The sequence below is a fragment of the Brachybacterium sp. J144 genome (genome assembly GCF_036321705.1).
Lineage (GTDB): Bacteria > Actinomycetota > Actinomycetes > Actinomycetales > Dermabacteraceae > Brachybacterium.
This window is the reverse complement of record NZ_JAZDCG010000027.1, coordinates 1-43,904: the sequence shown is the minus strand read 5'-3', so window position 1 is coordinate 43,904 and position 43,904 is coordinate 1. Positions and strand designations below refer to the sequence as shown.

Sequence of the window (43,904 nt, the reverse complement as noted above, 5' to 3'; positions counted from 1 at the left end):
GGGGGGGGGGGGGGGGGGGGGGGGGGGGGGGAGGGAGGGGTGGGGGGGGGCCATGTGTCCCCCCCCCCCCGCGGGTGGATCAGGCGCCGGCTGCGGCGATCGAGTCCTTGGCGGCAGCCACGACCGCCTCGGCGGTGAAGCCGTACTCGCGGAAGAGGGTCTTCGCGTCGGCGGAGGCGCCGTAGTGCTCGAGCGACACGGCGCGACCGTAGGTGCCGAGGAAGCGGTACCACGGCATGGCGATGCCGGCCTCGACGGTGACGCGGGCGGTCACCGTGGAGGGGAGCACGGACTCCTTGTACTCGTCGGACTGCTCGTCGAACCACTCGACGGACGGCATGGAGACGAGGCGGGTGGGGGTGCCCTCGGCCTCGAGCTGCTTCTGCGCCTCGGCGGCGTACTGCACCTCGGAGCCGGTGGCGATGAGGATGACCTCCGGCGTGCCGGTCGAGGCCTCCTTCATGACGTAGCCGCCCTTCGACAGGTTCTCGGCACCGGCGTACTCGGTGCGGTCGAAGGTGGGCAGCGCCTGGCGGGAGAGAATCAGGCCGACGGGGCCGTTGTCGCGCTCCAGCAGGGCCTTCCAGGCCTGCGCGGTCTCGTTCGCGTCCGCGGGGCGCACGATCGAGAGGTTCGGGATCGCGCGGTAGGCCGCGAGGTGCTCCACCGGCTGGTGGGTCGGGCCGTCCTCGCCCAGGCCGATGGAGTCATGGGTCCACACGTAGGTGGCCGGGGTCTTCATCAGCGAGGCGAGGCGGACGGCGCCGCGCATGTAGTCCGCGAACTGGAAGAAGGTGCCGCCGTAGGGGCGGGTCAGGCCGTGGAGCGAGATCCCGGAGAGAATCGCGCCCATGCCGTGCTCGCGGATGCCGAAGTGGAGGGTGCGGCCGTACTGATCGCCCGCGAACTCGGAGGAGCTGAGCTCGGCGGGGAGGAAGGAGGGCTCGCCCTTCATGGTGGTGTTGTTCGAGCCGGCGAGGTCGGCGGAGCCGCCCCACAGCTCGGGCATGACGGCGGCGAGCTCGCCGAGGACCTTGCCGGAGGCGGCGCGGGTGGCGATGCCCTTCTCGTCGGCCTCGAAGGTCGGGAACGCCTCGGCGAAGCCCTCGGGCAGCTCGCGGGCCTGCAGGCGGTCCAGGAGGGCCGCGGCGTCGGCGTTGGCGGAGCGCCAGGCCTGGTAGCCCTGCTCCCAGTCCGCCTTCACGGCGGCGGCGCGCTCGGCGAGGCCTCGGGTGTGGGCGAGGACGTCCTCGTCGACCTGGAAGGTCTGCTCCGGGTCGAAGCCGACGGCCTCCTTGAGGCCCTTGACGCCCTCGGCGCCGAGCTTCGCGCCGTGGACGCTGTGGGAGCCGGCGAGCTCGGGGATCGGCCAGCCGATCACGGTGCGGAGGCGGATGAAGGTCGGCTTGTCGGTGACCTTCTGGCCTTCGAGGATCGCGTCCTTCAGCGCCGCGACGTCCTCGACGTACTCGGTCCCGCCGTTGGTCCAGTCGACGGTGCGGACGTCCCAGCCGTAAGCCTCGTAGCGCGCCGCGGTGTCCTCGGTGAAGGCGATCGAGGTGTCGCCCTCGATCGAGATCTCGTTGTCGTCCCAGATCACGATGAGGTTGCCGAGCTGCTGGGTGCCGGCGAGGGAGCTGGCCTCGGAGGAGACGCCCTCCTGCAGGTCGCCGTCGGAGGCGATCACGTAGGTGAAGTGGTCGAAGGGGCTCTCGCCCGCGGCGGCCTCGGGATCGAGCAGGCCGCGCTCGCGGCGCTGGGCCATGGCGAAGCCGACCGCGGAGGAGATGCCCTGGCCGAGCGGGCCGGTGGTGATCTCCACGCCCTTCGTGTGGAAGTTCTCGGGGTGGCCCGGGGTCTTTGAGCCCCAGGTGCGCAGCTCCTCGATGTCCTTCTTCTCGAGGCCGAAGCCGCCGAGGAAGAGCTGGATGTACTGGGTCAGGCTCGAGTGGCCCGCGGAGAGCACGAACCGGTCGCGGCCGAGCCACGCCGGATCGGTCGGGTCGTGCCGCATGACGTCCTGGTAGAGGAGGTAGGCGGCGGGCGCGAGGCTCACGGCGGTGCCGGGGTGGCCGTTGCCGACCTTCTCGACGGCGTCGGCCGCGAGCACGCGCACGGTGTCGACGGCGCGCTTGTCGAGCTCGGTCCAGCCCTCGGGGGCCTTGAAGGTGTCGGTCATGTGTGCTTCCTTTCGCCGGGCAGCGGCGTTCGGCCGCTTCATTCGACAGCCCCGCCGGTCGCGCCACGCCGGGTCGGTGCGGCGGGTGCCGCGAGGTCCCCGGGGGCGAGGGCGGAGCGATGCGACCACCTTAATGCGCTCACGACAGCAACGGTGATCGCGTTCAGCCTGTTGTCGTCCGCTGTTCGCGGACAGGACGGCGATCAAGGTGCGGTGCTACGTCTCACGCGCGCCGTCAGGAAGAGGGCGCGCCGTCGTCACCTAGACTGGGCAGGTCCAGGCGGCCGTGCGCCGTGTGCAGAAGGAAGGGACGGTGGGCGGTGACCGCCACCCAGGGAGCATCCGCGCAGTCGACGGGGATGCATGGCGAGACGCCCCGGCGAACTCCTCTCTCGGTGCTCCGCGCCTATGTAGCGCTGACGAAGCCGCGGATCATCGAGCTGCTGCTCATCACCACGATCCCCACCATGTTCCTCGCCGCCGGCGGCTTCCCGTCGCCGTGGCTGATCGTCGCGACGCTCGTGGGCGGATATCTCGCCGCGGGCGGGGCGAACGCGCTGAACATGTACCTGGACCGCGACATCGACGCCAAGATGAAGCGCACCCGCAACCGGCCGCTGGTCACCGGCGAGATCTCCGCGCGCGCCGGGCTGATCTTCGGGCTCGTGATCTCGGCGGTCTCCGCGGTGTGGCTCGGCCTGCTCGTGAACTGGATGTCCGCGGCCCTCGCCGTCGCGGCGATCCTGCTGTACGTCGTCTTCTACACGATGATCCTCAAGCGCCGCACGAGCCAGAACATCGTCTGGGGCGGCGTCGCGGGCTGTATGCCGGTGCTGATCGGCTGGTCCGCGGTCACCGCGACCGTCTCCTGGACCGCGGTCCTGCTGTTCCTGGTGATCTTCTTCTGGACCCCGCCGCACTACTGGCCCCTCGCGGAGAAGTTCTCGAAGGACTATGCCGAGGCCGGCGTCCCGATGCTCCCCGTCGTCGCCTCCCGGACCTCCGTCGCGCGGCAGATGATCATGCACACCGCGCTGATGATCGCGGCGAGCCTCGCGATCATCCCCCTCGGCCACACCGGCTGGGTGTACGGCGTCGGGGCCGTCGCCTCGGGCGCCTGGTTCGGCTTCCTCGTGGTCCGCTACGCGGCGCGCGTCCACAAGGGCTGGACCGGGAAGCAGCTCGGCCCGATGACCGTCTTCCACGGCTCGATCACGTACCTCACGCTGCTGTTCGTGGCCCTGGCGATCGATCCCTTCGTCACGCTGTGAGCGAGGCGGGCGTCGGGCGGTCCCCGTCGGACGGCCCCGCCGCCGACGAGGACGACCTGCGCCCCGGGGACCGTCGGCTCCTCGAGCAGTACCTCGCGCATCTGCGCGTGGAGCGCGGCCTGTCCGCCAACACCCTGGCCGCCTATCGGCGCGATCTGCGCCGCTATCTCGCGGACCTCGCCCGCACCGACGACGACACGGCGGCGATCGAACCCGCACGGCTGACCGCCTGGGTGCAGACCCTCCGCACCGGGGCCGACGGGGGGAGCGCGCTCTCGGCCGCCTCCGCCGCCCGGGCCCTCGCCGCCGTGCGGGGGCTGCACTCCTTCCTGGAGGCGGAGCGGGTCTCCTCCACCGGGGACCCGACGCGCCTGGTGCCCTCGCCCGCGGTGCCCGCGCGCCTGCCCCATCCCCTCGCGATCGACCAGGTCGAGTCCCTGCTCGAGGCCGCGAGCCGTCCCGGCACCGGTCGGGACGCGACCGAGCGGGCCCTGCGGGATCGCGCCCTGGTCGAGGTGCTCTACGGCCTCGGCGCCCGCATCTCGGAGGCCACCGGCATGGACCTCGACGACGTCGATCGCGCCGAGCGCTCCGCCGTGCTGCGGGGCAAGGGGGACAAGCACCGCGTCGTGCCCGTCGGCCGCTATGCGCTCGAGGCGCTCGACGCCTATCTCACCCGGGGCCGCCCCGCCCTCGCGTCCCGCGGTCGTGGGACCCCCGCGATCTTCCTCGGCTCGCGCGGGACGCGGCTCACGCGGCAGGCTGCATGGCAGGTGGTGCAGCGCGCGGCGGAGACGGCGGAGATCCCCGAGGCGGTGAGCCCGCACACCCTGCGCCACTCCTTCGCGACGCATCTGGTGCACGGCGGGGCCGACGTCCGCGCCGTGCAGGAACTGCTCGGCCACGCCTCGGTCACCACGACGCAGCTGTACACGAAGGTCACGGTCGACTCGTTGCGGGAGGCTCACGCGATCGCCCACCCCCGTGCCCGACGGGGGGCTTAGACTTGACCGGCGCGAGCACCCCGGCCCCGGGGCCGTCTCGCCGACACGCCTCGGGCGACTGCGCGCAGACGCCCCTCCCGGGGTTCGAGGACCTGATGCCGTCCGCGAGGGCGGCCGTGGCCCGTCCCCGCACCCGACCACGACGCCGACGACAGGACTACGACGTGAGCCCCTCCTCCTCCCAGCAGCTGGACATCGATCTCGGCCCGACCGGCCGGCCGATGCCGGACCTGCCGGAGCCGGCGCCGCTCGAGGGTCACGGACCCGCCCGGATCATCTCGATGGTCAACCAGAAGGGCGGGGTCGGGAAGACAACCAGCGTGATCAACCTGGGGGCGGCGCTCGCGGAGCTGGGTCGCAAGGTGCTGCTCGTGGACCTCGACCCCCAGGGAGCGCTCAGCGCGGGGACCGGCGTGAACCCGTACGACCTCGACGTGACCGTCTACAACCTGCTGATGGAGCGGGGGCACGACGTGCGCGAGGTGATCCGCGAGACCTCCACCGAGGGCCTCGACGTGCTGCCCGCGAACATCGACCTCTCCGCCGCGGAGGTCACCCTGGTCAACGAGGTCGCGCGGGAGATGGCGCTGGCCCGCGTGCTGCGCCCCGTCGCCGACGACTACGACGTGATCATCATCGACTGCCAGCCGTCGCTGGGCCTGCTCACGGTCAACGCCCTCGCCGCGAGCCACGGCGTGATCATCCCGCTCGAGGCGGAGTACTTCGCGCTGCGCGGCGTCGCGCTGCTCGTGGAGACCATCGAGAAGGTGCAGGACCGCATCAACCCGCGCCTCGAGCTCGACGGCATCCTGATCACCATGTTCGACCCGCGCACCCTGCACGCCCGCGAGGTGTGCCAGCGCGTGGTCGAGGCCTTCCCGGACAAGGTCTTCCACACCACCATCAATCGCACGGTGAAGTTCCCCGACGCCTCCGTCGCGGCCGAGCCGATCATCTCCTTCGCCTCCTCCAACAAGGGCGCGGACGCGTACCGCCAGCTCGCCCGCGAGCTGATCGCGCGCGGCGCGGCCGCCTGATGGCAGGCTCCTCCTCCCGCGGCGGCGGCCGACGTCGGCGCAGCGCCTTCACCCCGCCCCGGACGGTCCGGCTGCGCGAGGCCGACGGCACCCCCGCGGCTCCGGCCCCGGACGACGGCTACGGGCCGGAGGTCCATCGCGAGGACGGCGAGCGCCTGCAGAAGGTCCTGGCCCGGGCCGGGTTCGGGTCCCGTCGTGCCTGCGAGGCGCTGATCTCCTCGGGTCGCGTGAGCGTCGACGGCGCGGTAGTGCTCGAGCAGGGGGTGCGCATCGACCCCGCCACCCAGACCGTGCACGTGGACGGGCGCCGCCTGCAGCTCGACGAGGCGAAGCTGACCGTCGTGCTGAACAAGCCGCGCAAGGTCGTCTCCGCCATGAGCGACCCCGAGGGACGACGCGACCTGACCGAGTTCACCGCGGGCTACGACCAGCGGCTCTACCATGTGGGCCGCCTCGACTACGAGACCGAGGGGCTGCTCCTGCTCACCAACGATGGGGAGCTCGCCCACCGGCTCACCCATCCCAGCTTCTCGGTCGAGAAGACGTACGTGTGCCGCTTCGACGCGCCCGGAGGTCCGCCGCGCGGCCTGGTGAAGACGCTCCGCGAAGGGGTCGAGCTCGAGGACGGCCCCGCCCGCGCGGACCGCGCCCGGGTGCTCGCGCAGGACGGTCGCGAGGCGGTCGTCGAGGTGACCCTCCACGAGGGTCGCAACCGGATCGTGCGCCGCATGTTCGCGTCCCAGGGCTTCGAGCTCACCTCGCTCATGCGCACCCGCATCGGACCGGTCCTGCTCGGCGATCTCGCCCCGGGACGATCCCGCGAGCTGACCGGCCGCGAGCTCGGCACCCTGATGGCCGAGGTGGGCCTGTGAGCGGACTCGTCCCGGGCCCGGTGCGGATCGTCGGCACAGGGCTGATCGGCGGCTCCCTGGGCATGGCGCTGCGCAGCGCGGACGTCCCCGTCCAGGTCGAGGACGTGTCCCCGGGCACCGCGGCCCTCGCCGTCGAGCTGGGCGTGGGGGAGCTGCCGGTCGACGGGGACCCCGATCCCGCGCTCGTGCTCGTCGCGGCCCCGCCGGACGTCGCCGCGGCGCTGGTGGTGCGGGCCCTCGAGCAGTGGCCGGAGGCGATCGTCGCCGACGTCGCGAGCGTGAAGAGCACGGTCCTCGACGGCGTGCGCGCGCTCGGACGCGAGAGCGACCTGCCGCGATACATCGGCGCCCATCCCATGGCCGGTCGCGAGGTGTCCGGGGTGATCGCGGCCCGCGGCGATCTCTTCCAGGGGCGTCCCTTCGTGGTCGTGCCGCATCCCGGCACCCGTCCCGAGGCGGTGACCGCACTGCGGGCCGTGGCGGCCGAGATCGGGTCCGTCCCCACGCTCCTCGACGCGGCCGCGCACGACATCGCCGTCGCCCACGTCTCCCACGTCCCCCAGGTGCTCTCGAGCCTGCTCGCGGGCAGCCTCCTGGAGCCCTCGGAGAGCGCCCTCGGCCTCGCCGGCCAGGGCCTCCGCGACACCACCCGCATCGCCGACTCCGATCCGCGGCTGTGGGTCGAGATCCTCGGAGCGAACGCCGCCTCGGTGCGCGAGGTCCTCAGTGGAGTCCGGGACCGTCTGGACGACGTGCTCTCCGCCCTCGACTCGCTGCGCGGCGACCCGGATCCGCGCACCGGCTCCCGCCGCGCCCTCGCCTCCCTCATCGCCGACGGCAACCGGGGGGTGCGGCGCATCCCCGGCAAGCACGGCGCCGGCACCGACTCCTTCGCCGTGCTCGCCGTGCTCGTCCCGGACCGGCCCGGGGAGCTCGCCCGGCTGCTCACGGAGATCGGTCAGATCGGCGTCAACCTCGAGGATCTCCGCCTCGAGCACGAGCTGGGCCGCGCGGTGGGCATCGCCCACGTCTCCGTGGACGCCACCCGTGAGGAGATGCTCACCCGGGAGCTCGGCGCGCGGGGCTGGACCGTCGCCGAGGGCTGAGCGCCCCGTATCCTTCAGGGATGCACACCAGCGCGCCGCACGACCCCTCCGCCCTCGCCGGTCCCGCCCGGGGGATCGCCATCGCGATCGACGGCCCGGCCGGATCCGGCAAGTCGACCGTCTCCCGCCTGGTGGCCGACGCCCTCGGCGGAGGCATGCTTGACACCGGCGCGATGTACCGCGCCGTGACCTGGACCTGCCTCGAGCGCGGCATCGACCTCGCCGACCACGAGGCGGTCGCGGCGGTCGCCGAGACGCTCGACCTCGATCTCGGCACCGATCCCGCGGGCGCCCGCGTGGCCGTCGGCGGTCACGAGATCACCGCCGAGATCCGCACCGAACGCATCTCCGAGCGGGTCAGTGCCGTGGCCACGAACACCCTGGTGCGCGCGATCCTGCAGCGCCGCCAGCGCGAGCTGCTCTACGCCGCGGCCGATGAGCGGGGCTTCTGCGTCGCCGAGGGCCGCGACGTCACGACGGTCGTCGCGCCGGACGCCCAGGTGCGCGTGCTCCTCACCGCGAGCGACGAGGAGCGGATGCGCCGGCGCGCCGCGGAGCTCGAACTCGAGGACACCGAGGAGACCCGGGCGCGGATGGCGGACCAGGTGCTGCGCCGCGACCGCGACGACTCGACCGTCTCGGAGTTCCTCACCCCCGCCGAGGGGGTGCACGCCCTCGACACCACCGGGCTCGACATCGAGGACGTCGTCGAGAGGGTGCTGATGCTCGTGGCCGAGGCCGAGGCCGCCCAGGAGGAGGCCGAGCACGGTGCCCCCGAGCCGGCCCCGCGCGCGGACGGCGAGGGCCCGAGCGACGACGAGGTCGAGTCCGCCCTGCGCGCGGGCCTGACCGAGTACGAGCTCGACGAAGAGGACCTCGCCCTGCTCGCGGGGGAGGAGACGGAGGAGTCCGTCCACCGGGTCCAGCGCAACCTGCCCGTGGTGGCCGTCGTGGGCCGCCCCAACGTCGGCAAGTCCACCCTGGTCAACCGCATCCTCGGCCGCCGTGAGGCGGTCGTCGAGGATCGCCCCGGCGTGACCCGCGACCGGGTCTTCTACGAGGCGGAGTGGACCGGCAGGGACTTCTGGCTGGTGGACACCGGCGGCTGGGAGGACCGGGTCCAGGGCATCGCCTATCGCGTCGCGGAGCAGGCCGAGGTGGCCGTCTCCCTCGCCGACGTGGTGATGTTCATCGTCGATGCGAACGTGGGCATCACCACCACCGACGAGCAGCTGCTCAAGGTGCTGCGCCGCGCGAACGTGCCGATCGTCCTCGTCGCGAACAAGGTCGACGACCAGCGCGGGGAGCTCGAGGCGGCGGCCCTGTGGAACCTCGGTCTGGGCGAGCCGCATCCCGTCTCCGCCCTGCACGGCCGAGGCTCCGGCGACCTGCTGGACGCCGTCGTCGCCGCGATGCCCGAGGAGGGTCGTGGCGCCCCCGTCGACCACGGGCCGCGCCGCGTCGCGCTCGTGGGCCGTCCCAACGTCGGCAAGTCCTCGCTGCTGAACCGCCTGGCGGGGGAGCAGCGCGTGGTGGTCGACGACGTCGCCGGCACCACCCGGGACCCCGTCGACGAGAAGATCACCCTCGGCGGCAAGGAATGGACCTTCGTCGACACCGCGGGCATCCGCCGCCGCGTGCTGCAGTCGCAGGGCGCGGACTACTACGCCTCGCTGCGCACCCACGCGGCGCTGGACCGCGCCGAGGTGGCGATCGTGCTCCTCGAGGCCTCGGAGCCGATCTCCACCCAGGACCTCAAGATCATCGACATGGTCCTCGAGTCCGGGCGCGCCCTCGTGCTCGCCTTTAACAAGTGGGACCTCCTCGACGAGGAGCGTCATCAGCAGCTGGAGCGGGAGATCGAGAAGGATCTCGCCCACGTCGCCTGGGCGCCCCGGGTCAACATCTCGGCGGAGACGGGTCGGCACGCGGAGCGGCTCGTGCCCGCGCTCGAGCGCGCCCTCGAGTCCTGGGACCGACGCATCCCGACGGGTCGGCTCAACGCTTTCCTCGGCACGCTGGTCGCGGCGCATCCGCATCCGCTGCGCGGTGGCAAGCAGGCCCGCGTGCTCTTCGCGACGCAGGCCCGCACGCGCCCGCCCCGCTTCGTGATCTTCGCGAGCGGCTTCCTCGAGCACGGTTACCGACGCTTCATCGAGCGCCGTCTGCGCGAGGACTTCGAGTTCACCGGTTCGCCGATCGTGTTGGGCGTGCGCATCCGGGAGAAGCGCCGGCGCTGAGCGGCAGCCGGACGGCGCACCCGGCCCGCCGCGGTGTGCGGCGGGTGGTGGAGCCGTTATCGTGGTGCCCATGAGCAACCCCGGTGACAACGGCTCCTGGAACACCCAGGGCAACGGACACGACGCCTCCTCCGGCCAGGACCCCTGGGCGCAGCCCCCGGCGGATCCCTACGGTCAGCAGGGCGCCACCGAGCAGCCCCCGGCCGCGGATCCGTTCGCGCAGCAGCCCGGCTCGGCCCCGTCGGCCGCAGATCCCTACGGCCAGGAGTCGGCCGCGGATCCGTACGGCCAGCAGCCCCCGGCCGCCGATCCGTTTGCGCAGCAGCCCGGCTCGACCTCGTCGGCCGCGGACCCCTACGGCCAGCAGCCCGGCTCGGCCCCGTCGGCCGCAGATCCCTACGGCCAGAGCGAGCAGTCCTGGTCCCCGGCGGCCCCGGGCGCATCCGCTTCAGAGGCCTACGGCCAGCCGGCCCCCGGCGCCGCTCCGGTGGGCCAGGGCGCGTACGCCCAGCAGCCCGGCGCGGCCGGAGCGCCTGCTGGCGAGGCCCCCAGCCGTCTCCTCGTGGGCCTGCTGGGCATCTTCCTCGGTGGTTTCGGCGTGCACCGCTTCCTCATGGGCTACACCACCATCGGCATCATCCAGATCGTCGTCACCGTGGTGACCTGCGGCATCGGCGCCTGGTGGGGCCTGATCGAGGGCATCATGGTCCTCGCTAAGAGCGAGTCCTTCCTCCGCGACGCCCACGGGCGTCCTCTCACCGACTGACCCCGGGACGGCACCGACGATGCATGACCGCAAGGCGATCCAGAACAACGCGATCCTGCTGATCGTCCTCGGGCTGCTGTGCGGCGGCACCATCCCGGCGATCTTCGGCATCATCGCGCTCGTGCAGCTGGACACGAATCCGTCCAGCGCGCAGACGATGAACAAGGTCGGCTGGATCATCTTCTGGGTCACCCTGGGCCTGATCGCGCTCTTCTTCGTGTTCTACATCGTGGTGTTCGTGCTGATCATGGGGGTCGCGACCATTCCCGCGATCACCGGCGGCTGAGCCGCCCCGCGCTGACCGACCCGAGGAGGCCCATGGCCACCCCCGACTACGTGCTGTCCCTGCGCGAGCGCATCGGCCACGACCTGCTGTGGATGACCGGAGTGACGGCGATCGTGCTGTCCCTGGACTGGACCGAGATGCTCGCGGTGCGCCGCCGCGACAACGGCCAGTGGACTCCGGTCACCGGGATCATCGACCCGGGGGAGGAGCCGGCCGTCGCCGCCGAGCGGGAGGTGCTCGAGGAAGCCGGGGTCACCTGCCGAGCGATGCGCCTGATCGATGTGCGCAGCCTGCCGCCGATGGTCTATGCCAACGGCGACCGCGCCCAGTACCTCGACCTCTGCTTCCTGTGCGTGCACGAGGGCGGTGAGCCCCATCCGGCGGATGGGGAGAACACCGAGGCACGCTGGTTCCCGGTCGCGGAGCCGCCGCCGATGAACGACCGTTTCACGGACATGCTCGCGATCGCCCTCGAGGACCGCCCCGAGGCTCGGTTCCGCCGATGAGCCCGGCGGTCCACCGCCCGGTAGCGAGCCCGCCCCTCCCCGGCACACGGGTCTCGATCCCGCTCACCGACCGTCCGGGAGACGTGGCCGAGGTGAGGGTCCTCGCCGCACCCCGCCGCGACATGCGGCACGGCGGGGAGCTCAGCGCACCACTACGCCCCTTCGGCGAGGCGTTGCTGGTCGACGTCGCCGTCGGCGGACGCCTCGTCCTGCCCGGGGCCTGGGTCCAGGGCGAGGTGCTGACGCGCGGAGAACCGCTGCCGCCCGCCCCGGTACGCGCCGCCGACCTGCGACCACCCGCGGTGATCGTCGGAACCCCCGAGGCGGCCGAGCTGCACTGGGGCGAGACCGTCTGGCGACTCGACCTCGGTGGTGCCGTCGCGATCCCCGACGCGGCCCGCGCCGATCCGCATCCGCTGTCGCGGCTGCGCCGGCTCGCGCTGGTCGCGAGCGGACGCCGCGACGAGATCGGCCTGACGCTGTGGCGCGACCCGGCCTTCGAAGTGCCCTGGCAGGACGTGCGCCTGTTGCCGCGGGCGGCGAGCTGGTTCGAGCTCGCACAGGTCCCGCCCGGGATGCGCTATGCCGACGCGGAGGCCGCGCAGGGGGTCGGTCGAGCCCGTCCGCGCCGCTGACGATCGCTCCGGGGCGACGGTGCGGCAGTCGGTCGGGCGCTCCTGCGGCACGCCGAGCCGGACACTCGGTTCGTCGGACACGTGACCGATCCGTTACCGTCGAGGGCCGAGAGACTCGACGAGGAGGACTTCGTGCCCCCAGCACCGACCATCCGGCCCGGCGCGGATCGCCGCGCCTTCCTGCGCTTCACCGCGGGAGCGGCCGCCCTGCTCCCGCTCAGCGCGCTCGCGGGCTGCAGCGGCGGTAGCCGCGACCCCGGCACCATCCGCATCGCGTTCCAGCAGTTCGGCTCGAACACGATCAAGCAGGAGTGGATCACCCGGGCCGCCGAGCAGTTCTCCGCGCAGAACCCGGAGCTGGTCGTCGACCTGGTGCCGATCGTCGCCGCGGAGAACGACTACTTCACCAAGAACGAGCTGCTCATGAGCTCTCCGCGGACCAGCCCCGACCTCGTCTACGAGGACTCCTTCATCCTGCTCAGCGACGTCGGGGCGGGCTATCTCCAGCCCATCACCGATCTCGTCGAGGGTTGGGAGCACTGGGGCGACATCGCCGACGCCTCCAAGGAGGCCGTCACGGGCGAGGACGGCGAGGTGTACGGCGTGCCGATCACCACCGACACCCGGGCGATCTGGTTCCATCGCGGCGTGCTCGAGCAGGCCGGACTGCCCGCGGACTGGCAGCCCACCAGTTGGGACGAGATCCTCGACGCCGCCCGGGCCATCAAGGAGTCCGATTCCGACGCGACCCCGTTCTTCCTCTTCGCCGGCACCCCGCAGGGAGAGAAGGCGTCGATGCAGGGCTTCGAGATGCTGCTCTACGGCACCGGGGACGGCACCGGCCTGTATGACGCGGACTCCGCGAAGTGGGTGCTGGGCTCCGCGGGCTTCCGCGACGCCCTCGGCTTCCTGCGCACGCTGATCGACGAGGAGCTGACCCTCCCGCTCGGCCAGCTGCTGGACCCCAATATTTCCGAGCAGATCTACACCTCGCTGCTGCCCGACGGGAAGCTCGGGATGCTGATGGACGGCTCCTGGATCTCGCAGAACTGGACGGAGACGGCAGGACGCCCCTGGCCTACCTGGCCCGACGAGGTGGGCCTGGCCGACATGCCCACCCAGGACGGCGGCGGCACCGGCACGGTCACCCTCGCGGGCGGCTGGGGGCTGTCGATCCCCGAGCACGTCACCGATCGGGAGCTCGCGTTCTCCTTCCTGACCACCTTGGTCTCGACCGAGACCCTGGTCGACTACGCGATCGCGGACAACCACATCACCGTGCGCGAGGACGTCGCCGCGGTCGAGGAGTACCTCTCCTACTCGCCCGCGGTCGAGTACTTCACCGCGCTGCTCGAGACGTCCTACTACCGTCCCGCCCTCCCGGCCTACCCGGAGGTGTCCTCCGCGATCCAGGAGGCGATGGAGGCGGTTCTCACCGGCGCGACCCCGGAGGCGGCGCAGGCCGCCTACGACGCCACCGTGCGGGACATCGTCGGCGCCGAGAACGTGCAGGAGGAGAGCTGATGAGCACCACCGCCACCACCACCGGGAGCCGTCCGGACGCCCGGGCCGCGGAACGGCCCACCCGTCGGACGCGTCTCGGTGATCGACTGACCGCCGCGCGTGCCGTGCCGATGCTCCCCGCCGCACTGCTGATGATCCTGTTCCTGCTGGGGCCGATCCTCTACTCCCTCTACCTCGCCTTCACCGACAGCGCCATCCGCGGCGAGGGCGCCTCGGACACGAGCTTGGTCGGCGTCGCCAACTTCGCCGACGCCCTCACCGACGGCGACTTCTGGAACTCCGTCGTGCTGACCCTGCTGTTCACGATCATCTCCGCGGTGATCGGGCAGAACGTGCTGGGCATGATCCTCGCGCTGCTCATCGAGCGGGCGAACCGCGTGATCACCTTCGCGGTCACCTCGATCGTGATCGCCGCGTGGATCCTTCCCGAGGTGGTCGCCGGGTACCTGCTGTACACCTTCTTCGCCGACGCGGGGAGCCTTAACGCCCTGCTCGCCACGATCGGTCTGCCCGCTCAGGACCTCCTGTTCAGCGCGCCGATCATCGCGGTCTCCTTCGCCAACATCTGGCGCGGCGCCGCGTTCTCGATGCTGGTGTACTCGGCGGCGCTGAGCTCGGTCCCGGGGGACGTCTACGAGTCCGCAGCGCTCGACGGCGCCGGCCCCGTGCGGCGCTTCGTCTCTGTCACGCTGCCGCTGCTGCGGCCCGCGATCGCGACCAACCTGATGCTGACCACGCTGCAGACCCTCTCGGTCTTCGGCCTGATCTTCATCATGACCGGCGGCGGCCCCGCCCGGCAGAGCCAGACCCTGCCGCTGTACATGTACGAGCAGGCGTTCTCCTACGGGCAGCTCGGCTACGGCACGGCCGTGGCCCTGCTGCTCCTGCTGATCGGGGCGGCGGCCTCGCTCATCTATCTGCGCCTGCTGCCGGAGGAGGACAAGCGATGACCACCACCCAGGTTCGACCGCCGGCCGAGTCCGGCACGTCCCCGTCGTCGGCCCCGCGCACCCGTCCCGGTCGCTCCAGCCGCGCCGCCGGCACCTCCCTGGCCAGCAGCCTCGCGATGGTGCTGATCGGCGTCGCCTTCCTGATCCCGTTGCTGTGGGTGGTGCTGGCCTCCTTCGACACCGAGGCCTCGCTGTCGGTGTCCTGGCCGGAGCGCTTCAGCCTCGAGAACTACGCCGCGATCTGGAATACCGAGACCACCTTCCGACCCCTGTGGAACTCCCTGGTGCTGTGCGGCGGGGCGACGATCGTGACGATGCTCAGCGCCGTGCTCTGCGCCTACCCGCTCAGCCGCTACCGGTTCCGCGCCAAGCGGCCGCTGCTGCTGACGATCATCTTCTCCACCGGTCTGCCGATCACGGCCATCATGATCCCGGTCTACTCGATGTTCGTGCAGGTCAATCTCATCGACTCGATGGGCGGCGCGATCCTGTTCCTCGGCGCGAGCTCGCTGCCGTACGCCATCTTCCTCACCAAGGGGTTCATGGACGGCGTGCCGCTGGAGATCGAGGAGTCCGCCTGGACCGAGGGCGCCGGCGTGTACCGCACCCTGTTCTCGATCGTGCTGCCGCTGATGCGCTCGGGTCTCGCCGTCGCCACGATCTTCACCTTCGTGAGCATGTGGGGGAACTTCTTCGTGCCCTTCATGCTGCTGCTGAGCCCCGAGAACCTGCCGGCCGCGGTGACGCTCTACACCTTCTCCTCCCAGTACGGGCAGGTGGCGTACGGCCAGCTCGCGGCCTTCTCGATCTTCTACTCGGTGCCCGTGGTCGCGCTGTACCTGTTCCTCGGACGGAACCTGGGCCAGGGCTTCGCCGCCGCCGGCGGCGTCAAGGGCTGAGGACCGCCGCGGGGTGCGGCTGGCGTCGTCGGTCGCCCCCGGCCGGTGCCGTCAGAGGTCGATGCGGCTCGCCGGTCTCGTCAGCGGAAGACGATCGTCCGGCTGCCGTCCAGGAGCACCCGCGACTGGGCGTACAGACCCACGGCCTGACGCAGGGTGCGCACCTCGGTGTCCTGACCGAGCGCCATCAGCTCGCGCGGGGAGCGGGTGTGGTCCACGCGGATGACCTCTTGCTCGATGATCGGGCCCTCGTCGAGGTCGGTGGTCACGAAGTGCGCCGTCGCCCCGATCTGCTTCACCCCGCGGGCGTACGCCTGGCGGTACGGGTTCGCTCCCTTGAATCCCGGCAGGAACGAGTGGTGGATGTTGATGCACCGCCCCGCGAGGTCCGCGCACAGCTCGGGGGAGAGGATCTGCATGTAGCGGGCGAGGACCACCAGCTCCACGTCGTGCTCGACGATCGCCTCCCGCACCCGGTCCTCGAAGGCAGCCTTCTCCTCGGCCGAGGTGACGGGGCGGTGCTCGAAGGGCACCCCGTGGAACTCGGCGAAGCGGGCGGGGGTCTCGTGATTGCCGAGCACGAGCGGCACCTCGATCGCCAGGTTCCCGGTGGAGGCTTGGTAGAGCAGGTCGTTGACGCAGTGCGTGGCCGTGGAGGTGAGGATCAGGGTCCGCAGCGGTCGGCCGACGCGGTCGATCGTCGCCTCCAGTCCGAAGCGGTCGATCACCTCGGCGAGCGCGGTGCGCACCTCGTCGAGGGAAGCGGCGGTGACGATCTCGACGCGCATGTAGAAGCGGTGGGAGTCGCCGCTCTCGAACTGTCGGCTCTCGGCGATGTTCCCGTCCACGGCGACGATCGCACCGGTGATCGCATGGACGATGCCGGGACGGTCCTCGCACACGAAGGTCATCACGTAGCGGTGCGCGGCGGTGGTCGAGGTGTCGGAGAGGGCGATGCTCATGGCGGGAGTCTAGGAGCGCGGGGCAGAGCGGCGGGGGAGCGCCCGTGACCGGATCGCCGGGATGCCGCGCAGGTCACGTCTCGCCATCGTCACCCGGCTCCCTCCGCCCGCCTGCTCTTCCCTTCGCCCGCCCCCGTCCACCTCGCCCCACCTCGCCCGCCCTCACCGTCGGTGCTGTCCATGAACGGGACGTCAGCCGCACCAGGCCTGCATATGGCAGGTCTGTGGCCGCTGACGTCCCTTTGAGGGACAGGGCGCGGACCGGCTCAGCGGTGGGCGCGGCGGTACTGCGCGGGGATGTACGGGTCCTCGACGCGCAGGGCGCGTGCGGCGTGCAGCGGCAGGTTCGCATCCCGCAGCAGCGCTCGGCCCACGAGGACCACATCGGCGAGGCCGGTGGCGAGGATCTGCTCGGCCTGGAAGGGCTCGTCGATCATGCCCACGGCGCCGACGGGCAGCCCGGAGGCGGCGCGCACCGAGGTCGCGGCGGGCGTCTGGTAGCCGGGGCCGACCGGGATCGGGGCGGGGGTGATGTTCCCCCCGGTGGAGATGTCCAGCAGGTCGACGCCGTGCTCGCCCAACCAGCGGCCCACCTGTCCGGTCTCCTCGAGGTCGAAGCCGCCGTCGACCCACTCGGTGGCCGAGAGCCGGACCAGCAGCGGCATCCCCGCGGGGATCACGGCGCGGACCGCGTCGACCACCCGCAGCAGCAGCCGCGCCCGGTTCTCGAGGGAGCCGCCGTACTCATCGGTGCGCTGGTTGCTCAGCGGCGAGAGGAACTCGTGCAGCAGGTAGCCGTGGGCGGCGTGGATCTCGACGAGGTCCATGCCGGCCTCGACGGCGCGGCGCGCCGCGGCGGCGAAGGCCTCCACGACCTGGTCGATCCCGTCGGCGTCGAGCGCGACGGGCGCGTCGAGGCCGGGGAAGGGAATCGCGGAGGGTCCGACGGTCTGCCAGCCGCCCTCGTCGGCGCGGAGGCTGCTGCTGCCGTCGGTGCCCCACTCGGGGTGGGTGGAGGCCTTGCGGCCGGCGTGGGCGAGCTGGATGCCGATCACGGCGCCCTGCGCGTGCGCGAGCTCGACGATCGGCGCCAGGGCATCGCGCTGCGCGTCGTCCCAGAGCCCCAGGTCGGTGGGGGAGATGCGGCCCTCGGGGACCACGCCGGTGGCCTCGACGATGATCGCCCCGGCGCCGCCCCGGGCGAGGGCGCCGTAATGCATCAGGTGCCAGGAGGTGGCTCGCCCGTCGAGGCCGAGTGCGGAGTACTGGCACATCGGCGGCACCCACAGCCGGTTGCGGATCTCGAGGTCTCGCAGGCGGATCGGGGTGAACAGGGTGCGGGTCATGGGGGTCCTTCCGGAACGGTCGCGCGCGGGGACCCCCGTCGGAGCCCTCACGCCGGTGTGTCGAGCCCACGCTAGGCCCGCGCGGCATCGACTGACCAATAGCGGAGCCGATGGCGGGTATCGGCCATGCGATGGGTCGCCGTCGCGCCCGGGGGTAGCATCGTCGGCATGTCCGCCGCACCGAGCACCCGTCGACCTCCCCGCCCCACCGCCGGGGGATCCGATCCCGGTGCGCGAAAACTGCCCGCCGGGGACCTCAACCTGCTGCGCACCTTCCTCGCGGTCTATCGCAGCGGCTCGTTCACCGCGGCCGCGCCGCAGCTGGGGCTCTCCCAGCCGACGGTGACCGCACAGATCCGCACCCTCGAGACGCAGATGGGCCACGAACTGTTCGAGCGTCGGCCGCGGGGAGTGGAACCGACCCGTGCCGCCCATGGCCTCGCGGCGCGCGTGGCCGAGCCGCTGGACGCCCTCTCGGGCCTCGACCAGCAGTCGTGCGGAGCAGGCGGTCGCCCCGCGCCGGTGCACCTCGCCGCACCCTCGGAGCTCCTGTGCACCCGGCTGCTGCCGGGGATCGCACCGCTCGTGGGGGAGGGCGTGCAGGTGCGGATCGCCCAGGGCGGCACCGAGCAGCTCCTCGCCGAGCTGCGCGAGGGGACGCACGACCTGGCGATCACGACCCGTCGGCCGCGGGGCGTGGGCCTGGTCTCCTACCCGCTGACCGACGAGGAGTACCTGCTGGTCGCCGCCCCCTCCTGGGCGGAGAGGTTGCAGGGGACCGAGTCCCTCGCGAGCGCGCTGCGGTCTGTGCCGCTCGTGGCCGATGCGGAGGAGATGCCGATGGTGCGCCGCTACTGGCGCACGGTGTTCGGCGCGCAGCCGCCGATCGGCCCGGCGCTCACGGTGCCGAGCCTGCATGCCGTGGTCGGTGCCATCGCCCGCGGTGCGGGGTACGCGGTGGTGCCGCGCTCGCTGTGCCTCGAGCATCTCGCGACCGGGCGACTGGTGCAGCTTGAGTGCCCCTGCGACGGCCCGCTGAACACGCTCTTCCTCGTCGAGCGCGCCGGAGCGGAGGCGAATCCGGACATCGCCCGGGTGCGGGACGCACTGCGGGCCGACGCCATCGACTGGGCCGAGCCGCAGCCGCCGATCCTGCAGTGACAGCGCTCCCGTGGCGGCGCCGATCCTGCCGTGACCCCGAGCGGGCCGCCCGATCCCCGGGTGGCCCGCTCGACGGACGCTCCGATCAGACGGCGAACGGGTCGACCATGACCTTCAGGGCGGTCCGTTCGTCCATCGCGGTGTAGCCGGCCGGGACCTCGTCCAGCCTCACGGTGCGGTCGAAGACCTTCCCCGGCGCGATGTCGCCGCGGAGCACCTGGGCGATCGCGTCCTCGAGGTAGGCGCGCACCGGGGCGGGACCGCCGGCGAGGCGCAGGTTCCGGCGGAAGAGGGAGCCGAAGCCGACGCCGGCGTCCTCGTACTGCGGCACGCCGACCCGGGAGATGACCCCGCCGGTGCGTGCGACCCGGTAGGACTGCTCGTACGCGGGCAGATGGCCGACCGCCTCGAGCACCGCGTGGGAGCCGAGGCCGCCGGTGAGCTCGAGGACCTGCGCCACGCCTTCGTCACCGCGCTCGGCGACGACGTCCGTGGCCCCGAACTCGCGGCCGAGGTCGGTGCGGGTGACGTGGCGGCCCATGAGGATGATCTGCTCGGCGCCGAGCTGCCGCGCGGCGAGCACCGCCGAGAGACCCACGGCGCCGTCGCCCACCACGGTCACGCTCTGCCCGGGGCGGACCTGCGCCATATGCGCGGCGTGGTAGCCGGTGGGGTAGACATCGGACAGGGTGAGCAGGGAGGCGAGGAGGGACTCGTCGGCGGTGGCCGGGTCGACGTCCGGGACGGCGACCAGCGTGCCGTCGGCCTGCGGGATCCGGGCGAACTCGGCCTGCAGCCCGTTGGTCTCCGGAGTCGCGTAGAAGCCGCCGTGCGGGCACGCGGTGTGGAAACCGTCGCGGCATGCGGGGCAGGCGTTGTCCGAGAAGGCGAAGGGGACGACGACCAGCTGACCGGGCGTCACCGAGGTGACGGAGGCGCCGACCTCCTCTACCACGGCGAGGGACTCGTGACCCATCGACTGCCCGTGCTCCTGCGCCGCCATGCCGCGGTAGGGGTGCAGGTCCGAGCCGCAGATGCAGGTGCGGACCGTGCGCACGATCGCGTCGGTGGGGCGGAGGATCGAGGGATCGGGGACGGTCTCGACGCGCACGTCGCCGGCCCCGTACATGACGGCTGCCTTCAAGGGGGACTCCTGGAGATCGGTGGGGATGCCGCCCGGGGCGGGGCGCCGCACGTAGCACCGACGGCGCGCGTCCTCGGGCCTGATCCAGGATGCGGCGGCGGGAGAGGGCGAGGGAGTCCCCGATCGGGGATGTACCGGCAGGGCACCCCTCGGGCTGGCGGACCCTGTCCCTTCCCGCCGGCGGAGCTCTCGCCCGGGAACGACGAAGCCGCCCTCCCGCAGTGCGGGAGGACGGCTCCGATCCTCGGTCGGGCTGACAGGATTTGAACCTGCGACCCCTTGACCCCCAGTCAAGTGCGCTACCAAGCTGCGCCACAGCCCGAGTGCCCTCCGTCGCCGGAGGACCGAGGAATACAGTACCCCGAGCCGGGCCGCGGAGGCGAATCGGGACGCGCGTGACCTGCGGCACTCGACCGAACCTCGGTGCACAGCCGGCGCACAGCCGAGCCTGGGCCGGAGCATGAGGACGCTCCGTAGCGTCCTCGCCATCCCCCCACGGAAGGCAGAACCATGACCCAGGCCCCCAGCCCCCAGGATCCGCGCTCGCAGGACCCCCGCATCACCGAGGACCCCGACGGCACCCTCCGCTACGAGGGCCGGCCCCTCGCCCACGCCGACGAGCCGCTCGCCGATCAGGGCCTCGCCTTCGACCTGGGCACCCTCGCGACCCGTCGCGCGGCCCTCGCCGCCTTCGCGGCCGGCGGCGCCGCGCTGGGCCTCGCCGCCTGCAGCGCCTCCGGGTCCGACGGCGCGAGTGACGGCGGGGGAGAGGCCGCCGCGACCACCGCCGACGGCGAGATCCCCGAGGAGACCAACGGCCCCTACCCGGCCGACGGCACCAACGGCGTCACCGTCCTCACCGAGTCGGACGTCGTCCGCAGCGAGATCACCACCAGCTTCGGGACCGGTTCCGCGACCGCGAGCGGCGTCCCGATGACGCTGAGCCTCACGATCACCGACCTCTCCACCGACAACGCGCCCTACGAGGGCGTCGCCGTCTACGTCTGGCACTGCACGGCCGATGGCCTCTACTCCCTCTACTCCGAGGGTCTCGAGGAGGAGAACTTCCTGCGCGGCGTGCAGGTCGCGGACGGGACCGGCACCGTCACCTTCACCAGCATCATGCCGGGCTGCTATGCGGGCCGCTGGCCGCACATCCACTTCGAGGTCTACCCCGACCTCGAGTCCATCACCAGCACCGACAACCTGCTCGCCACCTCGCAGGTCGCGATCCCGCAGGACGTCTGCGAGACGGTGTACGCGACCGCGGGCTATGACGGCTCGACGGAGAACCTCGCCCAGATCACCCTCGACTCGGACAACGTCTTCGGTGACGACGGGGGAGAGCTGCAGCTCGCCACGGTCGAGGGGGACGTCAGCGGCGGCTTCACCGTCGCCCTCCCCGTCGCGATCGACCCCACGACCGAGCCGGGAACCAGCGGCATGGGCGGCGGGGGGGCGATGGGCGGCGGCGCGCCGGAGGGCGGCGGTGGTCCTGGTGGCGGGGAGCCGCCCGCGGGCGCTCCGTCCGACGGCGGGGGCGAGCCCCCGGCCGCCGACGCCCAGGGCGCTCTCGTCGGCAGCGCGCTGGTCGCCTCCCGCTGATCCGCGCGCGGCGGGGAGCGAGGGTGGTGACGGAACCGTCACCTCTCTCGCTCCCGACCCCGCACAGGACTAGCGTTCGGAGCATGTGGCAGATGATGGATCTCCTGTACGCCCACAAGAAGGAGATGGTCTCCCCGGAGGACGCCCTCCCGGGTCGTGAGACCTCCCCGTACCCGCTCCTGCGCGAGCACCTCGTGCTCGGCACCGACATGCTCGGCCCCGACGCGCCCGAGGACCCCGAGCCCTGGCCCGAGGACGCCGAGGAGCTGATCCTCGCGGGCGGCTGCTTCTGGGGAATCGAGCGGATCGCCTGGCAGATCCCGGGCGTGCACACCACCTCCGCGGGCTATGCGGGCGGCTACACCCCGCATCCCACGTACGAGGAGGTGTTCTCCGCCCGCACCGGGCACGCCGAGGCGGTGCGCGTGATCTACCGCGGCGGGGACGCGACCCTGCGCGCCCTGCTCGCCGAGTTCTGGCAGCAGCACGACCCGACCACCGCGAACCGTCAGGGCAATGACGTCGGCACCGAGTACCGCAGCGCCGTGTACTGGACCTCGCCCGCCCAGGGCGAGGTGGTGCGCGACTCCGCACGCCGCTACCAGCAGGCGCTCCATGACGCCGGCCGCGGCGCGATCACGACCGAGCTGGTCCCGCTCGCCGAGGCCGGGAACGGTGCGTACTACACCGCGGAGCCCGAGCATCAGCAGTACCTCGCCCGCAACCCCGGCGGCTACTGCAACCACGGCTTCAACGGGGTCGCCTGCTCGCTCGGCTGACGCCTCCGGGACCCCGCGCACCGTATGGTGGCGGCATGCGCGAGCGGGACCACAGCACCCCCCACGGCGAGACCCCCTACTCTCCGACCTCGCTCCTGCGCGCCCTCACCGCGAACCCCTACGACGTCGAGGCGCTGCGCCGCCAGGACCCGATCGCCGAGACCCCGCCGCCCGACTCGCGGCTGACGAAGCTGCTCACGCTGCTGCTCGCCGTCGTGCTCGGCGCCGCGGTCGCGATCGCCGCCGCGGACCTCCGCGACCGGGCGAGCGCGGAGGACAGCCCCCGCGCCCTCCTCGAGCAGGAGGTCCGGGACTCGTGGGCGGAGGCCGACGAGCTCGAGGCCCGCCAGGTCGAGCTGGGCGACGAGGTCGCCGGTGCCCAGCAGGAGGTCCTCGACGACACCGCCCCCGGGGCCGCGGAGGCCGTGGGCCGCGTCGAGGTCGCGAGTGGCGGCACCGCCCTCACCGGGTCGGGCGTGGTGCTGCAGCTCGACGACTCCGATCCGCTCCCGCCGAGCCCCGGCGTCGCCGAGGGCACCGTCAACCGCGTGACCGACGGCGACCTGCAGATCGCGGTCAACGGTCTCTGGGCCTCCGGTGCGGAGGCGATCTCGATCAACGGTCAGCGCCTCACCGCCACGTCCGCGATCCGCACCGCCGGCTCGGCGGTCCTCGTCGACTTCCGCGCCCTGTCCCCGCCCTACCGGATCACCGCCCTCGGCGACCCCGACGCCCTCCGCGAGGGCGTTGAGAGCGGCGAGGCCGGCACCTATCTCACCGACGTCACGCAGCGCTACGCCCTCCTGATGACCTGGGAGACCGGTGAGGAGCTCACCGTTCCCGCCCGGCCCGCCGGCACCCTGCGCGAGGCGACCGTCTACGACCCCGACTCGGAGGATCCCGCATGATCGCCGTCCTCGGACTCGCCCTGGGCATCGCCCTCGGGCTGGTCCTGCAGCCCGACGTCCCCGTCGCCCTGCAGCCCTATCTGCCGATCGCCGTGGTCGCTGCCCTCGACACCCTCGCCGGCGGCCTCCGAGCGAGTCTGGACGGCGCCTTCGACGCGCACGTCTTCATCACCTCCTTCCTGTTCAATGTGCTCATCGCGGCCCTGCTGGTGTTCCTCGGCGATCAGCTCGGGGTCGGCCCGCAGCTGTCGACCGCGGTGACGGTCGTGCTGGGCATCCGGATCTTCTCCAACGCGGCGGCGATCCGACGCCGCCTCTTCCGTTCATGAGCGACGGCACCCGCATCCCCGAGACCCGCGCGGACCAGGACCGGGCCTGGTCGAACCTCCGCCGGACCCTCCGCCCGCGCGCCACCCGGTCCCAGGTGATCGTTGGCCTGCTCTGCCTGCTCCTCGGTGTGTCCATCGCGATCCAGGTCCGCCAGGGCGACGACTCCCTCGAGGGCGCCTCGCAGCAGGAGCTGGTGCGGCTGCTCGACGAGTCGGATCGTCACGTCTCGGATCTGGAGCTCGAGAACGCGGAACTCGATCGCACCCTCGAGGACCTCCGCAGCGGGCAGGAGGACGACGCCGTCGCCCGCGCCGCCGCGGAGGACCGCCTCGAGCAACTCGAGATCATCGCCGGCACCGCCCCCGCCCAGGGTCGTGGCATCGTCGTGTCGATCTCCGATCCCGGCCGGACAGTGCGTCCCTCCACCCTGCTCGGCGTGATCCAGGAGCTGCGCAACGCCGGTGCCGAGGTGATCCAGATCGGGGACGTGCGCGTGGTCGCCTCCACCTCGGTGACCAGCGACGAGGACGGTGCGCTGCTCGTGGACGGCACGGTCGTCCGCCCGCCCTATACGATGCGGGCGATCGGCGACCCCGACGTGATGGACCCCGCCCTGCGGATCCCCGGAGGCTCCGCCGACTCCGTCGCGGCCGACGGTGGCACCCTCGCGATCGCGACCGAGGAGGACGTCCGCATCGAGGCGGTCGTCGAGCTGACCGACCCCGAGCACTCCGAGGTGGTCAAGTGATCGTCAAATCCTCGCCGCAGGCTGGCCCGATCGTCCCCTGAGCGGGGGCGGACGTGCGAGGATGGGACGGGCGGTTTCCTGTTCACCAGCAGGAGCGCCGCGCGCGACCCCGACCCGGGGGCGCGGCCCGCGACCGAGTCAGAGGTCGGGGACAGCAGTCCAGGAAGGGGTGCGGGGTGTCCGGGAACACCGAGTGGAACGACGAGAATCTCGACCACACGTCGAAGCTGAGCGCGATCTCGCCCAGCGACCCCCTCGAGGAGGTCGAGCCGGGCCTGTCCTCGCAGGACCGCCGCGCCATCGAGAACCTGCCGCCGCGCAGCGCCCTGCTCATCGTGCGCAAGGGCCCGAACCTCGGAGCGCGCTTCCTGCTCGACTCGGACACGACCATCGCCGGTCGCCACCCGAACTGCGAGATCTTCCTCGACGACGTGACGGTCTCCCGCAAGCACGCGGCCTTCGTGCGCGACGGCGACGCCTTCCTCGTGCGCGATCTCGGGTCGCTCAACGGCACCTACGTGGGCAAGGACCGCGTCGACGAGCTGCGCCTGAGCCCCGGGCAGGACGTGCAGATCGGCAAGTACCGCCTGACCTACCACCCCTTCACCGGGACGGCCTGAGCGGATGCCGGCCTCCGCGAAGCGCAGGCCGGGCTCGTCCGGGCCAGCGCGGCTCAGCATCGGCCAGGTGCTGGACGCCGTCCGGGACGAGTTCCCGGACCTCTCGCACTCCAAGCTCCACTACCTCGAGTCCGAGGGCCTGATCTTCCCGGAGCGCACCTCCACGGGCTACCGCAAGTACCGCCCGGAGGACGTCGACCGCCTGTTGTTCGTCCTGCGCGCCCAGCGGGACCGCTTCTGGCCGCTCAAGGTCATCAAGGAGCACCTCCTCTCGCATGGCGTGGATTCCGAGGTCACCTCGATCGCCTCCCGTCCGGGGCCGACGGCCGCGGTGCAGGCCGTGCGCCTGGATCGCCGCGGTCTCGCGGCGCGCGCCGGGGTCGACGACGACTTCCTGATCGAGCTCGAGCAGTACGGATTCCTCCCCGAGGGTGCGCTATTCTACGGCTCCACGGAGCTCGAGATCGTCACCTCCGCCCGCGATCTGGCCGAGGGGGGACTGCACCCCCGTCACCTGGTCATGCTGCGCACCTCCGCCGAGCGCGAGGCGCACATGATCGGCTCCGTCGCGCGGCCCCGGTCGCGCACCGGCGACCCCGCGGCCCGTGGTGGCGCCGAGGACTTCGCCCGCGACCTCGGCGAGTCGATGATCTCCCTCCACAGCGCGATGCTGCGGCGCAAGGTCCGGGAGGGCTGAGGCCGGAGCGCCGGACCGCGGATCGTCACCGTTCCGTGATCTGAGATGCCCCACCCCACGGCGTGCCGGTGTCCCAGGGCGCAGGGGAGGGGATACTCTGTCAGCGTGCTCTCACCCTTCCCCCTCTGAGAGCCTGATCCGGAGGTAGCTGTGAACGCCATGAACGGCGATGACCGCACTGAGCAGTCGACCGTGCCCGCCGAGCCCGCACAGGGCGTGCTCTTCGACGACGTCGTCGAGACGCCCGGGGAGCTCGGCTACCGCGGCCCCGCCGCGTGCAAGGCCGCCGGCATCACCTACCGCCAGCTGGACTACTGGGCGCGCACCGGCCTCGTCGAGCCCAGCGTGCGCGGGGCGAGCGGCTCCGGCAGCCAGCGCCTCTACGGCTTCCGCGACATCCTGGTGCTCAAGGTCGTCAAGCGCCTCCTCGATACCGGCGTCTCCCTGCAGCAGATCCGCGTCGCGGTCTCGGCCCTGCGCGAGCGCGGCATCGACGACCTCGCGGGCATCACCCTCATGAGTGACGGCGCCTCCGTCTACGAGTGCACCTCCGCCGAGGACGTCTTCGACCTGGTCCAGGGCGGCCAGGGCGTGTTCGGCATCGCCGTCGGCCGCGTGTGGCGCGAGGTCGAGAACGACCTCGCCGTGCTCCCCGGGGTCAACCCGGCGGACGACGCCGCCCTCGCGCTGCAGGACGAGCTGGCGGCCCGCCGCCGCTCCCGCCGCGCCGGCTGATCTCGCGGCCTGCGCGCCGCCCCGAACCGAGAACGGCGGGTCCCTGGGGAAGGGGACCCGCCGTTCTCTCGTGCTCGGGCTCGCGCCCGGCTCGCTCAGGAGTGCTGGCGCGAGTCCAGGACCGTCTTCAGCAGGGCGTCGAAGTCCTCGGTGAGCCGCTTGCCGGAGGCCCCCTCGTACGTGTGCAGCGGCACGGCGCCGCCCTGGGCCTGCTGCAGGCCGACGCGCTCCTCGATCACCGGCTCCAGCACGGCATCGCCGAACAGGTCCCGCAGCTCGGCGAGACGGTACTGGTGCTCGACTGAGCGCGGACGATACCGGTTCACGACCAGACCCAGCGGATGCAGTCGCGGCGCGATGCCCTCCTCGCGCATCTCGGCGGCGAGCTTGAGCGCGCGATCCGCGGCGGTGACCGCGAAGAAGCCCGGCTCGGCGACCACGAGGGCGCGGTCCGACGCGGCGAGGGCCATCTGGGTGAGGCCGTTCAGGGACGGCGGGCAATCGATCAGCACCAGGTCGTACTGGTGGGTGCGCTTGTCGAGGGCGTCGCGCAGGCGCCGCACTTCCCGGGGGGCGGGGGCGGGGGCGTCGAGCACCGCCGAGCGGCTCGAGCCGGGGATGATGTCGAGGTGCGAGGCGGCGTCCTTCGACCAGGGCGCATCGATGATCGACCGGTCGATCGTCTCGGTGCGCGGCGAGGTGAGGACCTCCGCAATGTCGAGCGTGCTCGCCGGCTCGCCCAGCAGGCCGAGCGTCGAGTCGCCCTGCGGGTCGAGATCGATGACGAGGGTGTTCACCTCCTGATGGAGGGCGGCCGAGGCCAGGCCCAGGGTCACCGACGTCTTGCCGACGCCGCCCTTCAGGGAACACACACTCACGATGAACACCCCGCGAGTCTACCGACACGCACCTGCACAGTCGCGCATTCACAGCCGGTAGCCTGCACAGATCACGCCGCCGCCCACCGAAGGAGGGTCCCTCCGTGCCGACCGCCGTCCATCAGCTCGTGCTCGAGGTCCTGCAGGGCTGCGCCGACGCCGCCCTGGTCGAGGCCTCCCGTCTCGGACCCGCCCGGATCGTGACCCCCACCGAGCTCGCCCTCGAGACGGATGATCTCGACGCGGTGCGGTCCCTGCGGCGCGCGGTCTCCGCCTCCACCGCCCTCACCGTGCCTGCGCGGAGACCGCGCGAGCTGCTCGAGACCTCGGTGCAGCAGCGGCTCGGCACCCTCCTCGAGGACCTGGCCCGGCAGCGGCCGCGCCAGCGCTTCACGGGGCTCCGCCTCGAGGCCGCGGGCTCCGACACCCCCGAGATGCTCCGGGTCGCCGAGGCGATCGCGGAACTTGCCGGCGTCGCGCCGGCGGCCGACGGCGACCTCGTCGTGCGGGTGCGTCGCGGACGGGAGGCGGGCACCTGGCAGGTGCTGCTGCGCACCACGCCGCGACCGCTCTCCACGCGGGCCTGGCGGGTGATCAACTATCCCGGCGCCGTCAACGCGACGATCGCCGCGACCGTCCTCGACCTGCTGGAGATCGGCGAGGAGGACTCGCTGCTGGACATGACCTGCGGATCCGGCACTTTCTTGGTCGAACAGCTGCACGAGCTCGCTCCCGCGCGCTCGCACGGCATCGACCTGGACCCGGCGGCGATCGAGGCCGCCGAACGGCATCAGCGGGCGGCGCGCCGCCGCGGTCGGATCGACTGGCAGGTCGGTGACGTGCTCACGGCGAAGATCGAGCCGGGCTTCACCCGGATCGTGACGAACCCGCCGTGGGGCACCCTCCACGGGGAGCACGAGAGCAACCAGCAGCTGCTCGCGGACCTGCTGCGCCGCGCCGCGGAGCTCGCCGCGCCGGAGGCCCGTCTCGGCATCCTCACCCACGAGATCATCCGCATGCACGCGGTGCTCGACGGGGACCGCTTCGGCTGGCGGCCGATCCGCGAGCACCGCTTCTTCCAGAAGGGCCACCACCCGCGGCTGTTCCTGTTCGAGCGCGGCTGAGCAGAGCGCGCCGGGGGTCTCGCGGCAGACGCCGCAGCCCCGAGGTCGCGCGTCAGACGCCGCGGCCCCCGAGGTCTCCCGTCAGAGGCCGCGGCCTCCTGCGGCGAGCGCCCGTCGGCCCGCGTCGTCGCCGTGCACCCGCACCCGCGCGACCCGCTCCCGCCCCGTCGCCCAGAGCAGCAGGTCCACCGGCTCGCCGTGGACCCGCACGCTCGCGTCGGCCGTGCGGGAGCCGACCCGGGCCCCGCCGAGCGGCGAGACCAGCAGCACCCGCACCGGGACCCGCAGGGTCAGGGGCGCCATCAGCCGCACCGCCCGCCAGGCGTCCTCCTGGGAGACCGCGTCGGGACCGCGCGGCTCCCAGCCGTCCTGCGCCCGACGCAGGTCCTCGTGATGGATCAGCTGCTCGGCGAGGCCGCTGAGACGGTCGACCGCGCCGAGCGGCGAGAGGCGGCCGGGTCCCTCCCGCAGGCGCTCGACGAGCGTCTCCCAGTCCGCGGCCCGCAGTTCGCCCTCGACGGCGCGGGCCCGCGCCCCGTAGGGCCCCGGCATCCGCAGGCCCGGCACCAGGGCGCTGTGCCGCTCCCGGAGCAGCAGGTGCACCATCAGCTCACGTGCGTCCCAGCCGGGCAGGATCGTCGGGGCCGCGGGACCGAGCGCGAAGAAGGAGGCGGCGAGGGCCTCCCGCTCGTCGAGATGCGTCGGGGACATGCGCTCAGCCCTCGCTGCTGAACGCGGCGTCGAAGGACAGCTCGGAGGCCGGGTAGTCCAGGGACCGCAGGAACGCGAGCGCCTCCTCGGCGCCGTGCAACCGGTCCATGCCGGCGTCCTCCCACTCCACCGAGATCGGGCCCTCGTAGCCGATCGAGCGCAGCGCCCGGAAGGCGGCGTCCCACGGCACGTCCCCGCGGCCGAAGGAGACGAAGTCCCAGCCGCGCCGCGGATCGCCCCAGGGCAGGTGGGAGCCGAGGCGGGTGTTGCGGCCGGTCATGCGCACCCGGATGTCCTTGCAGTCCACGTGGTAGATGCGGTCCGCGAAGTCGGTGATGAAGGAGACCGGGTCGATCTCCTGCCACATGAAGTGGGAGGGGTCCCAGTTCAGGCCGAAGGACTCGCGGTGGCCGATCGCCTCGAGGGTCCGCTGGGTGGTCCAGTAGTCGTACGCGATCTCGGAGGGGTGGACCTCGTGGGCGAAGCGCACCCCGCACTCCTCGAAGACGTCGAGGATCGGGTTCCAGCGGTCGGCGAAGTCCTGGTAGCCCTCGTCGATCACGTCCTGGCCGACGGGCGGGAACATCGCCACGTACTTCCAGATCTTCGAGCCGGTGAAGCCGATGACGGTGTCGACACCGAGCTTCTGCGCGAGGCGGGCGGTGTTCTTCATGTCCTCGGCGGCCCGCTGCCGCACGCCCTCCGGGTCGCCGTCGCCCCACACCGCCGGACCGACGATCGCCTGGTGGCGGAAGTCGATGGGGTCGTCGCAGATCGCCTGGCCCTTGAGATGGTTGGAGATGGCCCAGACCTTCAGCCCGTGCTTCTCGAGGATCCCGAGCCGCTCGGCGATGTAGTCCGCGTCGTCCCAGCGGCTCGCGTCGAGGTGCTCGCCGGCGACGGCGATCTCGAGGCCGTCGTAACCCCAGCCGGCCGCGAGCTCCGCGACCTCGTCGAGGGTGAGATCGGCCCACTGGCCGGTGAACAGGGTGTGGGGATGAGCCATGGTCGGTGCTCCTTCGCAACGGGCGTCGAGGTCGGATGCAGGTAAGTGGGGTGTCGGCGGCTGGGTTGGCGTGGGCGGCTCGGAGGGGGCTCAGCGCAGGCTCGGTAGGAGCGCAGCGGGAGCTCGAAGGGAGTTCAGAGGGTGATCGTCGCTCCGTCGGCCGCGTCGGAGGCGATGATCGCGTCGAGCACCCGCTGCAGGGCGAGGCCGTCGGCGAAGTCGGGTGAGAAGGGCTCGCCGCCGGTGATCGCGACGAGGAGGTCCCGGGCCTGGTTGGTGAAGGAGTTCTCCCAGCCCAGGATGTGCCCCGAGGGCCACCAGGCGCCGAGATACGGGTGGGACCCCTCGGTGACGAGCACGCGGGTGAAGCCCTGCTCCTCCGCGGGGAGGGTGCGGTCCAGGAACCACAGCTCGTTGAGGTTCTCGAGGTCGAAGCGCAGCGCCCCCTCGGTGCCGTACACCTCGACGGTCAGCTGGTTCTTCGCGCCGGTCGCCATGCGGCTCGCCTCGATCGAGGCGATCGCGCCGCCGGAGAGCTCGAGGGTCGCCCAGGCGGCGTCGTCGACGGTGACGGGCTCGGGGCCGTCGGGACCGGGCCGCTCGGGGACGAGCGTCGCGAGGCGGCCCCGCACCGCGGTGACGCGCTGACCGGTGAGGTACTGGACCTGATCGATGGCGTGCGAGCCGATGTCGCCGAGAGCGCCGGAGCCGGCGGTCTCCCTCCGCAGGCGCCAGCTCATCGGGGAGGCGGGGTCCACTAGCCAGTCCTGCAGATAGGCGGCGCGGACCTGGAGGATGGTGCCGAGCCGTCCCCGTTCCACGTACTCCCGCGCGAGGCGCAGTGCGGCGACGCGCCGGTAGGTGTGACCGAGCGCGGCGACCTGGCCGCGCGCCTGCGCCGCCTCGGCCGCGGCGACCATCGCCTCCGCCTCGGCGGTGTCGTTGGCGAGGGGCTTCTCGCTGAGCACGTGCTTGCCGGCCTCGAGGGCGGCGATCGCGATCTCTGCGTGGAGGAAGCCGGGGGTGCAGACGTCCACGATGTCGACGTCCTCGCGGCCGATGACCTCGCGCCAGTCGGTCGCGTGCTCCTCCCAGCCGAGCCGGTCGGCAGCCTCGGCGACGGCCTGCTCGTCCCGTCCCACGATCACGCGGCGGGCGATCGGCGGGACCTCGAAGGCGGCCTCGACGGTGCGCCAGGCCTGGGAGTGGGCACGGCCCATGAAGGCGTAGCCGATCAGAGCGACGCCGAGCGGGCGGTCCGCTCCGGGGGCAGCGGGGGCGTGTGGGGTGGTCATGGCGTCCTCCTGCGGGGCGGCGAGCGGCGTGCAGGGGCGGGCCCGAGGCGCAGCGCCCCGGGCCCGCACCGGATCAGAGGGTCTTCGCGGCGGGATCGAAGTCCTGCTCGAGCGGGGCGGGTGCCTCGACGCTCGAGGCGATCTCCACCGCGCCGCTGGTCTGCGTCGCCTCGTCGAGCGCGATCATCACGTCCAGGACGTGGGCGGCGAGCTCGCCGGTGAGGCGGTGGGGGCGGCCGGCGCGGATCGCGCGGGCCATCTCCAGGGTGCCGAGGCCACGGCCGGCGATCGGACCGACGGGCGGCTGCGCGGTCCAGTCCTCGGCTCCGCGCAGGGCGTGCAGGGTGTCGCCGTCGAAGACGTTCGGGTCCGGCAGCGCGAGGGTGCCGGTCGAGCCGGTCAGCTCCAGGGTGTGCGGGCGGCCGACCGCGTCGTCGAAGGACAGCTCGACCGCGGCGGAGGTGCCGGAGGCGAAGCGCAGCAGGCCCTGCACGCGGGTGGGGACCTCGACCTCGAAGGTCTCGCCGGCGCGGGGACCGGAGCCGATGGTGCGGCGGTCCACCGAGCGGGAGCCGACCGCGCTCACCGAGGCGACGGGGCCGTAGGCCAGCACGAGGCTGGTGAGGTAGTACGGGCCGATGTCGTAGAGCGGGCCGGCGCCGATCTGGAACAGGAAGTCGGGCGCCGGGTGCCAGGACTCGGGACCGGGGGAGCGGAAGAGGGCCAGGGCCGAGCGGGGCTCGCCGATCGCGCCGTCGCGGAGGGCGCGCAGGGCGCTCTGGACGCCCGCGCCGAGCACGGTGTCCGGAGCGCCCCCGATGCGGAGGCCCTTCTCGCGCGCGATCTCGAGCAGCGCGGAGGCGTCCTCGCGGGTGGTGGTCAGGGGCTTCTCGCTCCACACGTGCTTGCCCGCCTCGAGGATCGCGCGGGAGACGTCGAAGTGCGCGGCCGGGATCGTCAGGTTGACGACGATCTCGATCTGCGGGTCCTCGAGCACGGTCTCGACCCCGCCGTGGACGGGCACGCCGAACTCCTCGGCGCGGGCCTTCGCGGCCTCCGGGCGCAGATCGCCGATGGCGCGCACCTCGATGTCGGGGAAGGAGGTGAGCTGGGTGAGGTACTGCGCGGCGATCACGCCCGCGCCGATGAGGCCGACGCCGACGGGTCCGGTGGTGCTGGTCATGCGGTGTACTCCTGGAGGTGGGTGGTGAGCAGGTCGAAGGACCGCCCGATGGCGGTGAACAGGTCGCCGGAGTGGTTGTCGAACTCGATCACGCCGAGCTCGAGCTGGTCGCCGGCCGCCAGCACGGCGGGGACGTCCATCTCGCCCTCGCCGAGCGGCACCTGATCGTGGACGTCCCCGGTGAGGGGGCCGTCCTTGAGATGCGCGAGCAGGATGCGGCTGCCGAGCGAGGTCAGCAGGTGCGCGGGATCCGAGCCGCCGACGGCGGCCCAGAAGGTGTCCAGCTCGAGTACCACGCGGGGGTCGAGGTGCTCGGCGAGGGTCTCCAGGCCGCAGCGGCCGTCCTCGTGCGGGCGGGCCTCGGCGTCATGGTTGTGGTAGCCGATCCGCACCCCGTGCTCGGACGCGAGCGGGGCGAGGGTGTTCAGCCGGTCCGCGATCGCGCGGATGTCCTCCTCGCGGTCCCACTGCTCGCGGTCCGTGTACGGGTCGATGACGGTGCGCACCCCGAGGGCCGCGGCCGTCGCGAGGACGCGCGAGGGATCCTCGGCACCGAGCAGCGAGGCATGGGCCGACGGGGCGGTGAGTCCGTGCGCCGGCAACAGGGTCCGCAGCGTCTCGGCATGCTCGAGCAGGCCGAAGGGCTCGACCTGGCGGAACCCCATCTCGGCGAGACGGCGGAGGGCCGCATCGGGATCCTCGGCGAACAGGTCCCGGACGCTGTAGAGCTGGACGGAGATCTGCACGGGTGCACCTCGGAGCGACGACGACGACGGAACGCCCACACTATGTCGCTGATCACCGTCGGAGCAAAGGGGGTCCGGGTCGCGCGATGCGGCGGATGCGCGACACTGGGCTCGTGGAGAGACATGTTCGCGCGTGGATGCGCGCCGAGGTCGCCGAGGGCACCGATATCGCGCTGCTCGTCGCCGTCTCGGCGGCGCCCGTCGCCCAGGAGTCCCTGACGGTCGTCGCAGGCGGGGCGGAGCATCCTGTCGGCGAGACCGCCGACCGCTACGGGAACCGGCTGCACCTGCTGAACGGCCTGCCGGCGGGGACGGTGGAGATCGTCTACGCCGCCCGCGGGATCGCTCCCGCCGACGAGGACCCGGTGGAGGACGGCGACGCCGTGCTGCATCTGCGGCCCTCCCGCTACTGCGAGGTCGACGAGTTCACCCGGATCGCGGAGGAGATCGTCGGCGACCGGTCGGGGCTCGAGGCCCTGCAGGCCGTCGTGGACTGGGTGCACGGCCATCTCGACTACGTGCCGGGCTCGAGCAGCATCACCGACTCGGCCCGCAGCACCTATGTGGCCCGGCAGGGGGTGTGCCGCGACTTCGCGCACCTCACCTCGACCCTGCTGCGCGCGAGCGGCATCCCCGCCCGCTGCTCCTCGGTCTACGCGCCGGGCCTCAGCCCCATGGACTTCCATCTGGTGGTCGAGGCGCTCGTCGAGGACCGCTGGCTGCTCGCCGACGCCACCCACCTCGCGCCCCGGGAGTCGATGGTGCGGATCGCGACGGGTCAGGACGCGGCGGACACCGCGTTCATGACCACCCTCGCGGGCGATGTGCGGCTGACCGGAATCCAGGTCACGGCGGTCGTCGACCCCGAGCTGCCGCAGGAGGATCGGTGCCGGGCCGTCCCGTTGCGCTGAGCGATCCGTCCCGACACGGCCCGAGGGCCGCGGGCGTGCAGGGCCCGGCTCAGGCGACGGGCTCGGAGCCCGGATCGTCCTCGGAGCGGGGATCGTCGGTGCGCTCCGGCGTCCCGTCGGCGGAAGGATCCGCGGCATCGTCGGTCGTCGCCTCTTCGGGCTCGTCCTCCGCCACCGCGGCGAGGAACTCCTCGATCTCCGCGGCGAGGTCCTCGCCGCGCGGCACCTCGACGCCGACGCCCGAGGTCAGCATCCGGTCGAAGCGCTGCTCGAGCCCGGAGACCATCTCCTGCAGCTGAGCGGACTCGGCGACCTGACCGGCGACCGCCTCGCGGACGGGGACGGCCTGCGCCTCGAGGGAGGCGACGGGCAGCACCGGGCCGTGCTCCTGGCCCACCGCGCGCAGCAGCGTGATCGCGGCGTCGGGGTAGGCGGTCTCGTGGAGGTACTGCGGGACGTGCGCGACGAGGCCCACGACGTCGTGGCCGGCGTCGGCCAGGCGCACGGTCAGCAGCGCCGTGAACGGGGAGCGCAGCCGGAAAGTGCCCGGCATGGTGCGACGGATCTGGATCGCGTCGGGATCTCCCGCGAATCGCGTCACCGGCAGCTCGCGGGTGTGGGGGACGGGGGCCGGGAAGCCCTGGACCACGAGGGTTCGCTCGATGCCGAGCTGGTCGACCACGATCCGCAGCGCGCTCGCCACCCGCTCCCACTGGAAGGACGGCTCCGGCCCGGTGAGCAGGAAGAACGTCTCGTCCTCGGGGGAGGTGATCTCGTGCAGCAGGATCTCGGGCCGCTCGTAGTCGGTGAAGTGGTCCAGCTCGAGCGTGATCTCGGGGCGGCGGCCCGCGTAGTCGTACACCTGGTCCATGTCGAGGCGTCCGACGACGCGGCTGGGCAGCGTGTTGAGCAGGTGGTCGTCCACGAGCGCCTGGGCGTGGCCGGCGTCGCTGAAGGCGCCGAGGGTCACCAGCAGGGTGCGGCCGCGCAGCGAGCGCGAGTCGACGTGGCGCTCATAGGTGAACAGCGTGGTCGGGTCCATGGTGGCCTCCTGGCGATCGGGCCGGCTCGGCGGCGGGTGACCCTCTGGTCAACGTGCTCGGACCGGGAGGTATTCCGGTCCGAGCGCGGCCAGGGCGCGGTGCTCAGGTGAGGAGCACCACGGTGTCCGCGGCGAGGCGGAGCGCGAGGGCTCCGGTGACCACCAGGAACACGATCCGCACGAACCGGGATCCGAGGCGGAGGGCGAGCCGGGCGCCGAGGTATCCGCCGGCGATGTTCGCCGCGGCCATCAGCCCGCCCAGCAGCCACCACACCTCGCCCTGCAGACCGAAGACGAGCAGCGCCCCGAGGTTGGTGGTGAGGTTGGCGAGCTTCGCGTGGACGCTCGCCTCGAGGAACCCGTAGCCGAGCACGGCGACCATCAGGATGATGAAGAAGCTGCCGGTGCCGGGCCCGAGCACACCGTCGTACAGGCCGACGCCGCCGCCGATCGCCGCAGTGCGCAGCTGATGGCCGCGGCCGCTCCGCCGCGGCTCGTGCACCAGGCCCAGCTGGGGTGTGAGCAGGGTGTACGTGCCGACGGCGAGGAGGGCCACCAGCACCACGGGGGAGAGCCACGGGCGGGGGATGAGGGAGGCGAGTCCCGCTCCGGCTGCACTCCCCAGCAGCGCGCAGAGCACCAGCGGGATCACCGTCTCGGCGACGGGGAGCATCCGCCGCACGTAGGTCAGCGAGGAGACGGCGGTGCCGGCGGCGGAGGCGATCTTGTTGGTGCCCAGCACGGTCGACGCCGAGGTCTCCGCGGGAAGCCCCGTGAGCAGGGCCGGCAGCTGGATCAGGCCGCCGCCGCCCACGACGGCGTCCACCCACCCCGCGAGGAAGGCCGCCGCGAGGAGCAGCACGAGGGTGAGCGCGCCGAGAGCGGCGAGCTGGTCGAGGAGGGGCACCCGAGCACTGTAGGCGAGGGGCGGACTGCCAGTGCCTCCCTCGGCGCCCGGCAACAGGGCAGGATCGGGCCGTCACGGTGCGGTCATCCCTTACCGTGAGCCCCAGACACCGCGGAGAGGAGGGATCGGCATGTCCACTCCCACCCTGCTGGACGTGGCCCGACGCGCCGGAGTCTCCAAGGGCACGGCCTCCAAGGCGCTCAACGACGTGCCCGGCGTCTCCGCGGCCACCCGCGCCCGGGTCGTCGCAGCGGCGGAGGAGCTGGGCTGGACCCCGTCCTATGCCGCGCGCGCCCTGTCCCGCTCGAGCACCGGCGTGGTCGGCCTCGCCCTCGCCCGCACCCCCGAGGTGGTCGGCGCGGACAGCTTCTTCATGGCCATGGTCGCGGGGATCGAGGCGGAGCTCGCGGCGACCGACCACGGCCTGCTGATGCAGCTCGTCCCCGACGCCGGCGCCGAGGCCGAGCTGCTCGGGCGCTGGGCGGCCGAGCGGCGGGTCGACGGCGTCGTGCTGCTCGACCCGCGCCGCGACGACCCGCGCCTGGCCGTCCTCGAGGCGACCGGGATGCCCGGGGTGACGATGAGCTGCGAGGTCCTCTCGCCGCAGCTGTCCACCTTGCTGGCCGACGAGGAGGGGCGGATGCAGGTGATGCTCGACCACCTCCTCGCCGCGGCCGTGCCGCACCGCCATCTCGTCTATCTCGGCGGACCCGCGGAGTTCCTCCACGTCGAGCACCGAGCGCGGCGCTTCCGGGCCGCGTGCGCGGAGCAGGGGATCGGCGGCACCGTGCTGCACTCCGACTACCTCCAGGCTGATGTGGCGCGCTGGGCACACCGGCTGCTGGCGCTGCGGGCGAGCACGGGGGCCCGCGCGGTCCTGGTGGACAACGAGCTGCTCGCCGCCCAGCTGCTGGTCGAACTGGCCCGCACCGAGGTGCGGGTGCCGGAGGACCTCGCGATCCTCGCCTTCGAGAACTCGATCCTGTGCACGGTCACGAGCCCCCCGCTCACCGCCCTGCACCGCAACATCCCGTGGGCCGGACGGGAGCTCGCGCAGATGCTGCTGCGCCGGATCGATGGCCCGGCCGAGGTGGTCCCGTCGGAGATCGGGATGCTGCGCCGGCGGGGGAGCGGCTGAACGGTCGCGACCGTCCGCGGGGAGCCGCCCAGAGGGCGTGCGCAAGCGGGAACGTTCACGCTCTCGACGCCGACGAAAACCGGTTTCGATCGTTACGTGTTCGTGACCTGCACCACGCCCTGTAAATGGTGACGAGGGACTAATTTCTGCTGTCAACGGATCAGAGCTGATCCGCGGCTCCAACGGTGGAGCCCTTCTTGAGAGGCAGTGGTCCCATGTCCCACCGCGGTACTCCCGGCGAGTCCCCTCGCATCACGCTCCCCTCCCTTCCCTCGACCCGGCGCGGCTTCCTCGCCGCCACCGGAGCCGTCGGCGGCGTCGCGGCTCTCGCGGCCTGCGGCGGTGCCACCGGCGGAGGTGGGAACTCCGGCGGCTCGGACGCCGGGGGAGACCTGCCCGGCGTCGGCAACAACGGTGCGGCCGGCAGCGGCCGCAAGGGCGACGGTGCGGATCAGCTGTTCATCGCTGGCTTCCAGTGGAGCCCGCCCACCAACTTCAACACCTTCGCCGGTTCGCCCGCCTGGCCCGCCTCCTCGAACGTCGCGCAGTACATCTACGAGACGCTGCTCCGCTTCAACATCGTCACCGGCGAGCTCAAGCCCGGCCTCGCCGCCTCGCACGAGATCGACGGCACCAGCACCATCACCCTGACCCTCCAGGAGGGCATCACCTGGCACGACGGCAGCGAGTTCACCGCCGACGACGTGCTCTACACCTTCGAGCTCGGCAAGATCGACCCGGGCCTCGGCGTCGCCTCCTTCTGGGTCGAGGTCGACGAGATGACCGCCGACGGCAACACCATCTCCGTCGCGATCAACCAGGACCGCAAGAACGTCGGCACCGTCCTGAACTCCCTCGCCACCCAGTTCATCGTCCCCAAGGCCGTCTTCGAGAAGGCCGCCGCCGAGACCGGCAACAAGATCGCCTCCTGGGAGACCACCGAGGCGATCGGCACCGGGCCTTTCACCCTCGAGCTCGCCGACCAGACCCAGATCATCCTCGCCCGCAACGACTCCTACTGGGGCCAGGAGTTCTACGGCGGCCTGCCCGCGATGACCAAGATCATCCACCCGATCTTCAAGTCCAACGAGGACGGCAACCTCAAGTTCCAGAACGGCGAGCTGGACGTCATGCAGCAGTTCGTCCCGCAGATCTGGAAGATGTGGGAGAGCGGCAAGCCGGTCGGCACCTACCTCCGCGAGGCGCCCTACTACACGCCCGGCTCGATGCCGATGCTGCTCATGAACACCGCCCGCCCCGGCCTCGACGACCCCGCCGTGCGCAAGGCGCTCGCGCACGCCGTCGACTACGCCTCGATCTCCGAGACCGCCATGTCCGGGTACTCCTCCCAGGTGCTCGCCTCGCTGATCATCCCCGACGGCGCCGAGGACCAGTGGCTCGACCGCGACAAGGCCTCCGCCGACGGCTGGACCTACGACGCGGCCAAGGCCGAGCAGCTCCTGCAGGAGGCCGGCTACGCCAAGGGCGGCGACGGCTTCTACGCCAAGGACGGCGTGAAGCTCGGCCCCTGGAAGTTGATCACCCCCCAGGGCTGGACCGACTGGAACGCGGCGCTCGAGATCGTCGCCAAGAACCTCCAGGCCATCGGGGTGGACGCGGCGACCAACTTCCCGCAGCAGGCACAGACCCAGTCCGCCATCCAGAACGGTGACTTCGACATGGCCTGCTGGTACGTCGCCGGCACCGGCCCGTCGACCCCGTGGCTGCGCTTCAGCGACGTCATGAGCAACGTGGAGATGGCCCCCGCGGGCCAGACGGCCTACCGCAACTACGGCCGCTGGGAGAACGCCGAGGTCAACGATCTGCTGCAGGCCGCCGCGGCCGCCGCGGACGACGCCACCAAGCTCGAGGCCCTCACTGCCCTCGACGACCTGTACCGCGCGGAGGTCCCGGCCTTCCCGCTCATGTACCGTCCCGACGAGTTCTTCGAGTTCAACGCGACGAACTGGGCGAACTGGCCCGCCGAGGACAACGATTACGCGCCGCCGATGTTCCGCGGCGCGGGCAACGAGTGGATTTTCAAGCTGCAGAAGATCGGCGGCTGACTCACCCGTGGTCCTCGGCCGTTACATCCTGCAGAAGACAGGGTGGTACCTGGTCGCGCTGGTGGCAGCAGTGAGTCTCAACTTCCTGCTGCCCCGGCTCGTCCCGGGCAACCCCGTCGACGTCATCGTCTCCAACCTCGCCCGCGGAGGATCCGTCACCGGCGAGCAGCAGAAGGCGATCTACGAGAGCTTCGTCGCCGAGTTCGGGCTCGACGCTCCTCTCTGGCAGCAGTTCCTCACGTACCTCGGGAAGGTGTTCACCGGGGACCTGGGGACCTCCTTCGCCAACTACCCCGCCTCGGTGAACGACCTCGTCGGCCAGGCGCTGCCCTGGTCCGTGGCGGTCCAGCTGCCGGCGATCCTGATCGGCTGGATCGTGGGCAACCTGGTGGGCGCGGTCGCCGCCTTCCGCGGCGGCAACTGGGACCGCAGCGTGTTCACCTCGTCGCTGTTCCTGTCCTCGATGCCCTACTACTGCCTCTCGATCCTGCTGCTCTACGGGCTCGCGGTCGTGGCTGGGGTGTTCCCGGTGGGCGGCGCCTACTCGCTCGGGCTCACCCCCGAGCTGAGCGTCGAGTTCCTCTGGGACGCGATCAGCTACTACTGGCTGCCGTTCCTGTCGCTGGTGATCGTGTTCATCGGCGGCCAGGCGGTGGGCATGCGCTCGATGGCCATCTACGAGCTGGGCGGCGACTACGTCAACTACGCGCGGGCGATGGGCATCAAGGACAACACCATCACCACGTACATCTTCCGCAACGCGATGCTCCCGCAGATCACCGGTCTGGCGCTGTCCATCGGCACCCTCGTCGGCGGCGCGCTGATCACCGAGCTGGTGTTCAACTACCCCGGCGTCGGCACCCTGCTGTTCAACGCGATCGCGCAGAACGACTACCCGGTGATCCAGGCGATCACGCTGATCATCACCGTGGCGGTGCTCGCGGCGAACTTCGCCGTCGAGATCGTGTACGGCATCGTCGACCCGCGCATCCGCGCGGCCAAGAGCGGGGAGAAGTGAGATGTCGACTCCGAACGCCCCGGTGACCGACGAGGTCACCGCCCCCCGCTCCAACCCCTTCCGCACGATGAACTTCTCCACCCGTTTCTGGATCTCCCTGGTGCTCGTCGCCGGTGTGGTGCTGCTCGGGCTGGCGGGCCTGGTCTACCCGACCGGGTCCGGGGAGAAGGTCGGCTCGCTCTACGACGCGCCCGGCAACGGGCTGATCCTGGGCACCGACAACTTCGGGCACGACGTGCTCGCCGTGCTCATGGCGGGGACCCGTACGTCTCTCATCATCGGCCTGGTCGCCGGGCTCATCGCGACCCTCATCGGCGTCACCGTGGGTCTCGTCGCCGGGTTCGTCGGCGGGTGGATCGAGGAGCTGCTCATGGGCGTCACCAACGTGGTGCTCGCGATCCCGTCGATCATCGTGCTGATCCTGATCTCGATCTCGCTGCCGCAGAGCAGCATCTGGTCGCTCGCGGTGGTCATCGGCATCACGTCCTGGCCGTGGACGGCCCGCGCGGTGCGGGCCCAGGCGTCCTCCGTGGCGACGCGCGAGCACATCGACGTCGCCCGGCTCTCCGGGGCGCGGCTGCCCAGCATCCTGCTGGTCGACGTGCTCCCGTACATCCTGTCCTACGCCGTGATGGCCTTCGTGCTGCAGGTCTCCGGCGCGATCCTCGCCGAGTCGGCCCTGTCCATGCTGGGCCTCGGCCCCTCGGGCACCGACTCGCTGGGCACCCAGCTCCACTGGGCGCTCGCCTTCCAGGCGGTCGCTTCCGGTGCCTGGTGGGCGTTCCTGCCGCCGACGATCGTGCTCACCCTCGTCTCCTTCGGCTTCCTGCTCCTGCAGGCCAGCCTCGACGAGGTCTTCAACCCGCGCCTGCGACGCGGCAAGAAGAAGCAGATGAAGGCCGCCGCGGCGCGCCGGGCGAAGGAGGCGGCGGCCCTCGCCGCCGCGACCCCGTCGGCCGCCTCCGGCTCCGCCGTCCCCACCGGCCCGGGAGGTGCCGCATGATCCCGCAGGACCCGACCGAGCATCCGCGCTCGGCGCCCCTGCTCGCCCGCGCCACCGACGTGCGCTCCGTCTACGGCGGCGGCGAGAAGGACTTCACCGCCGTGGACGGCGTGAGCCTCGAGCTGGGGGAGGGGGAGATCCTGGGCCTGGCCGGGGAGTCCGGCTGCGGCAAGACGACGCTCGGCAACACGCTCGCCATGATCGCCACCCCGCCCCTGTACGTCCTCTCCGGCACCCTCGAGATCGACGACGAGGTCATCGACCTCTCGACCCTCTCGCCGGCGGACGTCAAGCGTCATCGGCCCTATCGCGGCAAGACCGTCTCGATGCTCCCGCAGGGAGCGATGAACGCGATCAGCCCCACGGTGCGGATCCGCAGCCTGGTCCACGACGTGATGCGGGCGCACGACCCCCGGGCCACGAAGGACGAGTCCCTCGACCTCGCCCGGGACCGGCTGAGAATGCTCGAGCTGCCCGTGCGGGTGCTGGACTCGTACGCGCACCAGCTCTCCGGCGGCATGAAGCAGCGCGTCATCACGGTCATCTCGACCCTGCTGAACCCGCGCCTGCTGATCGCCGACGAGCCCACCAGCGCCCTGGACGTGTCCAGCCAGCGCATGCTCGTCGAGATGCTGCTGGCGATGGTCGAGCAGCGGATCATGTCCGGTGTGGTCTTCGTGACCCACGACCTGCCCGTCCTCTCGCAGGTCTCGGACAAGCTCGCGATCATGTACGGCGGCTCGATCATGGAGACCGGGCCCACGCGGCAGCTGGTCGAGGACCCGCAGCACGACTACACCAAGAAGCTGCTCTCCTCCGTGCTCGACCCGACGAAGGACACCCGGGACCGCGGCAGGGACCGGGGGAGCGGCAAGGTCGTGCGGCCCGCCGCCGCAGCACCGACCGCCACCACGGCAGGGGAGACCTCATGAGCGAGAGCACGACCGCACCCGACGAGGGCGGGATGATCACCCGCAGCGTCTCCACCGAGCCGCCGCTGCTGTCCTGCCGTAACGTCACCAAGCAGTTCTCGGTGGCGGGCGGGCACATCACCGCGGTCGACGACGTCAGCCTCGACTTCCCCGAGGCGAGCGTTCTCGCCGTGGTGGGGGAGTCCGGCTCGGGCAAGTCCACCCTGGCGAGGATGCTGCTCCGGCTCATGCCGGTCACCTCCGGCACGATCACCTTCCGCGACCAGGACGTCACGAATCTGCGCGGGGCCGAGCTGCGCCGCTACTGGTCCGAGGTGCAGGCCGTCTTCCAGGACCCGTTCTCGTCCTTCAACCAGTTCTTCACCGTCGGCTCGCTGCTGCGCCGCAGCCTCAAGCTGGCCCAGGTGGGGAAGGACGAGGTCGACGCCCTGATCGAGGAGTGCCTCGGCTACGTGGGGCTCACCCCGAAGGAGGCGCTGCACAAGTATCCGCATCAGCTCTCCGGCGGTCAGCGGCAGCGCGTCATGGTGGCGCGCGCGCTGATGATGCGGCCCAAGGTGCTGCTGGCCGATGAGGCGACCAGCATGCTGGATGCGACGCTGCGCGTGAACGTGCTCAACGTGCTGCACGACCTGCGGGCCGAGCTGGGCCTCACGGTCCTCTTCATCACCCACGACATCGGGCAGGCCACCTACCTGGCCGACCGGGTCGCGGTGATGGAGCACGGCAAGGTGGTGGAGAGGGGCAGCACCGAGGAGGTCATCTTCTCGCCCCAGGCCGAGTACACCAAGCGCCTGCTCGCGGACGTCCCCGACCTCCGCGGGAGCCTCAAGCCGCGCGCCTGAGCACCGGGTCGACGGCCGACGGGGACCGCCTGCAGGCGGCATCCCCGTCGGCCGTCGATCGCTGTGCGGGACCTCCCGCGCTCGACGGCGCGGGCCTGGCACCATCGGGGCATGGCAGCGACGAGCATCATCTGGGACCTCGGCGGAACCCTCGTGGACACCTATCCGGACGTGGACCGGGCCCTCGTGCAGGCCCTCGAGGAGCCGCTCACCCCCGCCCGCCTGCACGAGGTGGCGCTGCTGACGCGCAAGTCGAGCGCCCATGCGATCTCGGTTCTCGCCGAGCGCTACGGCGTGCCGGAGGAGACGCTGCAGGCGGCGTACGACGCGACCAAGGAGACCTGGCGGGTGCAGCCCGCCCCGGTGATGGACGGGGCGCGCGAGGTGCTCGCCGCGGTGCACGCCGGGGGAGGGCTGAACCTCGTGGCCACGCATCGCGACCGCCACAGCGCGCTCACCCTGCTGGAGGGTCTCGACCTCGACGTCGACGACCTCGTATGCGCCCCCGACGGCTTCCCGCGCAAGCCCGATCCGGCCATGCACCTCGCCCTGCTGGAGCGGCACGATCTCGAACCGGCCGCAGTCCTCGCCGTGGGGGACCGGCCGGTGGACGTCGCCGCCGCGCAGGCCGCCGGGATCCGCGGGGTGCTGCTCGGCACCCCGGGCGTGCCGCTGCACGCCGCGGGCGCGCGGCGGATCGACGGGCTGCGCGAGCTGCTGGAGGAGCTCCCGGCGGGGGAGCGGGACGGCACCGGGCAACGCCATGGACAGGGGTGACAATGCAAACCT

At 72.1% G+C, this 43,904-nt stretch carries 43 protein-coding genes and 1 tRNA gene; 31 read left to right on the top strand and 13 right to left on the bottom strand.

The genetic code is table 11. From position 1 onward, the window contains the following. Positions 1 to 79: 79 nt before the first annotated feature. A complete protein-coding gene (tkt, locus tag V1260_RS10470; protein ID WP_329746759.1) occupies positions 80 to 2,179 on the bottom strand; it encodes a transketolase in 2,100 nt (699 codons plus the stop codon). 320 nt (positions 2,180 to 2,499) lie between these two features. Between tkt and V1260_RS10465 the strand changes: the two genes are divergently transcribed. The 13 genes from V1260_RS10465 to V1260_RS10405 all read left to right on the top strand — a co-directional run bounded on the left by V1260_RS10465 (position 2,500) and on the right by V1260_RS10405 (position 15,275). Continuing rightward, positions 2,500 to 3,450 carry a heme o synthase gene (locus V1260_RS10465; RefSeq protein WP_442878153.1) on the top strand — a complete coding sequence of 317 codons (951 nt, stop codon included), beginning with the start codon at positions 2,500 to 2,502 and terminating at the stop codon, positions 3,448 to 3,450. A 56-nt stretch (positions 3,451 to 3,506) separates the two neighbouring features. After that, positions 3,507 to 4,454, top strand: a complete 948-nt coding sequence (locus tag V1260_RS10460) for a tyrosine recombinase (RefSeq protein WP_329746760.1) — start codon at positions 3,507 to 3,509, stop codon at positions 4,452 to 4,454. A gap of 164 nt (positions 4,455 to 4,618) precedes the next feature. Continuing rightward, positions 4,619 to 5,491, top strand: coding sequence for a ParA family protein (locus tag V1260_RS10455; RefSeq protein WP_329746758.1), 873 nt, complete (start codon positions 4,619 to 4,621; stop codon positions 5,489 to 5,491). Continuing rightward, entirely contained in the window at positions 5,491 to 6,363 is an 873-nt protein-coding gene (locus V1260_RS10450) for a pseudouridine synthase (RefSeq protein ID WP_329746757.1), read from the top strand. Before V1260_RS10455 ends, V1260_RS10450 begins: the two co-directional genes overlap by 1 nt. Continuing rightward, a complete protein-coding gene (locus tag V1260_RS10445) occupies positions 6,360 to 7,469 on the top strand; it encodes a prephenate dehydrogenase (protein WP_329746756.1) in 1,110 nt (369 codons plus the stop codon). The genes V1260_RS10450 and V1260_RS10445 overlap by 4 nt, the downstream gene beginning before the upstream one ends. 20 nt (positions 7,470 to 7,489) lie before the next feature. Beyond that, the gene (gene der / locus V1260_RS10440; RefSeq protein ID WP_329746755.1) at positions 7,490 to 9,709 is read left to right on the top strand and encodes a bifunctional cytidylate kinase/GTPase Der; all 2,220 of its coding nucleotides are present in this window, start codon (positions 7,490 to 7,492) and stop codon (positions 9,707 to 9,709) included. Between the two features lie 70 nt (positions 9,710 to 9,779). Then, entirely contained in the window at positions 9,780 to 10,475 is a 696-nt protein-coding gene (locus V1260_RS10435) for a TM2 domain-containing protein (protein ID WP_329746754.1), read from the top strand. Between the two features lie 19 nt (positions 10,476 to 10,494). Beyond that, the gene (locus tag V1260_RS10430; protein ID WP_329746753.1) at positions 10,495 to 10,761 is read left to right on the top strand and encodes a hypothetical protein; all 267 of its coding nucleotides are present in this window, start codon (positions 10,495 to 10,497) and stop codon (positions 10,759 to 10,761) included. 32 nt (positions 10,762 to 10,793) lie between these two features. Beyond that, positions 10,794 to 11,267: an NUDIX hydrolase gene (locus V1260_RS10425; RefSeq protein ID WP_329746752.1), complete on the top strand. Its 474-nt coding sequence runs from the start codon at positions 10,794 to 10,796 to the stop codon at positions 11,265 to 11,267. A gap of 83 nt (positions 11,268 to 11,350) precedes the next feature. After that, positions 11,351 to 11,902, top strand: a complete 552-nt coding sequence (locus tag V1260_RS10420; protein ID WP_329746751.1) for a hypothetical protein — start codon at positions 11,351 to 11,353, stop codon at positions 11,900 to 11,902. 132 nt (positions 11,903 to 12,034) lie between these two features. Continuing rightward, on the top strand, positions 12,035 to 13,426 hold the full coding sequence (locus tag V1260_RS10415; protein ID WP_329746750.1) for an extracellular solute-binding protein: 1,392 nt from the start codon (positions 12,035 to 12,037) through the stop codon (positions 13,424 to 13,426). Beyond that, positions 13,426 to 14,376: a carbohydrate ABC transporter permease gene (locus V1260_RS10410; protein ID WP_329746749.1), complete on the top strand. Its 951-nt coding sequence runs from the start codon at positions 13,426 to 13,428 to the stop codon at positions 14,374 to 14,376. The genes V1260_RS10415 and V1260_RS10410 overlap by 1 nt, the downstream gene beginning before the upstream one ends. After that, positions 14,373 to 15,275: a carbohydrate ABC transporter permease gene (locus tag V1260_RS10405; RefSeq protein ID WP_329746748.1), complete on the top strand. Its 903-nt coding sequence runs from the start codon at positions 14,373 to 14,375 to the stop codon at positions 15,273 to 15,275. The genes V1260_RS10410 and V1260_RS10405 overlap by 4 nt, the downstream gene beginning before the upstream one ends. A gap of 80 nt (positions 15,276 to 15,355) precedes the next feature. On the opposite strand, the gene V1260_RS10400 is transcribed toward V1260_RS10405, so the two are convergent. Beyond that, positions 15,356 to 16,237 carry a formyltetrahydrofolate deformylase gene (locus V1260_RS10400; RefSeq protein ID WP_329746747.1) on the bottom strand — a complete coding sequence of 294 codons (882 nt, stop codon included), beginning with the start codon at positions 16,235 to 16,237 and terminating at the stop codon, positions 15,356 to 15,358. Positions 16,238 to 16,503: 266 nt separating this feature from the next. Then, entirely contained in the window at positions 16,504 to 17,583 is a 1,080-nt protein-coding gene (locus V1260_RS10395) for an NADH:flavin oxidoreductase/NADH oxidase (protein ID WP_329746746.1), read from the bottom strand. Positions 17,584 to 17,751: 168 nt separating this feature from the next. Between V1260_RS10395 and V1260_RS10390 the strand changes: the two genes are divergently transcribed. Further along, positions 17,752 to 18,744, top strand: coding sequence for a LysR family transcriptional regulator (locus tag V1260_RS10390; protein ID WP_329746745.1), 993 nt, complete (start codon positions 17,752 to 17,754; stop codon positions 18,742 to 18,744). 85 nt (positions 18,745 to 18,829) lie between these two features. Here the strand turns inward: V1260_RS10390 and V1260_RS10385 are convergent, their stop codons facing one another. After that, positions 18,830 to 19,888, bottom strand: coding sequence for an alcohol dehydrogenase catalytic domain-containing protein (locus V1260_RS10385; protein ID WP_329746744.1), 1,059 nt, complete (start codon positions 19,886 to 19,888; stop codon positions 18,830 to 18,832). Positions 19,889 to 20,136: 248 nt separating this feature from the next. Beyond that, positions 20,137 to 20,210 (bottom strand) — tRNA-Pro (locus tag V1260_RS10380). Positions 20,211 to 20,398: 188 nt separating this feature from the next. Between V1260_RS10380 and V1260_RS10375 the strand changes: the two genes are divergently transcribed. The 8 genes from V1260_RS10375 to V1260_RS10340 all read left to right on the top strand — a co-directional run bounded on the left by V1260_RS10375 (position 20,399) and on the right by V1260_RS10340 (position 26,310). Next, positions 20,399 to 21,493, top strand: a complete 1,095-nt coding sequence (locus tag V1260_RS10375) for an intradiol ring-cleavage dioxygenase (protein ID WP_329746743.1) — start codon at positions 20,399 to 20,401, stop codon at positions 21,491 to 21,493. 83 nt (positions 21,494 to 21,576) lie between these two features. Then, positions 21,577 to 22,272: a peptide-methionine (S)-S-oxide reductase MsrA gene (gene msrA / locus V1260_RS10370; RefSeq protein ID WP_329746742.1), complete on the top strand. Its 696-nt coding sequence runs from the start codon at positions 21,577 to 21,579 to the stop codon at positions 22,270 to 22,272. A gap of 35 nt (positions 22,273 to 22,307) precedes the next feature. Further along, positions 22,308 to 23,180 carry a DUF881 domain-containing protein gene (locus tag V1260_RS10365; RefSeq protein WP_329746741.1) on the top strand — a complete coding sequence of 291 codons (873 nt, stop codon included), beginning with the start codon at positions 22,308 to 22,310 and terminating at the stop codon, positions 23,178 to 23,180. After that, positions 23,177 to 23,509, top strand: coding sequence for a small basic family protein (locus V1260_RS10360; RefSeq protein ID WP_329746740.1), 333 nt, complete (start codon positions 23,177 to 23,179; stop codon positions 23,507 to 23,509). The genes V1260_RS10365 and V1260_RS10360 overlap by 4 nt, the downstream gene beginning before the upstream one ends. Then, a complete protein-coding gene (locus V1260_RS10355; RefSeq protein ID WP_329746739.1) occupies positions 23,506 to 24,258 on the top strand; it encodes a DUF881 domain-containing protein in 753 nt (250 codons plus the stop codon). Before V1260_RS10360 ends, V1260_RS10355 begins: the two co-directional genes overlap by 4 nt. Before the next feature lie 176 nt (positions 24,259 to 24,434). Beyond that, entirely contained in the window at positions 24,435 to 24,878 is a 444-nt protein-coding gene (locus V1260_RS10350) for an FHA domain-containing protein (protein WP_329746738.1), read from the top strand. Positions 24,879 to 24,882: 4 nt separating this feature from the next. Then, positions 24,883 to 25,575 carry a transcriptional regulator FtsR gene (gene ftsR / locus V1260_RS10345; RefSeq protein WP_442878152.1) on the top strand — a complete coding sequence of 231 codons (693 nt, stop codon included), beginning with the start codon at positions 24,883 to 24,885 and terminating at the stop codon, positions 25,573 to 25,575. A gap of 150 nt (positions 25,576 to 25,725) precedes the next feature. Beyond that, on the top strand, positions 25,726 to 26,310 hold the full coding sequence (locus V1260_RS10340; protein ID WP_329746736.1) for a MerR family transcriptional regulator: 585 nt from the start codon (positions 25,726 to 25,728) through the stop codon (positions 26,308 to 26,310). 95 nt (positions 26,311 to 26,405) lie between these two features. Here V1260_RS10340 and V1260_RS10335 read toward each other — a convergent pair whose 3' ends face one another. Then, on the bottom strand, positions 26,406 to 27,197 hold the full coding sequence (locus V1260_RS10335) for a ParA family protein (RefSeq protein ID WP_329746735.1): 792 nt from the start codon (positions 27,195 to 27,197) through the stop codon (positions 26,406 to 26,408). A 95-nt stretch (positions 27,198 to 27,292) separates the two neighbouring features. On the opposite strand from V1260_RS10335, the gene V1260_RS10330 reads away from it, so the two are divergent. Further along, a complete protein-coding gene (locus V1260_RS10330; RefSeq protein ID WP_329746734.1) occupies positions 27,293 to 28,312 on the top strand; it encodes a methyltransferase in 1,020 nt (339 codons plus the stop codon). Positions 28,313 to 28,393: 81 nt separating this feature from the next. Here the strand turns inward: V1260_RS10330 and V1260_RS10325 are convergent, their stop codons facing one another. From V1260_RS10325 to V1260_RS10305, 5 genes are all read right to left on the bottom strand, one after another. After that, entirely contained in the window at positions 28,394 to 29,023 is a 630-nt protein-coding gene (locus V1260_RS10325) for a TIGR03085 family metal-binding protein (RefSeq protein ID WP_329746733.1), read from the bottom strand. Positions 29,024 to 29,027: 4 nt separating this feature from the next. Next, complete coding sequence (locus V1260_RS10320) at positions 29,028 to 30,029, bottom strand: sugar phosphate isomerase/epimerase family protein (protein WP_329746732.1); 1,002 nt, start codon at positions 30,027 to 30,029, stop codon at positions 29,028 to 29,030. Between the two features lie 134 nt (positions 30,030 to 30,163). Then, the gene (locus tag V1260_RS10315; protein ID WP_329746731.1) at positions 30,164 to 31,324 is read right to left on the bottom strand and encodes a Gfo/Idh/MocA family protein; all 1,161 of its coding nucleotides are present in this window, start codon (positions 31,322 to 31,324) and stop codon (positions 30,164 to 30,166) included. Between the two features lie 73 nt (positions 31,325 to 31,397). After that, a complete protein-coding gene (locus V1260_RS10310) occupies positions 31,398 to 32,507 on the bottom strand; it encodes a Gfo/Idh/MocA family protein (RefSeq protein ID WP_329746730.1) in 1,110 nt (369 codons plus the stop codon). After that, positions 32,504 to 33,253: a sugar phosphate isomerase/epimerase family protein gene (locus V1260_RS10305; protein WP_329746729.1), complete on the bottom strand. Its 750-nt coding sequence runs from the start codon at positions 33,251 to 33,253 to the stop codon at positions 32,504 to 32,506. Before V1260_RS10305 ends, V1260_RS10310 begins: the two co-directional genes overlap by 4 nt. Positions 33,254 to 33,366: 113 nt before the next feature. On the opposite strand from V1260_RS10305, the gene V1260_RS10300 reads away from it, so the two are divergent. Beyond that, positions 33,367 to 34,164, top strand: a complete 798-nt coding sequence (locus V1260_RS10300) for a transglutaminase-like domain-containing protein (protein WP_329746728.1) — start codon at positions 33,367 to 33,369, stop codon at positions 34,162 to 34,164. A 49-nt stretch (positions 34,165 to 34,213) separates the two neighbouring features. Here the strand turns inward: V1260_RS10300 and V1260_RS10295 are convergent, their stop codons facing one another. Together V1260_RS10295 and V1260_RS10290 are read right to left on the bottom strand one after the other, a co-directional pair. Then, positions 34,214 to 35,206 carry a PAC2 family protein gene (locus V1260_RS10295; protein ID WP_329746727.1) on the bottom strand — a complete coding sequence of 331 codons (993 nt, stop codon included), beginning with the start codon at positions 35,204 to 35,206 and terminating at the stop codon, positions 34,214 to 34,216. Between the two features lie 103 nt (positions 35,207 to 35,309). Then, positions 35,310 to 36,113 carry a TSUP family transporter gene (locus V1260_RS10290; protein ID WP_329746726.1) on the bottom strand — a complete coding sequence of 268 codons (804 nt, stop codon included), beginning with the start codon at positions 36,111 to 36,113 and terminating at the stop codon, positions 35,310 to 35,312. Between the two features lie 130 nt (positions 36,114 to 36,243). Between V1260_RS10290 and V1260_RS10285 the strand changes: the two genes are divergently transcribed. From V1260_RS10285 to V1260_RS10255, 7 genes are all read left to right on the top strand, one after another. Beyond that, the gene (locus V1260_RS10285; protein ID WP_329746725.1) at positions 36,244 to 37,251 is read left to right on the top strand and encodes a LacI family DNA-binding transcriptional regulator; all 1,008 of its coding nucleotides are present in this window, start codon (positions 36,244 to 36,246) and stop codon (positions 37,249 to 37,251) included. 215 nt (positions 37,252 to 37,466) lie between these two features. Then, positions 37,467 to 39,317 (top strand): ABC transporter substrate-binding protein, encoded by a 1,851-nt coding sequence (locus V1260_RS10280; RefSeq protein WP_329746724.1) that lies wholly within the window; start codon positions 37,467 to 37,469, stop codon positions 39,315 to 39,317. Between the two features lie 61 nt (positions 39,318 to 39,378). Further along, positions 39,379 to 40,335: an ABC transporter permease gene (locus V1260_RS10275; protein ID WP_329746723.1), complete on the top strand. Its 957-nt coding sequence runs from the start codon at positions 39,379 to 39,381 to the stop codon at positions 40,333 to 40,335. 1 nt (position 40,336) lies between these two features. Further along, the gene (locus V1260_RS10270; protein WP_329746722.1) at positions 40,337 to 41,338 is read left to right on the top strand and encodes an ABC transporter permease; all 1,002 of its coding nucleotides are present in this window, start codon (positions 40,337 to 40,339) and stop codon (positions 41,336 to 41,338) included. Next, a complete protein-coding gene (locus tag V1260_RS10265) occupies positions 41,335 to 42,270 on the top strand; it encodes an ABC transporter ATP-binding protein (RefSeq protein WP_329746721.1) in 936 nt (311 codons plus the stop codon). The genes V1260_RS10270 and V1260_RS10265 overlap by 4 nt, the downstream gene beginning before the upstream one ends. After that, positions 42,267 to 43,115 carry an ABC transporter ATP-binding protein gene (locus V1260_RS10260; protein WP_329746720.1) on the top strand — a complete coding sequence of 283 codons (849 nt, stop codon included), beginning with the start codon at positions 42,267 to 42,269 and terminating at the stop codon, positions 43,113 to 43,115. The genes V1260_RS10265 and V1260_RS10260 overlap by 4 nt, the downstream gene beginning before the upstream one ends. A 111-nt stretch (positions 43,116 to 43,226) precedes the next feature. After that, positions 43,227 to 43,892: an HAD-IA family hydrolase gene (locus V1260_RS10255; protein ID WP_329746719.1), complete on the top strand. Its 666-nt coding sequence runs from the start codon at positions 43,227 to 43,229 to the stop codon at positions 43,890 to 43,892. Positions 43,893 to 43,904 lie beyond the last annotated feature (12 nt).

What these genes read in the sequence shown, in the direction of transcription:
- tkt (WP_329746759.1), bottom strand. Translation starts at nt 2,179, where the DNA reads ATGACCGACACCTTCAAGGCCCCCGAGGGCTGGACCGAGCTCGACAAG.
- V1260_RS10450 (WP_329746757.1), top strand. Translation starts at nt 5,491, where the DNA reads ATGGCAGGCTCCTCCTCCCGCGGCGGCGGCCGACGTCGGCGCAGCGCC.
- der (WP_329746755.1), top strand. Translation starts at nt 7,490, where the DNA reads ATGCACACCAGCGCGCCGCACGACCCCTCCGCCCTCGCCGGTCCCGCC.
- V1260_RS10435 (WP_329746754.1), top strand. Translation starts at nt 9,780, where the DNA reads ATGAGCAACCCCGGTGACAACGGCTCCTGGAACACCCAGGGCAACGGA.
- V1260_RS10430 (WP_329746753.1), top strand. Translation starts at nt 10,495, where the DNA reads ATGCATGACCGCAAGGCGATCCAGAACAACGCGATCCTGCTGATCGTC.
- V1260_RS10425 (WP_329746752.1), top strand. Translation starts at nt 10,794, where the DNA reads ATGGCCACCCCCGACTACGTGCTGTCCCTGCGCGAGCGCATCGGCCAC.
- V1260_RS10410 (WP_329746749.1), top strand. Translation starts at nt 13,426, where the DNA reads ATGAGCACCACCGCCACCACCACCGGGAGCCGTCCGGACGCCCGGGCC.
- V1260_RS10405 (WP_329746748.1), top strand. Translation starts at nt 14,373, where the DNA reads ATGACCACCACCCAGGTTCGACCGCCGGCCGAGTCCGGCACGTCCCCG.
- V1260_RS10400 (WP_329746747.1), bottom strand. Translation starts at nt 16,237, where the DNA reads ATGAGCATCGCCCTCTCCGACACCTCGACCACCGCCGCGCACCGCTAC.
- V1260_RS10395 (WP_329746746.1), bottom strand. Translation starts at nt 17,583, where the DNA reads ATGACCCGCACCCTGTTCACCCCGATCCGCCTGCGAGACCTCGAGATC.
- V1260_RS10390 (WP_329746745.1), top strand. Translation starts at nt 17,752, where the DNA reads ATGTCCGCCGCACCGAGCACCCGTCGACCTCCCCGCCCCACCGCCGGG.
- V1260_RS10375 (WP_329746743.1), top strand. Translation starts at nt 20,399, where the DNA reads ATGACCCAGGCCCCCAGCCCCCAGGATCCGCGCTCGCAGGACCCCCGC.
- msrA (WP_329746742.1), top strand. Translation starts at nt 21,577, where the DNA reads ATGTGGCAGATGATGGATCTCCTGTACGCCCACAAGAAGGAGATGGTC.
- V1260_RS10365 (WP_329746741.1), top strand. Translation starts at nt 22,308, where the DNA reads ATGCGCGAGCGGGACCACAGCACCCCCCACGGCGAGACCCCCTACTCT.
- V1260_RS10360 (WP_329746740.1), top strand. Translation starts at nt 23,177, where the DNA reads ATGATCGCCGTCCTCGGACTCGCCCTGGGCATCGCCCTCGGGCTGGTC.
- V1260_RS10355 (WP_329746739.1), top strand. Translation starts at nt 23,506, where the DNA reads ATGAGCGACGGCACCCGCATCCCCGAGACCCGCGCGGACCAGGACCGG.
- ftsR (WP_442878152.1), top strand. Translation starts at nt 24,883, where the DNA reads ATGCCGGCCTCCGCGAAGCGCAGGCCGGGCTCGTCCGGGCCAGCGCGG.
- V1260_RS10325 (WP_329746733.1), bottom strand. Translation starts at nt 29,023, where the DNA reads ATGTCCCCGACGCATCTCGACGAGCGGGAGGCCCTCGCCGCCTCCTTC.
- V1260_RS10320 (WP_329746732.1), bottom strand. Translation starts at nt 30,029, where the DNA reads ATGGCTCATCCCCACACCCTGTTCACCGGCCAGTGGGCCGATCTCACC.
- V1260_RS10315 (WP_329746731.1), bottom strand. Translation starts at nt 31,324, where the DNA reads ATGACCACCCCACACGCCCCCGCTGCCCCCGGAGCGGACCGCCCGCTC.
- V1260_RS10310 (WP_329746730.1), bottom strand. Translation starts at nt 32,507, where the DNA reads ATGACCAGCACCACCGGACCCGTCGGCGTCGGCCTCATCGGCGCGGGC.
- V1260_RS10295 (WP_329746727.1), bottom strand. Translation starts at nt 35,206, where the DNA reads ATGGACCCGACCACGCTGTTCACCTATGAGCGCCACGTCGACTCGCGC.
- V1260_RS10285 (WP_329746725.1), top strand. Translation starts at nt 36,244, where the DNA reads ATGTCCACTCCCACCCTGCTGGACGTGGCCCGACGCGCCGGAGTCTCC.
- V1260_RS10280 (WP_329746724.1), top strand. Translation starts at nt 37,467, where the DNA reads ATGTCCCACCGCGGTACTCCCGGCGAGTCCCCTCGCATCACGCTCCCC.
- V1260_RS10270 (WP_329746722.1), top strand. Translation starts at nt 40,337, where the DNA reads ATGTCGACTCCGAACGCCCCGGTGACCGACGAGGTCACCGCCCCCCGC.
- V1260_RS10265 (WP_329746721.1), top strand. Translation starts at nt 41,335, where the DNA reads ATGATCCCGCAGGACCCGACCGAGCATCCGCGCTCGGCGCCCCTGCTC.
- V1260_RS10260 (WP_329746720.1), top strand. Translation starts at nt 42,267, where the DNA reads ATGAGCGAGAGCACGACCGCACCCGACGAGGGCGGGATGATCACCCGC.
- V1260_RS10255 (WP_329746719.1), top strand. Translation starts at nt 43,227, where the DNA reads ATGGCAGCGACGAGCATCATCTGGGACCTCGGCGGAACCCTCGTGGAC.